The 56596-nt window shown below is 70.5% G+C and carries 52 protein-coding genes (2 of these 52 only partly in view); 17 read left to right on the forward strand and 35 right to left on the reverse strand.

What is annotated here, in order from left to right; translation table 11 throughout:
• The 24 genes from AC060K_RS07010 to AC060K_RS07125 form a co-directional block, all read right to left on the reverse strand.
• Positions 1–998, reverse strand: partial view of an SCO6880 family protein gene (locus AC060K_RS07010; protein WP_483764708.1) — the 5' portion only. The gene continues 472 nt to the left of window position 1, outside the view; 998 of the gene's 1470 nt are visible here — the first part of the coding sequence; the start codon lies at positions 996–998; its stop codon lies off the left edge, out of view.
• Positions 995–2332 carry a conjugal transfer protein TrbL gene (locus tag AC060K_RS07015; RefSeq protein WP_483764812.1) on the reverse strand — a complete coding sequence of 446 codons (1338 nt, stop codon included), beginning with the start codon at positions 2330–2332 and terminating at the stop codon, positions 995–997. The genes AC060K_RS07010 and AC060K_RS07015 overlap by 4 nt, the downstream gene beginning before the upstream one ends.
• 2 nt (positions 2333–2334) lie before the next feature.
• On the reverse strand, positions 2335–2613 hold the full coding sequence (locus AC060K_RS07020; protein WP_125777997.1) for a DUF6112 family protein: 279 nt from the start codon (positions 2611–2613) through the stop codon (positions 2335–2337).
• A 16-nt stretch (positions 2614–2629) separates the two neighbouring features.
• Positions 2630–2896: a DUF6112 family protein gene (locus AC060K_RS07025; protein WP_483764709.1), complete on the reverse strand. Its 267-nt coding sequence runs from the start codon at positions 2894–2896 to the stop codon at positions 2630–2632.
• Positions 2893–3099 carry a hypothetical protein gene (locus AC060K_RS07030; protein WP_483764710.1) on the reverse strand — a complete coding sequence of 69 codons (207 nt, stop codon included), beginning with the start codon at positions 3097–3099 and terminating at the stop codon, positions 2893–2895. The genes AC060K_RS07025 and AC060K_RS07030 overlap by 4 nt, the downstream gene beginning before the upstream one ends.
• A complete protein-coding gene (locus AC060K_RS07035) occupies positions 3096–4271 on the reverse strand; it encodes a M23 family metallopeptidase (RefSeq protein ID WP_483764711.1) in 1176 nt (391 codons plus the stop codon). Before AC060K_RS07035 ends, AC060K_RS07030 begins: the two co-directional genes overlap by 4 nt.
• Before the next feature lie 7 nt (positions 4272–4278).
• A complete protein-coding gene (locus tag AC060K_RS07040) occupies positions 4279–4956 on the reverse strand; it encodes a hypothetical protein (RefSeq protein ID WP_483764712.1) in 678 nt (225 codons plus the stop codon).
• Positions 4953–5975, reverse strand: coding sequence for a ParB N-terminal domain-containing protein (locus tag AC060K_RS07045; RefSeq protein WP_483764713.1), 1023 nt, complete (start codon positions 5973–5975; stop codon positions 4953–4955). Before AC060K_RS07045 ends, AC060K_RS07040 begins: the two co-directional genes overlap by 4 nt.
• The gene (locus AC060K_RS07050; protein WP_483764714.1) at positions 5968–6870 is read right to left on the reverse strand and encodes a hypothetical protein; all 903 of its coding nucleotides are present in this window, start codon (positions 6868–6870) and stop codon (positions 5968–5970) included. The genes AC060K_RS07045 and AC060K_RS07050 overlap by 8 nt, the downstream gene beginning before the upstream one ends.
• Positions 6867–7208, reverse strand: a complete 342-nt coding sequence (locus tag AC060K_RS07055; protein WP_483764715.1) for a hypothetical protein — start codon at positions 7206–7208, stop codon at positions 6867–6869. Before AC060K_RS07055 ends, AC060K_RS07050 begins: the two co-directional genes overlap by 4 nt.
• Positions 7205–8152: a bifunctional DNA primase/polymerase gene (locus AC060K_RS07060; RefSeq protein ID WP_483764716.1), complete on the reverse strand. Its 948-nt coding sequence runs from the start codon at positions 8150–8152 to the stop codon at positions 7205–7207. The genes AC060K_RS07055 and AC060K_RS07060 overlap by 4 nt, the downstream gene beginning before the upstream one ends.
• Before the next feature lie 237 nt (positions 8153–8389).
• On the reverse strand, positions 8390–9478 hold the full coding sequence (locus AC060K_RS07065) for a hypothetical protein (protein ID WP_483764717.1): 1089 nt from the start codon (positions 9476–9478) through the stop codon (positions 8390–8392).
• 215 nt (positions 9479–9693) lie between these two features.
• The gene (locus tag AC060K_RS07070) at positions 9694–13110 is read right to left on the reverse strand and encodes a LysM peptidoglycan-binding domain-containing protein (protein WP_483764718.1); all 3417 of its coding nucleotides are present in this window, start codon (positions 13108–13110) and stop codon (positions 9694–9696) included.
• Complete coding sequence (locus AC060K_RS07075) at positions 13107–13526, reverse strand: TadE/TadG family type IV pilus assembly protein (RefSeq protein WP_483764719.1); 420 nt, start codon at positions 13524–13526, stop codon at positions 13107–13109. The genes AC060K_RS07070 and AC060K_RS07075 overlap by 4 nt, the downstream gene beginning before the upstream one ends.
• Positions 13523–13957, reverse strand: a complete 435-nt coding sequence (locus AC060K_RS07080) for a TadE/TadG family type IV pilus assembly protein (protein WP_483764720.1) — start codon at positions 13955–13957, stop codon at positions 13523–13525. Before AC060K_RS07080 ends, AC060K_RS07075 begins: the two co-directional genes overlap by 4 nt.
• Positions 13954–14349, reverse strand: a complete 396-nt coding sequence (locus AC060K_RS07085) for a TadE/TadG family type IV pilus assembly protein (RefSeq protein WP_483764721.1) — start codon at positions 14347–14349, stop codon at positions 13954–13956. The genes AC060K_RS07080 and AC060K_RS07085 overlap by 4 nt, the downstream gene beginning before the upstream one ends.
• Positions 14324–14542, reverse strand: a complete 219-nt coding sequence (locus AC060K_RS07090; protein ID WP_483764722.1) for a hypothetical protein — start codon at positions 14540–14542, stop codon at positions 14324–14326. The genes AC060K_RS07085 and AC060K_RS07090 overlap by 26 nt, the downstream gene beginning before the upstream one ends.
• A gap of 79 nt (positions 14543–14621) precedes the next feature.
• Positions 14622–15533: a hypothetical protein gene (locus AC060K_RS07095; RefSeq protein WP_483764723.1), complete on the reverse strand. Its 912-nt coding sequence runs from the start codon at positions 15531–15533 to the stop codon at positions 14622–14624.
• Positions 15530–16369, reverse strand: coding sequence for a type II secretion system F family protein (locus AC060K_RS07100; RefSeq protein WP_483764724.1), 840 nt, complete (start codon positions 16367–16369; stop codon positions 15530–15532). Before AC060K_RS07100 ends, AC060K_RS07095 begins: the two co-directional genes overlap by 4 nt.
• Positions 16369–17946, reverse strand: a complete 1578-nt coding sequence (locus AC060K_RS07105; RefSeq protein WP_483764725.1) for a TadA family conjugal transfer-associated ATPase — start codon at positions 17944–17946, stop codon at positions 16369–16371. Before AC060K_RS07105 ends, AC060K_RS07100 begins: the two co-directional genes overlap by 1 nt.
• Positions 17943–18824, reverse strand: a complete 882-nt coding sequence (locus AC060K_RS07110; protein ID WP_483764726.1) for a CpaE/TadZ family protein — start codon at positions 18822–18824, stop codon at positions 17943–17945. The genes AC060K_RS07105 and AC060K_RS07110 overlap by 4 nt, the downstream gene beginning before the upstream one ends.
• 1 nt (position 18825) lies before the next feature.
• A complete protein-coding gene (locus AC060K_RS07115) occupies positions 18826–19488 on the reverse strand; it encodes an SAF domain-containing protein (protein ID WP_483764727.1) in 663 nt (220 codons plus the stop codon).
• Positions 19489–19514: 26 nt separating this feature from the next.
• Entirely contained in the window at positions 19515–20132 is a 618-nt protein-coding gene (locus AC060K_RS07120; protein ID WP_483764728.1) for a hypothetical protein, read from the reverse strand.
• 353 nt (positions 20133–20485) lie between these two features.
• Positions 20486–21079 (reverse strand): hypothetical protein, encoded by a 594-nt coding sequence (locus AC060K_RS07125; RefSeq protein WP_483764729.1) that lies wholly within the window; start codon positions 21077–21079, stop codon positions 20486–20488.
• Between the two features lie 721 nt (positions 21080–21800).
• Between AC060K_RS07125 and gltX the strand changes: the two genes are divergently transcribed.
• The gene (gene gltX / locus AC060K_RS07130) at positions 21801–23207 is read left to right on the forward strand and encodes a glutamate--tRNA ligase (protein WP_483764730.1); all 1407 of its coding nucleotides are present in this window, start codon (positions 21801–21803) and stop codon (positions 23205–23207) included.
• A 50-nt stretch (positions 23208–23257) separates the two neighbouring features.
• Here gltX and AC060K_RS07135 read toward each other — a convergent pair whose 3' ends face one another.
• The 4 genes from AC060K_RS07135 to AC060K_RS07150 all read right to left on the reverse strand — a co-directional run bounded on the left by AC060K_RS07135 (position 23258) and on the right by AC060K_RS07150 (position 27096).
• Positions 23258–24073 (reverse strand): nucleotidyl transferase family protein, encoded by an 816-nt coding sequence (locus AC060K_RS07135; protein WP_483764731.1) that lies wholly within the window; start codon positions 24071–24073, stop codon positions 23258–23260.
• An 88-nt stretch (positions 24074–24161) separates the two neighbouring features.
• Positions 24162–24956: a nucleoside/nucleotide kinase family protein gene (locus tag AC060K_RS07140; protein WP_483764732.1), complete on the reverse strand. Its 795-nt coding sequence runs from the start codon at positions 24954–24956 to the stop codon at positions 24162–24164.
• Entirely contained in the window at positions 24953–25909 is a 957-nt protein-coding gene (locus AC060K_RS07145; RefSeq protein WP_483764733.1) for a sulfatase-like hydrolase/transferase, read from the reverse strand. Before AC060K_RS07145 ends, AC060K_RS07140 begins: the two co-directional genes overlap by 4 nt.
• Entirely contained in the window at positions 25846–27096 is a 1251-nt protein-coding gene (locus AC060K_RS07150; protein WP_483764734.1) for a methionine adenosyltransferase, read from the reverse strand. The genes AC060K_RS07145 and AC060K_RS07150 overlap by 64 nt, the downstream gene beginning before the upstream one ends.
• 284 nt (positions 27097–27380) lie before the next feature.
• Between AC060K_RS07150 and AC060K_RS07155 the strand changes: the two genes are divergently transcribed.
• Genes AC060K_RS07155 through AC060K_RS07165 form a run of 3 tightly spaced genes read left to right on the forward strand, consistent with a single transcriptional unit; the run spans position 27381 to position 29931 of the window.
• On the forward strand, positions 27381–28514 hold the full coding sequence (locus AC060K_RS07155) for a helix-turn-helix domain-containing protein (RefSeq protein WP_483764735.1): 1134 nt from the start codon (positions 27381–27383) through the stop codon (positions 28512–28514).
• Positions 28515–28516: 2 nt separating this feature from the next.
• Positions 28517–29083, forward strand: coding sequence for a cysteine hydrolase family protein (locus tag AC060K_RS07160; protein ID WP_483764736.1), 567 nt, complete (start codon positions 28517–28519; stop codon positions 29081–29083).
• Positions 29080–29931, forward strand: a complete 852-nt coding sequence (locus AC060K_RS07165) for an FAD-dependent oxidoreductase (protein ID WP_483764737.1) — start codon at positions 29080–29082, stop codon at positions 29929–29931. Before AC060K_RS07160 ends, AC060K_RS07165 begins: the two co-directional genes overlap by 4 nt.
• Before the next feature lie 325 nt (positions 29932–30256).
• Here the strand turns inward: AC060K_RS07165 and AC060K_RS07170 are convergent, their stop codons facing one another.
• Positions 30257–31384, reverse strand: coding sequence for an HAD family hydrolase (locus AC060K_RS07170; protein WP_483764738.1), 1128 nt, complete (start codon positions 31382–31384; stop codon positions 30257–30259).
• Entirely contained in the window at positions 31381–31695 is a 315-nt protein-coding gene (locus AC060K_RS07175; RefSeq protein ID WP_483764739.1) for a hypothetical protein, read from the reverse strand. Before AC060K_RS07175 ends, AC060K_RS07170 begins: the two co-directional genes overlap by 4 nt.
• Positions 31696–32030: 335 nt before the next feature.
• Here AC060K_RS07175 and AC060K_RS07180 point away from each other — a divergent pair, with 335 nt between their 5' ends.
• Positions 32031–33398 carry an NsdA family TPR-like regulatory protein gene (locus AC060K_RS07180; protein WP_483764740.1) on the forward strand — a complete coding sequence of 456 codons (1368 nt, stop codon included), beginning with the start codon at positions 32031–32033 and terminating at the stop codon, positions 33396–33398.
• Positions 33399–33403: 5 nt separating this feature from the next.
• A complete protein-coding gene (locus tag AC060K_RS07185; RefSeq protein ID WP_483764741.1) occupies positions 33404–34321 on the forward strand; it encodes a phosphotransferase in 918 nt (305 codons plus the stop codon).
• A gap of 1 nt (position 34322) precedes the next feature.
• Here the strand turns inward: AC060K_RS07185 and AC060K_RS07190 are convergent, their stop codons facing one another.
• The 3 genes from AC060K_RS07190 to AC060K_RS07200 all read right to left on the reverse strand — a co-directional run bounded on the left by AC060K_RS07190 (position 34323) and on the right by AC060K_RS07200 (position 37034).
• Complete coding sequence (locus AC060K_RS07190; RefSeq protein ID WP_483764742.1) at positions 34323–34889, reverse strand: AAA family ATPase; 567 nt, start codon at positions 34887–34889, stop codon at positions 34323–34325.
• 71 nt (positions 34890–34960) lie between these two features.
• Positions 34961–36277: a cytochrome P450 gene (locus AC060K_RS07195; RefSeq protein WP_483764743.1), complete on the reverse strand. Its 1317-nt coding sequence runs from the start codon at positions 36275–36277 to the stop codon at positions 34961–34963.
• Positions 36270–37034, reverse strand: coding sequence for an SDR family NAD(P)-dependent oxidoreductase (locus tag AC060K_RS07200; RefSeq protein WP_483764744.1), 765 nt, complete (start codon positions 37032–37034; stop codon positions 36270–36272). Before AC060K_RS07200 ends, AC060K_RS07195 begins: the two co-directional genes overlap by 8 nt.
• A 208-nt stretch (positions 37035–37242) precedes the next feature.
• Here AC060K_RS07200 and AC060K_RS07205 point away from each other — a divergent pair, with 208 nt between their 5' ends.
• The 3 genes from AC060K_RS07205 (at position 37243) to AC060K_RS07215 (ending at position 40888) form a co-directional block, all read left to right on the forward strand.
• Positions 37243–38610 (forward strand): NsdA family TPR-like regulatory protein, encoded by a 1368-nt coding sequence (locus AC060K_RS07205; protein ID WP_483764745.1) that lies wholly within the window; start codon positions 37243–37245, stop codon positions 38608–38610.
• A complete protein-coding gene (locus AC060K_RS07210; protein WP_483764746.1) occupies positions 38607–39551 on the forward strand; it encodes a phosphotransferase enzyme family protein in 945 nt (314 codons plus the stop codon). Before AC060K_RS07205 ends, AC060K_RS07210 begins: the two co-directional genes overlap by 4 nt.
• Before the next feature lie 104 nt (positions 39552–39655).
• A complete protein-coding gene (locus AC060K_RS07215; RefSeq protein ID WP_483764813.1) occupies positions 39656–40888 on the forward strand; it encodes a class I SAM-dependent methyltransferase in 1233 nt (410 codons plus the stop codon).
• 613 nt (positions 40889–41501) lie between these two features.
• On the opposite strand, the gene AC060K_RS07220 is transcribed toward AC060K_RS07215, so the two are convergent.
• A complete protein-coding gene (locus tag AC060K_RS07220; RefSeq protein ID WP_483764747.1) occupies positions 41502–42314 on the reverse strand; it encodes an oxidoreductase in 813 nt (270 codons plus the stop codon).
• Between the two features lie 190 nt (positions 42315–42504).
• Here AC060K_RS07220 and AC060K_RS07225 point away from each other — a divergent pair, with 190 nt between their 5' ends.
• The 4 genes from AC060K_RS07225 to AC060K_RS07240 all read left to right on the forward strand — a co-directional run bounded on the left by AC060K_RS07225 (position 42505) and on the right by AC060K_RS07240 (position 45729).
• On the forward strand, positions 42505–43047 hold the full coding sequence (locus AC060K_RS07225; RefSeq protein ID WP_483764748.1) for a TetR/AcrR family transcriptional regulator: 543 nt from the start codon (positions 42505–42507) through the stop codon (positions 43045–43047).
• Positions 43048–43271: 224 nt separating this feature from the next.
• The gene (locus tag AC060K_RS07230; RefSeq protein ID WP_483764749.1) at positions 43272–43661 is read left to right on the forward strand and encodes a hypothetical protein; all 390 of its coding nucleotides are present in this window, start codon (positions 43272–43274) and stop codon (positions 43659–43661) included.
• Positions 43658–44125 (forward strand): helix-turn-helix domain-containing protein, encoded by a 468-nt coding sequence (locus AC060K_RS07235; protein ID WP_483764750.1) that lies wholly within the window; start codon positions 43658–43660, stop codon positions 44123–44125. Before AC060K_RS07230 ends, AC060K_RS07235 begins: the two co-directional genes overlap by 4 nt.
• A gap of 98 nt (positions 44126–44223) precedes the next feature.
• Entirely contained in the window at positions 44224–45729 is a 1506-nt protein-coding gene (locus AC060K_RS07240) for a ParB/RepB/Spo0J family partition protein (RefSeq protein WP_483764751.1), read from the forward strand.
• Positions 45730–46006: 277 nt separating this feature from the next.
• Here the strand turns inward: AC060K_RS07240 and AC060K_RS07245 are convergent, their stop codons facing one another.
• Positions 46007–46840, reverse strand: coding sequence for a hypothetical protein (locus tag AC060K_RS07245; RefSeq protein WP_483764752.1), 834 nt, complete (start codon positions 46838–46840; stop codon positions 46007–46009).
• Between the two features lie 175 nt (positions 46841–47015).
• Here AC060K_RS07245 and mobF point away from each other — a divergent pair, with 175 nt between their 5' ends.
• The 4 genes from mobF to AC060K_RS07265 all read left to right on the forward strand — a co-directional run.
• Positions 47016–50333, forward strand: a complete 3318-nt coding sequence (mobF, locus tag AC060K_RS07250) for a MobF family relaxase (RefSeq protein ID WP_483764814.1) — start codon at positions 47016–47018, stop codon at positions 50331–50333.
• A 267-nt stretch (positions 50334–50600) separates the two neighbouring features.
• Positions 50601–52310 carry a PD-(D/E)XK nuclease family protein gene (locus tag AC060K_RS07255; RefSeq protein WP_483764753.1) on the forward strand — a complete coding sequence of 570 codons (1710 nt, stop codon included), beginning with the start codon at positions 50601–50603 and terminating at the stop codon, positions 52308–52310.
• Positions 52303–53412: a restriction endonuclease-related protein gene (locus AC060K_RS07260; protein WP_483764754.1), complete on the forward strand. Its 1110-nt coding sequence runs from the start codon at positions 52303–52305 to the stop codon at positions 53410–53412. Before AC060K_RS07255 ends, AC060K_RS07260 begins: the two co-directional genes overlap by 8 nt.
• A protein-coding gene (locus tag AC060K_RS07265) for a pPIWI_RE_Z domain-containing protein (protein WP_483764755.1) crosses the window boundary here: on the forward strand, positions 53405–56596 show its 5' portion. It continues 246 nt past the right edge of the window; only the first 3192 of its 3438 coding nucleotides appear in the window; it begins with the start codon at positions 53405–53407; its stop codon lies beyond the right edge, outside the window. Before AC060K_RS07260 ends, AC060K_RS07265 begins: the two co-directional genes overlap by 8 nt.

Below are 56596 nucleotides of genomic sequence, written 5' to 3' on the forward strand. Positions count from 1 at the left end.
CGGAGCTGGCCCCACGTCTCGCTCACCCCGACCGGCCCGGCCGTCGCGAGGTCCCGTCCGGCCTTCGGGTTGCGTTCCAGGATGGGTCTGGTGCTCGGGTCGTAGGCGGTCCGCAGCCGCGAAGCGAGGGCGGCAGGATTGAGCGGCGGGGATGGGGTGAGGTCGGCGGCCCGTAGCGCGGTCGACAGGGTCTGGCTCTCCTGGCGCAGGACGGCTACGGCGCCGGGGAGGCCTCCGCCAGCGGCCCGGACGGCGGAGGTCGCTGCCTTGAGGTCGAGGGTCAGGGCGATGGTTGTCTCGTGTCGTTCGGCGGTCGGGCCGGCGCGTTCGATGAGCTCGCCGTAGATCCGGGCGGGCAGAGAATCATCGTCGGTTCCGCTGAACTGCCACCACTCGGTGAGCGATGCCCCCGAGCCGGGCAGGGTCCGCTCGGTCACGGTCAGGGCCGCGATGCGCCCGGACCGGCACACTGTTGCCAGGACCCGCCCCCAGGCGGCAACACGACGTGCTTGATCGGCCGGATCCTGCAGGCCGAACCCGGCTGAGGAGACCGGGACCGTGACGGTCAGGGTGGCGGCGTGAGGGTCGTGGACGAGCGCGGCGCCGGTGAGCGCGTCTTCGACGAGCCGCAGAGCCGCAGCCCGACCCGGCAGCGCGAGCGTCCCGGCCGGGCGCGGCCGGTCGATCCTGGCGTGGAACTCCAGGTGGCCGGTCAGCCTCCGCCACGTCCAGGCGGCCACGATCGGCAGCCAGTCCACGACGAACCGGCCACCGGCGGGCACGAGCGCGACCGCGCAGGCGACCAGCGTCCATGGCAGCACCATCAGGAGCATGCCTGCGCCGAGGTAGACGGCGGCGATGAACGGCACGACCCCCGCGGCGAGGCATGTGACCTGACCGGAGGTCAGGCCCAGCAGCAGCGCCCGCCTGGACAGGCGGGAGAACTTCACCGGCGCCAGGGCGGTGCTCGACGTCGCGGCTGTCGCGTGCGTGCTCATCGCTTGCCTCCCTGGTTTTTGAGCACCGTCGGTACCTCACGCACGGGTGGTGCGGCCGGTGGCCCGCCCGGCGAGGGTCGCGCGGTACGAGCGGGCGGGGGCGGGCTGCTGGCGGATGCGTGGTCCGCTTGCTGGCCGGCGGCCTGGCCGATCGTGGCACCGGCGCGTGGGCCCGCCGTGGTGGCTGTCTTTGCGGCCTGCGCGCCGAGGACGAGTGGTACCGCGACGGCAGCGCCTGCTCCGATGGCTCCAGCCTTCGCTGCTCCGGTAGCACCACCAGCCGCACGGCCCGCCGACGCTCCGACCGTCGGGGACGCGGCGCGCCCGCTCGAGGTGCCGGCCGCGCCGCCGTCGGGCCCGAGGACCTTGGGGATGTTGCGTGCCGCGGCGCCTCCGGCCACGGCGGCGCCCGCGGTGATCGGGACGGGCCGGTTGAGTGCGGCCTTGCTCTCCTGCTCGATCGACATCGCGTGGTACATGTCGAACCCCATGAAGTTGATCGCCTTGTAGGTCAGGTAGGGCGCGAACGCGGCCACCGCGAGGAGCACGACGCCGGTCAGCTTCTCCGACAGCACCGCGAGGTCGCCGTCGATCGGCGTGGTGATCAGCGAGGTGGCGAGCAGGAACACCACCACGACGACCAGCTTGGACAGGATGAGGGCGACGACGAACTGCGCCCACCTCGACACCCACCCGCGGGTCGCGTCCCAGGACGCCCCGGCCAGCGCCAGGGGTGCCAGGGCGACCGCCATGAGCAGCAGCGCCTTGCGGACCAGCAGGGAGATCCACAGGATGAACGCGGCCGAGACCGCCAGGCCCGCGAGGAAAAGCGCCAGGAGCGGGCCGACGGCGGGCAACCCCGTGGCGAGCGTCGTCGACACCCCGACCAGGGCCAGGTCGGCGCCGAGGTCGTCCATCGTGGTGCCCGCCGCAGCCACGACGCCCAGGCAGACCTGGTCTGTGATCTCCAGCAGCGTGCCGGTCAGCGCGACGACGGCGAACGAGCCGAGCGCGCTCTTGGCCAGCCCCCCGGCCGCCCGGGCCAGGGCCCCAGGCTCTCTGCGCAGCATCCCCGTGATGACCTGGAGCAGGAAGAACGCGAGCATGAGGAAGACCGCCACACCGAAGACCAGACCGTAGACACGGGTGAACCGGTCGCTGGTCAGGTCGACGGCGGTGGTCGCGTCGAACACCGTCCAGAGGTTCGTGATGAGCCAGGAGGCCGCATCGCCCATGACCTCCGCGAGATCGGCCAGGATGCCGCCGACGGCGGACTGCGTGTGCTCGGCGGCCTGCTGGCACACGACGGCGGTGATCGGGTCGGCGCAGACCATGGTCACACCGACTGCCCGACGGACCAGAAGAAGTTCACCGCGGTCACCGAGGCGCCGCAGATGATCGCGGCGCCCAGCGCCACGAGCACTCCGGTCTTGCCGCGGCCGGCGAGCTGCGGGTTGGACGAGTTGGCTCCGAGCGCCCAGACGATCGCCGAGATGATGACGCCGAGGACCGCGCAGATCAGGCCGACGGTCATCAGAGCGCCGACGATCGTCTGGAGGGCGCCGATGCCGGGCAGGCCGTTGGTGTTCGGGTCGATGTTGATTGCCGTGTTCATGGTCGGGCCTTCCGTTTCAGAGGTGGTTGCCGAGCTTGAGGAGCCAGGTGCCCCAGCCGAGGGCGGCTCCCGCCAGGGCAGCGCCACCGAGGGCGACGAGGACTCCGGTGCGGGCCTTGGCAACGGTCTGCCAGCTGCCTGCGGAGGCCGCGACGGCCCAGGTGATCGCCGAGGCGATGAGCACCGCGATTGCGGTCAGGAGCGTGAACGTCAGCAGCGCGCCGACGACCTCGCCGAACCCGGTCCCGGCGACGGCGGAGAAGTCCGGCCTGACGGCGCTCATGTCCGGGCCCCGCGAGGCTTGGACTCCGTTTCGGGCTGGTAGGTCACGCCGGTGAGCTCGCCGGGCGGCAGGTGCGGCCCGGTCGTGGTGGCGGTCCACCCGTCCTTACCGTGGTGGAGCTCGAGCCCGAACAGCGCGTCGTCCGCGCTCAGCCGGACGGTGGCGCCGTCGTGCTCGCCGGCTGTCGTGGTGTTCGTGTTCATCGGGATCCTCCGGTCGAGCAGGCCGCCGGGGCGGCGTTCGTCAGGTGCTCCGGGCCATGGGCGGCGAGCCACGGCTCGGGGTCCGTGGGGGAGTACCACCCGCCGGGGTGGACCTCGAGGTGCAGGTGTGGGCCGGTTGCCGCGCCGGTCGAGCCGACGGCGGCGATCTGCTCACCGGCCGCGACGACATCGTTGACCTGGACGGTGACCGACCCGTCCTGGAGGTGGGCGTAGGCCGTCTCGAACATCTCGCCGCCGATGTAGTGCAGGAGGACGACGACGTTCCCGCCGCGCTCGTCGCGCAGCACGTGGGTGACGATCCCGTCGGCCAGCGCCAGGACCGGTGTCCCGGCCGGGGCGGCGTAGTCGACCCCGGCGTGCAGCATCGTGGTCCCGTAGACGGGGTGGACCCGGTGCCCGTACCCGGAGACCCGCCGCCAGCTCCCCTCGGGTAGCGGGAACACGATGGCGGATGCCAGGGCTGTTGCGGGTGCGGCATCCGAAACCACGGCCGGCGTGGAAGCCTGGGATGCTGCGTCCGTCGGGGTGGTCAGTGCGGTCAGGATCGCTTCGGCGACCGGCTCGTAGGCGGCGTACCGGTCGGGGTAGGCGGAGACCTCGACGGCCTGCGCCGCGGCGCCCTTGGGCATCGACTCCCAGCGAGGGATGTCGAGCAGCCCGCGAGGAGAGCCGTCGTTCGGGCCGGTGGGGCCGCCGAAGAACGCTCGGGCCTGGTACACCGGGTCCATCAGGTCGGCGACCGAGCCCCATCCGGCGGCTGGGCGCATCTGGAACAGGCCGAGGGAGTCGTGGTCGTGCCCGACGCCGTCGTGCGGGTAGGTCGCCGAGTCCGGGTAGACGGTGTTGGCGAGCATCCGCAGTCGCGACTCGGTCAGCGCCGCCATGAGAGCGATCACGACGGCGTCGCGCCCCACCCCGTCGGTCGCGGCGCCGATCCGCACGATGGTCGCGGCGTGGGTGAGCTGGACCTGGTCGAGCCGGACCGTGATGCCGTTGGCCGTCGTCGCGGTCAGGGTCTCGGGGACGGTGGTCACGGCCGGCGCGCAGGCCGCCGGGCGGGCCATGGCGCTGACGATCGTGATGATGACGAGGCCGACGGTCGGCCCGAGCAGCAGGACCGGGAAGACCAGATAGGAGAGGAACTTTCGCATGGTGGCCTCACTCCAGGACCTTGCCGGGTGCGCCCAGGCGCAGCAGCCGGCAGTCGTCTGTGGCCGGTTCGCACAGCACGAACACTGTGAGAACGACCGGGTGCGTCGTGGCCTGGGTGCGTCCTGCGACCGTGCCGGATCGGTGACGGACTCCCCGGACGGTGACGGCCGTGGTCCCGGGCCGCAGGTCGCGCAGCTGTCCGGTTCCTGCTGCCGCGGACCACGCGGCCGGGACCTCGGCGACGTCGACGTCCAGCCACTGGCGTGTCTCGTACTCGCGCAGCCGCTGCCACCACGCCTCGTCGGGCAGGTACGCGGACAGGTCCGTGAGCAGACCGGGGGTCTCCTCACCGGTCGGGTCGGCGACCGCCAGCAGCTGGCTGGTGACCGACTCCGGCGTGTCGGCGGTCGTGTCCCAGTCGAAGACGATCGACACGGCCCGCCGCGCGAACCCCTCCGCCTGCCGGGCCGTGTTCGTATCCGGGTCGTCGTGGCTGGCGTGGGGCGTCGGTGCTGGCGCCGTCGGCCGTGTGGTTTTCGGCGTTGATGCCGCGGTCGAGGAAGACCCGGCCGGTCCGGCTTGCAGCCCGCCCAGGACGAGATGCAGCAGCGCCGCAACGACCACGGCTCCTGCGGCAAGGACCATGACCGCGAGGCGCCACCGCTCGGGCATCGCCCGGTTCATGACCGGGCTCCGATCGCGATGACCGGCGCGAGCGGCACGGCGGTGCTCTCGGTCGTGGAGTTCTCGCGGGCCGCGCGCATCTGCTCGACCGTCGTGTCCAGCCGCTGGCGCATGTCGCAGATCGCCTTCCAGTCGTCCGGCGGCAGGGCGGGTCCGAGGATCGCCGGGTCGTGCCGGTCGAGCAGCTGGGAGACGCCCTCCCACGTCGCCGCCCACGTCCGCAGCGCATAGAGGCTGACCGGACGCGCAGCGACGGGCTCGCTCGGTTCGGGCGCCAAGTTGCCGTGTGCAGCGGAATCGGTGGTTTCGCCGTGCTCGCGCAAGGCGGCTTGGACGGCGTCCCACTCGGGGGCGACCTTCCCGCCGCCCTCGATCCGGTTCACGGCGTCCACGGCGAGGTCACGCACCGCGGACGGGATACCTGGCTCGACGGCGAGGTCCATGAGCTTGCCGATGCGCTCGAGCGCCTGCCACGACTTCCGGCCGGTCGCGAGCATCGCGGCCTGGTCCCGGGTGTCACCACGGCTGGCGAGTGCCTCCGGTCCCGTTGAATCAACGAGTCCCGGAATGGTCGAAGTGTCCGTCTCCGTGGCGCCAGTGTCACCGCTGTAGCCGCCGGGCTCGCGGCGGAACCTGGAGGCCTCCTGACGGCGACGGGCCTCCCCGGCGAGCACCTCCTTGAGCTCCCGGTACAAGGTGGCCTGCTCGGAGGGGGTGTAGGCCTGGCGCAGGGTGTTCTCGTCGTGTTCGGCCAGGAGGCGCCCGGCCTCGTCGGACAGCCCGGAACGGACCCACACACGCACCTCGTCCCATCCCAGGCGCTTGACCGCCTCCAGCCGTCGCCACCCGCAGACCAGGACCCGCGCCGGAGTGATCGTGATCGGCTGCAGCATCCCGAGCTTCGCGATCGACGCGGCCAGCGCGTCGAGGTCGCCGACGTCCGTGCGGTGCCGGACCCCGACGACGATCGAGTCCACGGCGACCGACAGCGCGCCGATCCGCTCCCGGGCCTCAGGCATGACGCACCCCCTGCGCTGGTGCCGTGCGGCCGAGCGCCGCCATCAGGCGGGCGTCCGCCAGGAGCAGCACCGGGCGTGCGCCGAGGACCGCGCGCTCCAGCAGGCCCGGGCGCCCGGGCTCACCGAGCAGTGCCCGGCACAGGTCGGTCCACGCACGGTGGCTGATGTCCAGCAGGTGCAGGGGAGTGATGTCCCGGCGCAGCGCGTCCAGGGCAGAGACCGGGTTGCCGTGCTCGGACAAGCCGTGACAGACGTACTCGATGACCACACGCGCGTCCTCGGGATACCAGCCCGCCATCGAGAGCATGGTGCGGGCGGTGATCATCCCGAGCCGCACATCCCTGCTCGTGAGGGAGTCCCGTGCGGAGGCCGCGCCCGGCACGAGGTGCGCCGGTTCCCGTCCTGTTGTGCCCGCCTGCGCGAGTCCCGCGGCTCGCTCGACGGCGACAGGGATCGCCATGTCCTCGGTCAGGTCGCTGAACCGCTCGACGTGATGGTCCAGGTCCATCGAGCGGCGGGCGTGGTCGACCGAGCAGAGCAGGCGGTCCGCACGGTCGGCGGCCTGCATCGTGCGCTGCACCGCCCGGGTGACCACAGCCCACGGGTCGTCGGCGTCCAGCGTGCTCGGTAGGCGAAGCACCTCGAACGCCGCCACAGCGGCATCCCCGGCCGTCTGCCCGTACCGGCGCGCCAGCAGCTCGTACTTCTCCTGGCAGTACGCAAGCAGCGCCGGGACGTCCGGCTGCGTGCGCCAGCCCACCCGGTAGACGTCCAGCAGCAGACGCCGGATGCCGTGCGGGCTGGCGAACCACGGCTCGCGCCCACGATCGGGAACCCGGCTGGGCACCAGGGGCGTGCCGACTTGGGGCGTGGTGGTATCGGCGAGCGCGGTCATGACGGCTCGACCTCCTGCCGGGTCGCAGCACGTGCGGCACGGTGCGCTGGGCCAGCCAGACCGCGGGCAGCAGCCTTGGCGGCACGGACCGGAGCCCGGCGGATGCCCCGCAGCAGGTGCCCGTACAGGTCGACGCCGCGGACCAAGCCGCCGACGACCTTCGGATCGTGGTGCAGGTCGGTGACCCGGGCCCACCGCAACCGGCGGCTGTCCTCGCTGCCGGGCGCGGCGTCGCGCCGCCCGGACGGGTCGCCGTGGACGGCGAACGGGTTCGGCCCGTCCGGGACCGACGCCTTCGAGATCCCGGTGCGGGAGACCGGGGTGTGCTGGTCGTTCATGAGATCGCCACCTCAGGAGGGTCCAGGCGGCGCCCGCCGCCCGGAGGATGCAGGGAACCGGCCCGGTCAGGGACCGGGTGTGCGGCGCGCGTAGCGCGTCGGAACGCCGACCGGATCGTCGCCTCGGTCTCGCGGGCACCAAGTCCCGCGTGCAGGGCGGCGTTGCCGATCGTGGACAGTGCGGTGCCGAAGTCGTGCCCGTGCTCGGCCAGGCGGCATGCCGCCCAGAAGAGGCCGGCGTTGCGTCCGCCCTCCGGCCGGGAAGCGACCCAGTCCGCGAGCCTGATCGGGTCAGCCCCCTGTCGGACGCTCCACGGAGCGGTCCGGGGGAAGGCGGCCACGTCGTCGCGCGGATCGAGGAAGGCGCGCAGCGCCCGCCCGTCGACCGGGCCGGGAGCGTGACTGGCAACCTCGACCACCTCGTAGCGGCCCGATGAACCGTCCTCGTAGGCGACCCTCGACGGCGGCACGACGACGTAGCCGCCGTCGGTCCGGAAGTCGACATGCCTGCCCGGCACCTGCCAGCAGGACTGCCGGCTCACGTTCGGGAACCACGCGTGCAAGCCACCCGAGGGCGTGCGGACCAGCAGCGCCCAGCTCGCCGACAGGCCCCGCTGGACGGCCTGGGCGAACGCCGCCCGGCCGATGGACTCGTCGTCGTGGACGTCCACGTCCACGACGTCCCACCCCGAGGCGGCACCGGTCGGGATCGCGACGTTCGCCTCCGGCCAGGTACGCCACCACCGGGCGACCTCGACCAGGTCCGTCGTCGCGTCATGGAACCCGTGCTCCGTCGCCGGCCGCTTGGTCTGCGGCACGTAGGGGAAGACCGGCACCCCGGCACGGGTCAGGAGCCGGACCGTCTCGGCCACTGTCGGCGCAGTAAACGCAGCGACCAAGCCGCTGGCGCGGTGGTCGAGTCCTGCGGGCTGGCGGGTGTCCATGCCACCACGCTGACGCCCGGGAATCGAGCCAATCGCGCGCGCGAAACCGCGCATTGAAAACGCGCCTCAGTCGTAGCCGCAGGTCAAAAACGCGATGGCACGCCGAGGGTCGGACGACGTGCCTCAGCCCGAAGTAAAGGGACCGCAGGCGCGCACGCCGAGGGTCCAGGGGCGATGCGCGCTCGGCATGCCGATCGCTGCAAGACGTCGCAGGTGCGGAGCCGTGGTGCGTCGCTGCTATGAGGTGCTGTCAGGCTGACGGCCTACGACCTGCGTGATCAGTTCGATCGTGGCCAAGTACCACCAGAACATCCAGTCGAGGAAGACGACGTCGTACTCGCTACGCTGCCCTTCGCGCCGGTGGCGCACGTCGAACTCGTTTGCGATCTGGAACAGGGCGCCTTCGTCTTTGCTGAAGAGCGTGTCCTTGAGCAGCTTGCGGTGTTCCTCGAGGATCCGCGCGAGAGCGCTAACCGCTGAGCGCTTCGCCTCACGATCCGCGCTCCGGGAGCGGAACAGGGCGATCGCGTGCTCCAGAGCAGACCGCTCCCCGGGTCGGGCGCTTTCGATCGCGCTCTGCATGAGGGTCTCCCTGGCGTCGTCGGAGTACCCGACCACCCGACCGACGTCCTCCCCGCTGTCGGCGATTCGGAAGGGAAGCCCGCGGTCCGCGAATAGTCGGTTCACCTCCATGCGGAATACGGCTTGCCCGACCCCAACGACAGGCTCGGAGTGGTGCCGTCCGCAGTCGCTGAAGGAGTGGTAGCGCTCCACGTTCCTCGGGCGCGCGACGAGGTCGTGCAGAACCTCCACGACGGAGAGGAAGACGTCCGGCTCCCACGTGGTGGCGTCGCGCAACGGGTCGACGTCCGGCACGCCGAGCGCGTCTTCGATCGTGTCGACCGGGCCACGCAAGTCACGCTGGTCATCGACACAGTCGATTCCCCACGCGCGGTCGAAGTAGCCTCTTGCGTCGAGTTGCTGCACGATTCTTGAGAACCTGCGCTTGGCTCCGGCCCAGTCGGGAGCGTGGCTGGACGGTAGCCCCTGACGGCGCTCCATGTAGTACCGCGGTCGTGACGCGCGCGCCTCTCGCAGCTCGTCGTGCCGACCAGCAAGTTCGGCAAGAACCCGACGGCCTCCCCACTCACTCGCTCTGAAGGCTTCAACCGGGCTCGACCCTGCGAAGGCCTCCTCGAGAAGCAGTTCGCCCACGGCCCCCGCACCGTTGTCGGGTCGGGCCAGGATCGCTTGGAGTTCCGCGACAAAGAGATCCCGCGGCCAGACAAGACCGAAGTCCGGCTCTGTGAGCGGCAATGTGCTCACGAGCGAATCATCCTGACGGTCGCCATCGTCAGCCCGCCCCGGTTCGAACTGATCCGCGAGCCGCTCGGGACGGTCGTGCTTCCTGCTGGTAGACCCATGTCAGGAATGTACTGGTTGGCGAACGGGCGAGCACGTCCGTCACCGGCCGCCAGTGGCAGCGGGGTGGTTACCCGGTCGAGTCGTCTACGCGCTCGGTCTGTGTAGCGGTCGAAGGGTCAACCTACGGCGGCGCGATGGGTGGCGTCGATCGCACCGCTGCGCTTGCCGGGCCCGCCCGGGCCGGTCTCGTCGTCGAGCCGGGTGAGCAGTTCGGTGGCGATCTCCTTGGCCTTTTCGGGGTGTTCGTCTGCGAGCTCGACGAGTGTGCGGTCCTTGGCGAGTGCTTCGTTGCCGGGGTCGGCGGTGCTCCAGGTCTGGATGGCGCGTCGTGCGAGGGGAACGTCGTCCTGCCGGAGCGCGCGGGTGATGACCAGGTGGGCGACGTCGCCGACCAGGGCGGTGTACTCGTCACGGAACCGCTCGTGGTGCAAGGCCCAGACCCACTGGTCGTACTTCTCCTCGGGCACGGTGAACGGAGCGCCTTGGACGAGCTCGAGGGCGGCGACGAGGTCCTCAAGCCCGTCGGCGCCGCGTCGCAGGGCTCGTTCGTAGAGCCGGCGGAGCAGGTCGGTGTCCAGGAGGATCTCGTCGATCTTGTACAGGTGGCGCGTGGGCGGCACGCCCTTGCGAGGCCGCCCGGGGGTTCCCCGGCCGATGCGTGGCTTGCCGTCGGGTCGGTTGCCGACGTAGCCGCGCAGGACCGAGAGCCTGCTGCGCACGTCACTGTCGACGTTCTCGTTGAGGACTGCTGAGACGTCCTCCAGGGTGACGCCCTGGGGGTGGAGCGCGAGGTAGGCCGCGAGCATGACGAACAGCGGCTGGAGCCCATTGCCTTCCTGCCCGTCGGCGGGTCCGGGTCCCCAGAGCGTGACCGGTCCGAGGAGCTCCAGGCGCGGGCGCCGGCACGCTGGCTCGTACCAGTCAGCCAGGTCGTCATCCAGCCCAGGATCAGGGTCCGGCTCGAGGGCGTCGTTGGGGCGCTGGACGACCGGTGCGAGCCGGGCGAGGTCCTCGCGGGTGTTCGCGGTGCGGGCGGTGTAGACCTCGTCGGGCTCGGGCAGCAGCGACCGGTCACCGGCCGCCGTGGCGGCGTCGGCCGGCCTGTCCGTCGTCCGAACCAGCGGGGGGTCTTCGGCCTCGGGGGCCGTGGTGGTTGGCTGGTCTGAGGTGTCCGTGCCGGTGGCGTGCTCGACGAGCGAGTTCGGGACGTCGGCAGGGTTTCGGGTGAAGGCGACGATTTTCGTGCATGCCTCGAGCTCTTGGCTGCTCATCCGTGCGGCGTCGACGTCGATGCCCAGTGCGTCGACGTACAGCCGCCCGCCCTCGATCCGCAGCTCGACATCGTCGCCGCGGGGTGGCTGGGCGATCCTCATCACGGCAGCGCTCGACCGCCCGGGGTGCTTGCGGATGTCGTCGGCGAACTCGGTGATGCCGGGCATCGGGATTGCGGCCACGACGATGTGGAACTCCTCGTGGTCCTCGCCGTCCGGGGTCACCTCGGCCGACTCCTTGACGTAGACCCCGATGTCTGTCGCGAAGGCGTCGTCGTGCTCCTCGACGACGCGGTGGCGCGACAGGGCTCCGGCGCCCTCGGCGACCCCGACCACGTGGGTCGTGAGGTTCGCGGTCCAGGGGTTGAGCGCGAGTTCTGCCACGACGTGCCGGGCGAAGGCCGCGACTTCCTCGGCGTCACCGGTGACCGTGACGGTGCGCAGGTGCTCCAGGTCCAGGAGCACCGCGGTCCCGTCCTCGTGCTGCCCGACGGTGGTGAGCATCGGGTACGGGACCAGCTCGTCCGAGCGTTCGGGAGCGGACCGGAGGGGTGCGGACCAGCGGACGCCGTCGCCCTCCCAGGGCTGGGGAAGGTGCGCCGGTGTCGCGAGGTGCACTGTCGCTGTGTCGTCCGCGAGCTCCACGGCGACCAGTACCGGGCGAGGCGTGTGGTCGCGCAGGTTCGGTCCGGCCAACTCGCGCAGCAGGGCGTCGAGCCGGCGGACGTCAGGTGCCCGCCGGCCGCCTACGACCCGGGCGGTGACCGCCGCGCTGACGGTCTCCTGCGGGATCGGGGCGACGGCCCGTCCGGGACTCCGCAGTCGTTCCTGGCGTGCTCGCCCTCGAGTGATCGCCAGGTGCAGGCCGGCGGCGAGGACCGCGCCGCCGGATGCCAAACCGGGCAGGAGCCACGACGGAGCCGGCGCATCCTCATCCGTGGCGGGGGTGTCCTCACTACCGACCGTGGAATCCAGCACCTCGGTGCTCCTCGGTGCCTCCCCGCCTGCACGCGGCGAAGGGCCCGCCGACGGCGCACTCCCGGGGCTCGCGGTGCCCGTGCCGTTCGTGGCGCCGCCGGTCTCGCCGTCGCGCCCGCCATGGTCGCTCGGAGCGTCCGTGCCCGTGTCTGTGTCTGTGTCCGCGGGTGCGTCGACGTCGGCGGGCGGCAGCGCGGTGTGGTCAGCCACCTGCCCGGTGACGTCTTCGACAGGGTCGGATACCGGTGTCGCGGCGCCCGGCACGGTCAACGTCCAGCCGGGCTCGATGTGGTCAGGGTCGGTGAGCCGGTCACCGTCAGGCTGGACGGTGCCGGAGGAAGCGCCGGCGATGTCGGGGTAGCGGTCGGCCTCACCCAGGGTGTCCAGCGCGATCTGGGAGAGGGTGTCGCCGGGTTGGACGGTATAGGTCGTCGTCCGGGGTGCCTCGACGTGGGCAACCTCGGTAGCAGGTGCCTGTGCGGCGGGGACCCGGATGGTCTGGCCAGGTGTGAGGAAGTCGGGGTCAGCCAGGTGCGGGTTGAGGTCGGCGATCTCGGTCCACCGTCGGGGATTGCCGAGCTGCTCGCGGGCGATACGCCACAGGGTCTCGCCCGGCTGGACGACATGCTCGACCGACGCAGGAGCCGGCGTCGGCGGGATGCCGGCAGCGTCATTGCCCGACGCCGTGGCGTGGTCGCCGTCGGTCACCGGGCCGCCGTCATCTACGGCGCCGACAGGCGTAGAGCGCGAACGACCGAGATGAGCGTCGCTAGCGTCATCAAGCAGAGTGGAGCCGAGCACGGTGGGCGCGGGCGCCGCGCCGGTGCCGGCGCCGGTTTCGGGTGCGGTCTGGACGACGGCGTGCGCCGTGCCCGGGGACTGGGTGACGGCAGGGACGGCGGCGAGGGCGAGGGCGGTGGCGACGATGCGGCGCGCGAAGGCTTGGGGGAGCCCGGGCAGGTGGGGCGCGGGCACGTGCCGCAGGGCGGCGACGATCTCGACGAGGACCGTGACGGTGAGCCAGGCCCATACGCCCCAGAGCACGACGATCAGGCTCATCGCGAGCAGCGTGCCGTTGTCGGGTGAGTCCAGGCGCAGGCGCAGGTCGTCCCAGGTGGTGACGGTCCACAGGTACTCGTGCGCGACGACCAGGAGGTAGGGGATGCCGGCCAGCAGCCCGGCCAGGCCAAGCAGTGCGAGCACAGCGGCAGCCCGACCCGGCCGGCCGGCCGCGGGTGCCGGGCGCTGGACAGGGTGGTCGGGCCGGGGCCGGGTGGTGGTCATGAGCGGTTCCCTCCGACGGTGCGGACCAGGTGTGCCGAGGCTGTCGCGCTGACGTTCAGGGGGCCGATGCCGACGGCTGCGAGGATCACAGGCTCGTAGGTCTCGTGGACCGTGACGGTGACCTGGTCGGTGCTGGTCTCGACGGTGCCGGTGACGCCGGACGCGGTGAGGTAGTCGGTGGCAGCCCAGTAGGCGCCGGCGGGGTCGACGGTCAGTGGTCCGCCGGTCATGGCCTCGGCGGCGACCTGTTGGGCGCCGGTGCGGGCCGCTTCGGCGGCGATGTCGTGGGCGCGCTGCTTGGCGTGGATCTGCCCGCCGAGGTCGACGGCGAGCCCGACGCACAGCGCGAGCACGACGGCGCTGAGCACGGCCCAGGTGCTGATCGACCCGTCCTCGGAGCTCTTGCGGGGTGTCATGGTCGTTCCCGGTGCTGGTCGACCGCGGAGGTCATGGTCGCGGTGATGGTCCGGCTGCCGGGGATGGGCAGGCCGAGGTCGGACACGTCGAGGTGGCAGGTCACCGTGGCGGACACGCTCGCCGAGGTGCCGACGGGAGTGGTCAGCCCGGTGGTGTCCACGGCGACGTCGGTCGCCGTGCACCGGATGTCCTGGTCGGCCAGGCTGGCATGTGCGGAGGTCGCCGCGTCGTCGTGCGCCTGGACCGGGTCGCGGGCCAGGGACGCGGTGCGCGCTGCCTGGAACGCGGCGGTCTGGACGGACTGGTGCGCGATCGCGACCCGGCCGCCGAACACGATGAGCATGATCATGAGCCCCAGGACGGGCACGATGATCACCGCTTCGATCGTCGCCGACCCGGACTCGGGGTCGTGGACGGGGCGTCTTCTCATGGGGCGGTGACCTCCTCTCGGGCGACGGTGGAGCTGTGCCGGATCTCGGGGGTCCAGAACGGCACGATCGACAGGGAGACGCCGGTGACTGTGACCCTCGCTGTCGTGTCGGTCATGGTCGCCTCCACGGTCCAGGTGCTGAACACGTCGTCGCCGGTCCCGGCGAGGAACGCCTCGGCGGCGGCGATCCCGGCGCCCGCGGTGCCGTGCTCGGCTCCGGCAGCGCGTGCCCCGGTGGAGGCAGCGGCGATCGACAGGCTGCGCGCCTGGTGCAGGAGCGCTGCCTGGACGCCGAGGAACAGCAGCACCAGGAGGATCGGCAGCAGGACTGCCATCTCGACCGTGGCGGAGCCGGCCTCGGACCGGCTACTGGATCTTGCCGACCTGGGCATCGAGGTAGGTCCTGATCGCGCCGGCCACCAGGGTGACGAACCCGATGGCGATGCCCACCCACATGACCTGCTCGAGCGTGATGGCGCCCTCCTCCGGGTCGCGGTCGGCGGCCAGGGCGCGCTGGTAACGGTCGGTGAGGCTGTGGTGCAGACGGTGGCCGAGGAGGGCCAGGGTGGTGAGCAGGTACAGCATGGTGATCACTCCTTGCGTGGGGGGCTGTGGTGGTGGGCCGGGGCTCGCCACCGGGGTTCTCGGTGGGGACTCCTTCCTGTCAGGTGCTCGCGGTCATCCGCAGCAGGAACGGCGCCATGACCAGGACGATGAACACCGCGCCGAGCAGCGAGCCGGGGATGGCGAGCTGCTCGCCGAGGCCGTTGGCGCGGGCGAGGTCGTCGTTGAGGATCGCGGACCGCAGCCCTGCCGATCGGGCGGCGAGGGCTTGGTAGGCGGCCGAGCCTTCGGCGCCGGACAGGCGCAGGACGTCGGCGATGTCATGCAGCTCGGGCAGCCCGAGCTCGTCGGCCAGCCCGGCCAGTGCGTCCCACGGAGGCAGCCCGGACCAGCGTGACCGCGCCAGCTCCTCGGCCAGGCGGACGAACACGCGGGTGTCGGTGGCCCTGGCGGCGTTCTCCATCGCCTGCCGCACCCCGGACCCGGCGGCGCGTTCGAGCGCGACCAGGTCGGCGAACGCGGCCAGCGCGACACGGAACTCGCCGCGCAGCACCGCGGCGCCGGTGTGCGCGTTGTAGTTCGGCGTGAAGAACAGGACCACGGCCAGCAGCAGCCCCGCCCCGACCGGGACGACGGCGGCCACGGGTAGCCCCGCGACCGTGGCGCAGGCGGCGATGACCTGGGGCATCAGGAGCCCCACGACGGCGAACTGGACCTTCTCCCCGTAGAACCGGGCGAGGGGGATCTGCAGCAGCGCGAGCTCACGGCGCGGCGTGCGCGCCCACACCGCGGAGGGCAGGGTCCGCGTGGCCCAGGCGCCGAGGCGTTCGGTGCGGTCCGACGGCGGCCCGGCCGCCTCTGTCGTCGTGGTCCGGCCCGGGTGCCGGGCCGGGGTGACCCGGCCGATCGCCTCGGCCAGGTCGACGTGCGCCGGCAGCAGCCGCACCACGAGCACCGCCAGCGCGAGGCCGACCAGCGCACCGGAGAAGATCGCCAACGCCAGCGGGCTCATGACCGGCCCCCGATCAGGCGCACGGGCTTGGGCCCGGCCGACAGCCGTTTCATCCACAGCAGCGCCCCGACGTAGGCGGCGAGCAGCAGCAGGAGGAGGAGCTGCCCGGCGGGGGTGCGGTACGGGTCGATGAAGTCCCCGGTCAGGGTCAGCGCGCCGAGGATGACCGCGGAGATCAGGGTGACCCAGCGGGCGGACGCGCGGGACTTGGCGCGTTCGGCCTCGACCTGGCGGCGCGCCTTGACCTGGTCGGCGACCGACTCCGCGATCCGGGTCAGCAGGGCGACCAGGCCGCCGCCGCGGCTGCGGGAGGCGGTGATGAGCTGGAGGGCGACCTGGTCGGCGGTGGTGTCGTCGAGCTCTTCGGCGAACGCCCGCAGCGCACCGGCAGTGTCGTGCCGGGACGCGATCCGCCCGGCCAGGCGCTGCACCTCGCCTGCGATCGGTCGCGGCGCGGACCGCACCGTGGCGATCAACGCGTGCTCCAGCCCTTGCCCGGACCCCAGCACCCCGGACAGGGACCGGGTCCACTCCTCGAGCGCCTCGAGGCGGGCGATCTGCTGGGCGGGCACCGGGTCGGACAACAGCCACGGCAGCCCGACGGCCGCCAGCGGCCCCACGACCACCAGGACCGGCAGCCCGGTGACCTGCCACCCGACCACCCCCGCCGCCAGGCCGGCACCCGCCAGGACCCAGGACCGCTGCGACACGCGGGTCAGGCGCGCGGGGCGGCGGCGGGCCGCACGGCGGGGGAGGAGGTCCCACCCGTACCACCACGCCACCAGGAAGAAGACGGCGAGGCCGAGCAGGCACCCCGACAGGACGGCGAGCTCCATCAGGCCACCTCCTGCTCGGCGGTGAACGCGGCCAGGTCGAACCCGTCGCCGGCCAGAGCGCGCAGCGGGTCCGGTAGGACGTGGGGGCGCAGGACGCCGTCGGGCCCGGCCTTGAACACGTGTGTCGTGGCCGGTGTCCCGGGGGAGTCCCCGGGTTCGACGGCGACGATCTCGGCGACCCGCCGCACCCGCTTCTTCGTGCCGTCCGGGCCGCGGACGACCTTCATCTGCAGGTGGACCACCAGGTCGATGGTCGCGGCGAACGCGTCGGTCAACGTGGCGTGGGAGTACTGCGGCCCGGCGGTCTGGGCGCAGTTGACCAGCTTGGGGATCACCGCGCCGGCGTCGCGGGCGTGGGTCGTGGATATCGATCCCGTCCCGTTCTGCATCCCCAGCAGCAGCGGCAACGCCTCCGGTCCGCGGACCTCGCCGACGATGGTGCGCTGCACGTTTAGCCGGACTGCGGCCATGACCGCCTGCATGAGGGTGTACTCCCCGGCCTGCCGCCCGTCCGGTCCGTACTCCCCGGTGCCTTGCCGGGCCTCGATCGGCAGCACGTAGGGCAGCCGCTCCTGGAGGAAGAGCTCGGCCTCGGACTCGGCGGTCACGATCTGCTCCTCGGGGTCGATCTCGGCGCACAGGCCTCGCACGACCGTCGTCTTGCCCGACCCTGGCGACCCGGACACCACGATCGAGAGTCCTTGCCGCACGGCCGCGGCGAGGAATCCCGCGGCCAGCCGGGGCATCAGGTCCAGGCGGACCAGGTCGTCCAGGTCCACGACCACCAGCCGGTGGCGGCGGATGCGCAGCTGCGGGCGCGGGGTCACCCAGGCGATCGCGGTCAGTCGCGACCCGTCGTCCAGCCGCAGGTGCAGCTCCGGGCTCGCCTCGGAGAACGCCCGGGCGCTGGACTCGGACCGGGAGGCGAGGAAGGAGACGAACTCGACCAGCTCCTCGTCGGAGTCGGCCACCGCGGGGCCCGGGACCAGGGTGCCGTCGGTCAGCTCCAGGATCACGCGGTCGTGACCGAACACGAGGATGTTCTCCACCCGGTCGTCCTCGATCAACGGCTGCAACCGGCCCAGGCGGAACACCATGTCGAACACGGCCCGCGCCAGCCCCTGCTGCGCCGGCGCGGTCGGGCGCGGCCGACCAGCTGCGACCTGGTCGGCGACATGCTCACCGATCAGGTCGACGATGATGTCCTTGCCCGCCTGCTCCTTGTCCCGGGCGCTCATTGCCGGGGACGCCGTCGAGACGACGTGCGACAACCGCTCCGAGACCCGCGTCCGCAACAGCTGGACCACGCTCCAGTCGACCGGCGGCCCGAGACGGATCACGCCCTCACCGGCGGGGCTGAGGTCCGCGAACGGTGAACCCGGCTCGGTGGTTCGTGCTGGTGCGGGGGCAGCGGCGCTCCAGGGGTTCGCGTCCGGCTTCGTCCGGCCGCGAGCGGTCGGCACCTCGAGCGGGGCCGGGGTGCGCAGGAACGGCACATCAGCAGGGTCGACGCCGGCGGAATCCGTGTCGGCGAGGTCGATGTCCGTCAGGTCGCCGGGGTCCTGGATCGTCGTCACGCCCGCGCCTCCTCGTTCTCGTCCGGCCTCGCCGGGTCCGCGCCGTCGTCGGCCCGGCCGCCACCGCGCAGGACGGCGGCACGTTCGAGCAGAGCGGCGACGACCGGGCCCTTGACCGACGGCGCCTGGCCGCGGCCGCGAGCCACCGCGGCCAGCAGCACGTCCGCCGCCGCAGTCAGTCCACGCCGGTAGCCGCTGGTCTCGAAGCGGCGCGGCGGGGGAGCCCCGCGGTGGTAGACGGCGGCGCCGTCCGGGTCGTCCGGCAACGTGGCGAGCACCGGCAGCCCCAGCACCCGGGAGACTTCCCGCGGCCCGTACGGGTCACCCGGGCCAACGACGAGCAGGCCGGGGTTGGCCCAGAGCCGGTCACGACGCACCAGCTCCGCCCACGCCCGCGCACCCGCCACCGCGGGCAGGTGCCCACGCAGGACCAGCAGCGTCAGGTCCGCCCCGGCCAGCAGGGGGTCGGGGGCGCCCGGCGCGCCCAGACGACCCGCGTCGACGAGCACGTCCTGCCCCGTCTCGTCCAGACCCGCCAACGCAGCGGCCAGCGGTGACCACAGGTCACCCAGACCCCGGGCCTGCACGTGCGACCGCGGCCCGGCGACGAACCGTGCCCGCGCCTCCGGATCGGCCTCGTCGAGCGGGACAGCGACGCGGGGGAGCAGGTCGGCGACCGGTTCTGCGGTGAACGCCAGCTCGATCAACCCTGCCTCGTAGTCCCGGGCGCCCTTGAACCAGCCCGTCAGAACCCCGGACGCACCAGTCGGGTCGGCCTCCACGAGCAGCACCGGACGCGGCCACGCCAGGGCGAGACCGACCGCCGTCGTCGTCACCCCGGGTGAACCCTGCGCGGAGCACAGCGCGATGACGGCCATCTCAGCCCGCCTCTCGCGAATCCAGGATCAGCTGCGCAGTCCCGGCCGCCAGGCCACCGGTCAGCTCCAGCGCCTCCTCATGCGGGAGCAGGACGTCCACGACCGTCTGCTTGGTCGCTTGGTCCACGTGCACCGTGACGACTTCCCCTTCGGAGAACGCCGGCAGGCCACCGGGCTCGGTCTGCGGTGTCGACGGCGTGACCACCACCCGGACCTTGTCCCCGGGCGCCAGGCGCGTGCCCAGCTCGGTGGTCAGCGGGACCGGGACGATCGACTCACCAGCCGCCGGGACCACGGCGTCGGTCACCGCGTCCGGCGAGATCGACGAACCAGCCGCGATGTCCAGCGCGGCGCGCATGCCCACCACTGAACCGGCCGCATCAGCGCCGACCGCGGACAGCCCGGTCCCGGAGCCCACCCGAACCCGGCGCAGGTCGTCCGCGTCGATCACCGTGCCCCGCGGGATCGTCCGGGCGGCGACCAGCACCTCCCGCGCGTCCGACGTCGCCGACCACGCCAGCCCAGCCCCGACCGCACCAGCGACTGTCAGGACAGCGGCCAGCAGGAGGGCGACAGGACGACGTCGGACCTTCGGCGGCGGCGCAGAGCGGGCCGGGGGCGGCACCTGTGGTGCCGCCTCAGGTCGGGTGGCTGTGTTCGTCATAGGTCGCCCCCTCCGCGCCGGGCCCGTCAGCTCACGAGCACCTGCGCCTCTCCGATCGTGACGGCGACCTCGCTGGTCAGACCGTCGAGCGTGATAGTTCCCTGCTGTCCGGCGCCCTCCCACTCCACGACCCAGTGCGAGGTCGCAGACACGGTGAAGGTGCTACCCGGCTGGTCACCGGAATCCTGGGTGTAGGTGTGCCCGCAGTCCGGGCTCCCGCTCTTGCCGAACCGGGACTCGTACGGGGTGCCCGCCGACGCGCACCTCACGACCGCCCCGTCGCCCATGTCCCACACAACCTCACGCACGCGCGCAGTAGCGGTGACCGAGACACCCCGCACGGTCGCGGTCCGCGTGATCGGGCCGAACGTCGTCGCGTCCGCGCCGTCGACCCACAACCACGTCGACAACCCCACGATCCCGACCTCGCCCGGACCCGGCGTGATCCCTATCCGGATCGCCTGGAGATCCATCTGGGCCACCGCCTGCCGCGCCACCTCGCCCGGCGAGGGCGGCGGCGGGCCGGCCTCGGGCGGGTTCGGCGAGTAGACCAGCGACACCTGGGCACCGGCCGCGTCGAAGCACGGGTACACCGCCCCCGTGTCCGGGCCGCTGTTGAACTCCTGCTCGAAGTGCTCCCACATCGCCGTGCCTTCCGCCGGCTGCGGGTTCGCCGGTGTTGGCGAGATGTAGCACCCAACGTCCTGCCGCCAGAACCCCTTGTCCGTCGAGCACGGCACCGGCTGACCGGCGTTCAGGCAGACGGGCGTGCCCTCGACGTCGGGCGCGGTAGCGCTCCCACGGTCGGGACCAGCCGCTGGCTGTCGCGTCGGGCCGCCGACCGGAGCGTCATTGCTGACGCCACCGACATTGCCCGGATCGACAGCTTCCACGACGCACGTGCCCGTCGTCGGGTTCACCAGCGTGCACGACGCAGGATCCGCCGAAGCGGCCTCGGCGCAGAGGACTGTCGCCGCCAGCGCGACGAGGGCTGTCGTCACGGTTCGGCGCACGGGTCCTTCTCCAGGGTCTCGCCTGCCGTGACGCGCCAGCCGTCGGGACTCTCGGCGAAGTCGGAGTTGCTCAACGTGAGGCGGGACCAGCCTCGGTCGGGTCGCCCGGCGGGAACCACCGACGTACCCGATCCGTCGACTACGTCGACCTGGCTTACGTCGTAGCAGGTGTCGAAGACGGTGATCGCGCTGCCGTCGGGCGAAGTGGTGACACCCTGCGTCGTCACCGAGACGACGCGGGTCTGACCTTTCTGGCTCCATCCGTTGGCGCGACTGCGCTCGAGGTCCGCGCGCCAGGCGTCGAGGTAGTCGCCGGCGAGGCCCTCGTCGAGACGGGAGAGCGGCTGGGAGGTATCCGAGGCGAGTTCGTCAAGGAGCGTGTAATACCTGTCGACGGCTGCCCGAGCGCTCTGCTCGGCACGGTCGCGATCCGAGGTCGGGCTGGGGGCAGGCGACGCGGAGATGGACCCGGAGACGGTCGGGGTCGGATCCGGATCTGTCGAACTGGTGCAGGCGCCCATCGACGACAGCACCAGCGCTCCGGCCACGAGAGTGGCCAACCGGTGTGCGACTCGCATGACGGACCCCCTCGCCAGTGGTGCGGGCGCTCGTTTCGCGAAAGCCGTTGCTCCGTGAAGCACAGCAACTGTCTTTCGGCGATTCCAAGAGTGCACCAAGATTTTGCCTGCTGACAACCGCATTGGTCGGAGGTCCTCGAGTGAGACTCTCCCAAGGCGGACCAGGTGACGCCGGCCCGACGGTGCCGAGACTGCCACGTGACATCGATGGATACCGCGCAGGCGGGAAACGCGCACACCAAGCGGAAAACGTTCCGGTGCAGGTCAGAAACGTGCACGTGCTCGCTGGTCGAGGTACGGGACTGTATGCCAGCCCGTCGGAAGAGGTCCCTGCGTCCGTCGAGCCCCACGGCCCGCCCCGTCGGCCTTAGCTGAAGGCTTCCTGACCTCGTCTCCGACGACACGCGACGCCGCTCGTCGTGGTTGTGCGTTCGAGGGTCAGGTGAGCCAGGGAACCTGTCGGCGGGTGTCGAGGCCGTGCTCGATCCGAAGACGGATCGATGGATGGATCGAGAGGGCGCCAAGTCCGTCGACTCGTTGCAGGTTGTCTACCGTGCAGAACCTATCGGCGGCGACAGCCGTAGCTTCGTGTGTCTCGCCGAACGAACGCCGAACCACTGCTGCACGTGGTCCCTGCGGTCGGACCGCGGGTCCTAGCGTGGTGGGACCCGATCGGATCTGGGACCGGCCCAGACTTCGCTGCCGACGATAGGCTTTTCCAGTGACTAATCCCGAGATCCGCGTGCGCTTTGCTCCGTCGCCGACTGGCATGTTCCATGTGGGGAACGCTCGTTCGGCGCTGTTCAACTGGGTCTTCGCGCGCCAATCGGGTGGATCGCTGGTCCTGCGGATCGAGGACACCGATGCCGAGCGGAGTAAGCCGGAGTGGGTGCAGGGCATCCTGGACTCGATGGCGTGGCTTGGCATCGACGAGTCGCAGTACGAGGGGCCGCTGTTCCAGTCGGACTACGCCGGTAAGCACCGCGAGGCGATCAGCACGCTCCTCGCCAACGGGCGCGCCTACTACTGCGACTGTGCACGCGAGGACGTGATCGCGCGGACTGGGTCGAGCCACAAGGGCTATGACGGCTTCTGCCGGGACCGTGGCCTGGAGGCTGCGCCGGGCCGGGCGATCAGGTTCCGCACCCCGGACGAGGGCACCACGGTCGTGGTGGACCTGGTACGCGGCAAGCCGGAGTTCGAGAACGCGCTACTCGAGGACTTCGTCATCGCTCGCGGCGACGGGTCGCCGGTGTTTCTCCTGGCCAACGTTGTGGACGACATGATCATGGGCATCACGCACGTGATGCGTGCTGAGGAGCACCTGCCGAACGCGCCGAAGCAGCAGCTGATCTGGGAGGCGCTCGGGGCGCAGCCTCCCATCTGGGCGCACGCCCCAGTTCTGGTGAACGAGGCACGGCAGAAGCTGTCGAAGCGGCGAGACCGGGTCGCGCTGGAGGACTTCCGCGCTGAGGGCTACCTCGCCGAGGCGATGCGGAACTACCTGATGCTTCTGGGCTGGGCGCCGTCGGGCGACCGGGAGATCGTGCCGTGGGACGAGATCGTGGCCGAGTTCCGGCTGGAGGACGTCAACCCGTCCCCGGCGTTCTTCGACGTGAAGAAGCTGCAGGCGTTCAACGGGGACTATATCCGCGCCATGTCGTTGGAGGACTTCTTCTCGGCGGTCCAGCCGTGGCTGACTTCCGACGACGCCCCCTGGCCAGCCACTGCCTACGACCCTGCGGTATTCGCGCGGGTGGCTGAGCTGGTGCAGACCCGGATCGTGCTCTTGTCCGAGGTCGTGCCCATGGTCGACTTCCTGTTCCTCGACGAGCCGGCTACCGACGAGGACGCATGGACCAAGGCGGTGGGGACCGAGCACGCGGCGGCCATCCTGGAGTCGACCGTGGCCGCCTACGCGGACGTCGAATGGACCGCGGATGCGCTCAAGACCACCCTTGAGTCCATCGGTACAGACCTCGGTCTGAAGCTGGGCAAGACGCAGGCACCGGTGCGGGTGGCGATCACCGGTCGGCGTGTGGGGCTCCCGCTGTTCGAGTCCATGGAGGTCCTGGGCCGGGAGCGGACCTTGGAGCGGCTGGCGGTCGCGGCGGCGAAGTTGGCCTGAGCCCACAACCCGGCGGCGGCGACCCCTACGGGTCGCCGCCACCGAGCTGTCTAGGCTGCCGTACTGGTCGCCTGCCGGTTCATCGCCCGGAGCCGGTGCAGGTCCAGCGTCGAGTCCCTGGCTCTCGGCAGGACGGGACGTAGGCGATCGACGACCTCGTCGAAGGTCGTTGGGGGCTGGTCACCGACGATGTAGTTCTCGGCGAGGAACCACCGAAGCGTGGCGGGGTCGATACCGGCCGCGAGGACGTCGTGGACCCGTGTTTTCGGTGCCCCGGCGGGCGGGCGCATGCGGGGGAGGAAGATGTAGGCCACGTGCCGGGTTGGCGCCAGTACGGCCCGAATGCGTTCCTGGATCGCCGTGGCGTCGATCTTGTCGGTTCCGCGGACCACGAGGTTGACGTCGGACTCGAGGTCGTCGACCACGGTTGCCAGATGCCACAGCGCGGTCCCGTCCGACCGGGTGAGCCGGACCGTCTGGTGCTGCGGGTCGGGGACCTCGTCGAGGTGGACGAGACGAGCCCGCAGCATCGCTCGGACGTCGATGCCGGCGGCGTCAAGGTAGGAGTCGACCGCGGTGACGTCCAGGACCGAGCAGCCGTTCTCGGTTCGGGCCAGGCCAAGGGCAGTGAGCCGTTCGGCCGCCGCCTGGTGAGCTGACTGGTGCTCCGACTGGTGATCGGTGGAGGAGAGCGGGACTCCGGCCACGCCGGTGAGCTCCGCCCGGAGATGGGCCTCGTGCTTCGCCGTGGCGCGTGCGGGGTTGGTGTCGTCCCAGCGAAGGTGCACGCGTGCTTCGGTCCCTGAGGACTGGGCCGCTGCACCGGCGATCGCCGCGGTGAGCAGGTGGGTGCGCAGTGCGCCCACCTGAAATGACTCGTGATGCGGGGAGACGCCGAGCCGCGTTACGACGGGCCCGTCGATCCTGGCGATCGCGCAACTTCCGGTCCACGCCTCACGAGGCACCGGCATCCACCCCTTCGGATCTGCCCCTCGTGCCCGATCCGACGGCGTAGCAAACCAGACGCATGATCGCGGCCAGGTTCTCTTCCCGACTGCCGGAAACGTCCACGGCTCGGGCCCAGGGCAGAGTCGGGACGAGGCTGTGGAACGCCTGGTTGGCTGCGCGGCAGAACGCCGGAGTGTCGACGGCACGACCGACCTTCTCGCCAGCAGCGATGCGTGCGCTTGCCCGGTGGACCACCAGCTCGTCCGGGCAGGAGAGCAGCAGGTGCAGGTCGCCTGGGCGGACGTCGGTGTCTGCGGCGAGCCGGGCGCTGTCCAGGAGGCTGGGGCAGCCCGCGATGGCGGAGTAGACCGCCTGGGAGAGGGGCCCGCGGTTGCACAGCACGACGTCGGCGCTCCCGGTGGACCGCTGCCGCATGGCCGACCATGCCGCTGACTTGATCCGATAGTCGGCCACCCATCGCGACCCGCCCGCGACCCCGATGTTGCGTGTGACGACCCGCCCGATCAAGGGCCCCAGCTCGGTCCCGGCGCCCGTTCCGCCGACCACGTAGACGGTCAACCCTGTCGAACGCAGAGCTTGCGCGACGAGACCGATCTGGGTGTCCTTGCCGACGGCTGAAGGGCCGTCGAACACGATCCAGGGCACAGATCGGGATGTGGTGCGTGTCCATCCGAGGTGCTCGAGATACCGCTCGGCCAGGACCGTGGTGGCGACGTCGTCCGGCAGCCGCCGGGCGAGACGCACGGTGTCGGCGATCCAGTCGCCGGCCGGGGTCTTCATCGGTTTTTCGGCGTGAGGAGCCCGGACCACAGGGGCACGGTCGTGACTGTGGGGTGCGGGTGACCGTGTCCGTACCGGCCGCCGTCGCCGAACTCCTCACCGTGGTCGGCACAGACCACGACTAACGGCTCACGGCGGGCCACCTGGTCGAAGAGCCGTCCGAGCTGGTGGTCGGCCCACTGCAGGGCATGGATCTGCATCTGCCGCAGTGTGGTGAGTTCCTCGGTGGTGAAGGCGTCCGAGGAGGACGCCTTCGAGTCATGCAGGGAATAGAGGCGGTCGAGCAGCTTCTCCTTCTCGTCGTCCAGGGGCGAGTGGGGTGTGGTGTACGGGATGTGGGTGCTGGGGCAGTTGAGGAAGAGGAAGAACGGGCCACCGGCGAGGCAGGCGTCGGCCAGCTCGTCGACATGGGAGAGCGTCAGGTCGTCTCCTCGGTCGCGGATCCGTGACCGTACCGCGGTGCGGTTCGGTCGACCGAAGTACCGGAACTCGTCGAACAGGCTCGGCATCCAGTTCGCGGGTTCCTCCGGGTCGAAGAACGTGACGCCGCCCGCCCCCAGCACGCGGTGGCCGCTGCGTCGGTAGTGGTCCATGAGCATGCGGCCGGTGAACGGGACGGCAACACGCTGAGCCGACGGACGCGCGGCCGCGGACCGCCACACGGCGTCGTACGGCACGCCGCTGAATAGGTGCTTGCCCTGGGTCGGGGCGGGGATGAGCCCGGTAAAGAAGGCGACGTGCGCAGGCAGGGTGAACGTCCCGGCTGTCTCAGCTCGGTGCACCGGGCCGAGACGGTCAAGGTTCGGTGTGCTGGCCTGCATGGCGGTGTCGTACCGGCATGAGTCCAGAGTGATCAGGATGACGTCACGTTCGCGGAGGTCGCCCATGATCAACCGGCCACGCGCACGCGAGGGTCGCGGAACCGCTCGACCGCAGGGGTCTCCAGCAGCCATTTCGTCAGGAGGTCCAGGCGGTCGATCGTGTCGCGGACAATCTCGTCGACCGCGGCCCGCTGCGCGGCCGTAGCACGGCCGGCGAGCCGCACGCCGGCGAAGGCGGGCTGGTCCAGCAGGTCGCCGTTGCGGGACATCAGTACGGTCTCGTTCACCAGCCCGAGCTCGGCGTGCAGGCGGTCGGCGATGCGCGAGGCGGCCAGCGTGTAGAGCTTGCCGGTGTGGTGCACGGGGTTCTTGCCGGCCAGGGCCTCGACACCAGCCGAGCGGGACGACGCGATCACGCCGTCGGCCTTGTTCCCGCGTCCCACCAGCCCGCAGTCGCCCTTGCCGAGGGAGGTGCCGAACGGCGCCAGGTAGGCGCCGCCAGCGGCGTCCTTCGTGTTGACCGCCACGCGTACTGCCTCGCTGATGCCGAGCGACGCCGCCAGCGCGGAGGCGGTGTCGACGATGTGCTCGTAGGCCGAGGCGACCATCGTCCGGTACGACTCGCCGGTCGGTGTGAGCGCCGGGTGGAACGGGAGGCAGACTGTGATGTCGAGCCCGGTCTCGCCGCGCAGCAGCATGACCTTCACGTCCGATCCAGCAGCTGGGAACGTACGGGCGAACACCTCGCTGTTGACGTGGTTCTCCAGCGCGATCGCGAGCAGCTCGGTCGGTGTCGCGGGTGCGTGGGCTGCGCAGAACGCCGTGTCGTTCGCCCGCAGTTCCGTGGCGGGCTCGACCTGGGCCGCGCTGGTGGGGGCGTAGAACGCGCGGGGGTGGTCCAGCGCCGTACCGCTGGTGTTCTCCACTGTGTAGCGGACGTGCTCCAGGATTGCGCCCGTGCGTGTCGCCTCGACGAGGACGTCGTCGGTGGCGGTCCGGAAGATCTCCTCGATCGGTAGCACGGTCTCGCCCACAGCCAGGGTGAGCTTGCCGAACAAGTACGCGCTGATGGGCTTGTTCACCGTGAAGCTGCCGTATTCCACCGTGGACCCCGCCCCGATCAGCGCCACCTTGTCGACCCAGTGGTTGGGCACGACGCCGAGGTGGTCAAGTCCGAAACGTGAGTACCTGCGTGAGAACTCCTCGGCCAGGATGTCGGCCATGGAGTCCGGGTGCCCGATGCCCTTGCGCTCGACGACCTCGAACTCCGCCTCGTGCGCCGGGCTCACGGCGCGGTTCTCCACTGCGGTGCGCATCATGGTGCTCCTTCGATCAGGTGTCGTGGGCGTGTCCGCCACCGGCGAGCACGTGTGATCAGCGTCACGGACATACCGGGCACCCGGAACGACCTGGAACAGCACCGCCGCCGAACCTGCACTGAACCCTGTTGGCCGTCTCACCTGCGCCGATGTGCTAAGCGCGTTGCCAGGGCATGTCGGCGTGACCGCGAGGCGCGGTGTCGGGCACCATTGCCGAACCAGTGCAGAACGGTCGCTGAACTGTCGTGGCGAGCGGCTCGGCACATCGCTGTGGCAGGGGGACGATGACGGGCACCGTGAACCGGTGGACAGGTCGGGAGACCAGGCTCTTGCGCGAGGCGCTGCGAATGTCGCAGCGTCAGTTCGCCGAGCACCTGGGCGTGAGCGACCGGGCGGTCGCCAAATGGGAGTCCGGCGGCTCGTCGTACAACCCGCGACCCGAGACGCAGGCGCTTCTGGACACCGCACTCGAACGAGCGACACCCGAGGAGAGCGAACGATTCCAGACCTCCGGCGCCCGGCAGGCACCCGGCCGCGGGACGGAGTCGTTGCACCTCGACTCGCACAAGTTCATGCCGGCCTTCATCGGGCACTACCAGGCCGACCGGCTCATGAAGCGGCTTGGGACAACTCGTCCGCAGACCGTTCTTGACCTCGGATCGGCAGCCGTGGACCACCCGGCGGCAGACAGATGCACCCTCTACGTCCACCCCTGCGGGGTCGTGGTGTTTCACATCGTCGAGCCGAAGACATCGCCGAGTCTCGCCGACCTCGCGGTCTGGCGGTACGAGACCTACCGCACCGACCCCAGCTGGGCCGCTCACGCCCTTGCCGACCTGCTCGCCAGCAACGACCCAAGCGCGCTGCGACCGCCCTATGTCTTCTCCGCCTACTGGATGCACACGACGCCCTGGGACCCTGCAGTCCTGGAGAGCGCACTTCAGCTGGCAGCGACCCCGTCGCCCCTTGTGGACCGGTCCGATCCGGAACGGATCGTGTCGCTCGGCGCGGCCGCCGAACGAGCCCTGCTCGAGTCGGGATTCACGCATCCGGACGTCGCCGCGATAGGAGTCCACGGAGTCTCGGCAGGCTATGTCGGCTGGTCCGGGATCTCGTATCACCCCCTTGCACCCGAACGTGCCCTGACCGTCGACGAGCTCGTCGCCATCGAAGTGCTCGTCCAAGCCATGTGGTGCTATGCCACCCACCTGCAGTCGGCCGTCGAGGACGGACACGACCCCGATGTGCCCGAGCAGTACGGCTGGAGATTCCTCCGTGCCGCTCAGGCCCGCCTGACCACCGCCCGTCCGCTGGAGACGTCCCAGCACTGCCTGATGAGAGAGACCATCGTGAAGACCAGCGGACTGACCGAGATCCTTCGCGGGGCACAGGCTGCCCTGCGTGACGAGGGGCGGTAAACATGCAGACCAACCACCTGACCCGCCCGGCGCTGGTCGTCATCGATATGCAGAACGGGTTCCTCAACCACCACAGCCGGCACGTGACCCCAGCCGTCGTCGGTTTGATCCAGGAGTGGACGGCCCGGGGGCTGCCTGTGGTGTTCACCCGGTTCTTCAACGAGGCGGGTAGCGCGTACGAGAAGTACTTCCGGTGGACCCGGCTGGTCGACTCGCCCGAGACCGACCTCTCCCCGGAGATCGCTGCACTCACCGACGGCAGCCCTGTGGTCGACAAGCTTGGCTACACGCTGTTCAGCACGGAGGGCGCTGCCCTGGTCGCCGAGCACGGGTGGACCGACCTCGTCTTCTGCGGGGTCGCCACGGAGAGCTGTGTGCTCAAGTCGGCTGTCGACGCGTTCGAGCACGGGTACGGGCCATGGATCGTGACCGACGCTTGTGCCAGCGACGCCGGTACCCCTGTGCATGACGCCGGTCTGACCGTCGCCCGGCGGCTCATCGGTAAGTACCAGCTCCTCACCGTCGACGAACTGCTCTCCCGGCTCACTCCGACTGACGCCCCCGCATGACGACGAGCGTCGACCTCGTTGTGCTCGGAGGCGGACCAGCCGGGTGCGCTGCCGCAGTGATGGCGGCGTCCGTCGGCATGACCGTCACGCTCGTCGACCCGGGCTCCGAGATCGGGGGCGCCCTGTGGCGCATCCCGACGATCCAGAACGTGCTCGGCGGGCACAGCACCGGCCCGGACCTGGCAGAGGCGATCATCGCCGACGTCGCCCGAAGCGGGGCCGTCGTCATCCGTGCCACGGCAAAGGCTGTCCGACCATCGGACCAGGACGTCACCGTCGACCTCGCCGACGGCACGACGCTTGTGGGCCGGCACGCCGTTGTCGCCACCGGTGTGCGTCCCGCCCAGCCCGACGACGTGGACTGGCTCTCCGCACCGCCCGGAACGGTCCTGACTCCGCTCTGGGCGGCAGACCCGGCACACGCGGGCGGCGCGACCTGGCAGGTCCTTGGTGCTGACCGGCCACTCGGGACGTTCCTGCGCGCCCACCCCGATCTCGACGTGCGGCTCAAGGTCCTGTACCCGCCTGCTGACGAGTACAAGACCCACGAAGTCAGGAACGACGCGCGCGTCACGCTCACACAGGTCGAACACCACTCCGTTGACCCGGCGAGACGGAGCGCCGAGCCAGGAAAGGCAACGGTCTTCGCGAACCTCGGCGCCATGCCGGCCACGATCGAGGGCACCCGGCCCGCCGCCCACGGCTACTGCCCACCCGACGCCCAACATCCCCGGATCCACATCGCAGGCGACCTGCGATCAGCACGTGGGCAGCGAATCCAGACCGCTATGGGATCAGGAGCTGAGGCAGCGCTCAGCGCGTACTACTCCAGCCGACAAACGCCATGACAGTCCTGGCGTCGCTCGGCTTCGAGAACGTGCCAGCACCCGTGACGGTCGACGGCGTCGTTGTGACCCCGGACTTCAATGGAGCGGGGTGCGACCGGGTGGTGTACCAGCGGTCTCGCTGAGGGCGGGGACGACCTCGCTGAACGCCACGGAGGACCCATCGCCAGACGACGATCCAGGTGGCTGTCGACCGCTGAGTGGAACGCACACGGGCCGGGACCACCAGAGCGGTTGGTCCCGGCCCGTGTCCCGCCGAGGGGCCGGCGGGCTCGCGTCCGGGCTGGGGAGTGGGGAGGGGTCCCGGTCGCGAGTTTGTGGGCGACAGTCAGTCGCGGTACAGGGGGAGCTCGTAGGACGTGGGTGCGTCGGTGAGGGTGGTGCGTCGCCAGCGGGCGCGTAGTGCGATGTCGGCGGCGGGGTAGGCGAGTCCGGCTTGGGTGGCGGCGTTCTCGACGTCGCGCATGGTGGCTCCGGTTCCGGCGGGGATGGGGGCGTGGGTGCGCCAGGGGCCGTCGTCCAGGTGCCAGGCGGTCACGCTCGTCAGGGCGGGCCCTGTGCCGTGCCAGACGCGCAGGGTCACGGGTGAGGGGCTGGAGTCGACGGCCGATGCGAGCTGGGCGGCCAGGGGTGACAGGCTGGGGTCGAGGGCGGTCTGCGGGACCAGGGAGCGTAGGACGGTGGCGGCGCCGTCGTCGGTCAGGCTCCCGGTGGTCTCGTCGGCGGCGTGCCGGACCCGGGCTGCTGCGTGGCCCATGGCCACGCCGCGTCCGGCCCAGGCGAGCATGTCGCAGTCGTTCATCCCGTCACCGACCGCGACGGTCGCCTCGACCGGGAGCCCGAGCTCCTGACGGATCTGGTCCAGGGTGGTCGCCTTCGAGACCCCGGGCCCGACGACGTCGAGCCAGTCCGAGCCGGCTGCGGTGACGGTGGCGCCGGTCGCGGCCAGGGCGTCGGTGAAGCGGCGGATGCCGGACCCGACCAGGGCAACCCTGGTGGCCGGGGTGGCGCACAGGTCGGCCACGGAGGTGAGGGTCTGGGGGCCGTTGAGGGCGCCGTCGGGCAGGCGCCTTGAGACGCGCCAGCCGACGCCGACGTCCTCGATGGCGATCACGACTCCGCGCACGAGTTCCTGGGCGCGGCGGACGACCCGGCGTGGCTCGAACAGGTGCGCGTCCGTGACGATGTATCCGCTCGGTGCGGTCGGGTCGAGCCGGACCAGGAGGGCGCCGTTGGACCCGACGGCCCACCCGCCGGTCAGGCCGAGAGCGGTGGCGACGGGCAGCAAGCCGGCCAGGGACCGGCCGGTGGCAAGGACGAGCTCGTGCCCGGCGGCGCGGGCCAGCCCGACGGCCTGGTGGGTCGCGGCGGAGGCCAGCCCGCGGGTGTCGACGAGGGTGCCGTCGACATCGAGCGCGACCAGGCGCCTGGTGATCGTGGTGGTCCTGGTGGTCACGCCTCGGCCCGCCCTTCGGTGTCGTTGCCGGTGGGCACCACGAGGCAGGTCGCGCCCAGCTTGGCCAGGGAGTGCTGGATCCCGCGATGGGCCAGGCACAGCGGGGCGTCGACGGGCAGCAGGAGCAGCTTCGCCTCGTGCAGGGCCGTCGCCTCGACGATCTGGGTGATCGTGATGGTGTCGGCCTGGTCGGTGATGACCTCGGCCAGGGCGATGCCCTCGGCGGCGGCGTAGTCGACCACGGCCTTGCGCTGGCCGGCGGTCTCCGCGCCGGCGACGTAGCCGACCGCGACCGGTGCCGGGGCGCTCATGGCCTGGCTCCTGGAGTGTTCTGCACGTTCATCGCTTCCCCTTCGAGACGAGGGCGGCGGCGCCGTCCGTCGGTTCCGGTCCGCGGTGATCGCGGGCCGCCACAGTCCGCCTTCGCGCCGGGTCGAGGATCAGCGGTGGGCGGCCCGGCTGTGGGCGTAGGCCAACGATCTGCCGGGGAGCGGCAGCATGCGGAGACGCGGCGGTAGCCCGTTCACCAAGCGCCCGGAGGGGACTAGCGCGGCTAGTCGCCTTCACCGGGCAATGCTCGAGGGGCCCTCCCGTGCGGGGCGGGCAGCCCATACGCTGAACTCAGTCCAGGCGACCTGGGGGAGCCATGAACGTCGACCCGTACGTCCACGAACCGATCAGTCCAGGCGTGTGGGAGCGCCGTGAGATGCGCCTCGCGCTCGCACACCGTGACCTGAAGCAGGTCTACGAGCTGCTCCAGCGTGCGGGGGTCTCCCAGCGGTCGATCGCGCGCCGGGCGGGGCAGTCGCCGTCGGAGGTGTACGAGATCCTCAAGGGCAGGCAGGTCCTCGCGCACGACGTCCTGGTCCGGATCGCTGACGGGCTCGGCGTGCCGCGCGGGTACATGGGCCTGGCATACGACGAGTCGACTGAGGTCGCGCTGGACCTGGCGGTGGCTAGCGTCTCGACGGACGTCGACGAGCGCACCGAGGCGCGGCGGATGCTCTCGCACGCGGCGAACGTCACGATGGAGACCGACGTCGCCGAGGTCGCATCGTGGTGGCAGCCGGTGGACGGGCAGGTGGCACCCGCACCGGAGCGGATCGGTGTCGCGGACGTCGCGCACCTGACGGCGCTGACGTCCGCGATGCGAGCAGTGGACTACCAGCACGGCGGCGGCGCCTGCCGGGACGCGATCTCCGCACAGGTCCGCTGGGCACAGCAGCTTCTCCGGGCCGAGGCCAGCGACGAGACCCGCCGAGGCCTGCTCGTCGCGCTGGCCGACCTGCACAACCTGGCCGGGTGGACCTCGTTCGACGTCGGCATGTACTCGGTCGCACGAAGGCACTTCTCCCGGGCGCTGGAGCAGGCCAGGGCTGCCGACCACCCGTCACTGACCGCGAACGTCCTGTACCGGATGGGCCGGCTGCACCTTCACCGCGGCATGTACGTCGAGGCTTTGCGGTTCTTCCAGCTCGGCCAGATCGCCGCGCAGGACTCCGGCTGCACGGTCACCGTCGCCATGCTGTGCGCGAACGAGGCATGGGCGTATGCCTACCTCGGCGACTCGAAGCAGATGGACAGGTACCTGACCCGCGCCGCCGACGAGTTCAGCAACGCCGACGGCCCCGCGCAGGCGGGCTGGGTTCGGTACTTCAGCAAGACCGGACTGAACGCGATGATCGGCGTCACCCTGACGGCCCTGCCCGACGCCTCCGAGGCCCAGCTGACAACCGCCACCGAGCACCTGGACGCAGCCCTGAACGTCCGCGGCCAGGACATGGCACGGAACCGGGTGTTCGAGCTGACAGCCCTGTCGGTCGCACAGCTGCGCCTGGGTGCCTACGACGACGGCATCGCGCGGGGCAACGAGGCAGTGGAAGCCGCCCGGACGGTGCACTCCGTGCGCACCATCGACCGCCTCGAGCCCTTGCAGATCCAGACCGGCAACCACACCTTCCCCGACGCGACCGACCTCGGCCGACAGGTAGCGCAGCTGCGTGCTGCAGGATGAGAGCAATGACCACCAGCACCACCCACGAGACCAGCACTGCACCCTCCACACCGGACTGGCCGCGTGACGTCCTGGCCAAGGCCTGCGAACTCGTCGGAGCGGACCCGACCGGAGCCCGGTTGATCAAGTTCACCAACAACGCCGTCTACGCCCTGGCCCGCGACCCCTACGTCGTACGCATCGCGGGATCCGAAGCCGTCGGACGCCGAGCCCAGACCGTCGTGTCCGCCGCCCGCTGGCTCGCGGAGAACGACATGCCGACGGTCCGCCTGCTCGGTGACGTGCCGCAACCACTGACGATCGACGGGCACGCGGTCACGCTCTGGCACCAGGTGCCCGACGTCGGGCCACGCCCCACCGGACACGACCTCGGCCGCATCATCCGCCGTCTGCACGACCTGACCGGCGCTCCCACGGACCTGCCCGTGTGGAACCAGATCGGCGCGATGCGCAACCGCCTAGCGTCCCAGACCGTGCTCACTGCGGCGGAGCACCAGTTCCTCACGGAGACAGCCGACGCACTCGAAGCGGACCTGGCCGAGGTCGACTATCTGCTCGACCCTGGACCCATCCACGGCGACGTGTTCGCAGGCAACCTGATCGCGGGCCCGGCCGGCCCCGTGCTCTGCGACTTCGACGCCACAGCAACCGGGCCCCGCGAGTGGGACCTGACACCAGCCGCCGTCGGACGACTTCGCTTCCGCTACCCGATCGACTACCACGGCCAGCTCGCCGAGGGATACGGCCTGGACATCCTCACGTGGCCCGGGTTCTCGGTCTTCCGGCGCATCCGTGAGTTCCAGCTCGTCTGCAGCGTCCTGCCAGTCCTGGAGATCAGCCCCACGATCCGCGAGCAATGGCGCCACCGGTTCGACACGTTCCGCGCCTGCGACGACGACGCGGTCTGGACCGCCTACACGTGAGTCAGGTCGGTAGATCAGAAGGGGCTTGCTTGGCGGTGTCCTCGAGGGCTCCCAGGAGGCGGTTGACGGCCTGCTCGACCGTAATCTGAGGGCCAATGATGATCTCGCCGTCGATGCGGAGCCGATCGTCCGGTGCCCACCATCGCGCCATCTCCTCAGGAGTGAACTCTGCGGCCTGAGGTCGGCTGGCATGCCGGCGGATGGTCTCGTCGAACGGCACGTCGAGATGGGCGACGACGCTGGCTCCCTGATGGTCCCGGACGAGCGCGCGAAGCATGTCGCCGTATCGAGGTTCGTGAAGGATGCCTTCGACGACCGCGCTGTACCCGGCCTCGAGCGCGTGGCGGGCAACGGTGTCGATCAGCGAGATGTTCAGGGCGCCCGGGGTGTCTTTCTCCCACAGGACCGTGCGGCGTAGGTAGTCCTGCTCGACGAGCGCCGCGTGCCGACCCATGCGAGTGCGCAGCTCGCGGGCGATGGTGCTCTTGCCCGACCCGGAAGGTCCGCGGACGATGACCAGGCGAGTGTGGATGCCGACCGCGGGCCTACTCAAGCGCACGGGATCCATGTCCTCACGGTAGCTGGCCGCACCGGACCGCGCTTCGGGCCACTGACTACAGAGGATGAACGGTCCCGCGATCAGAGCCTGGAGGGGTCTGGCCACTCCGGGATGGGCTCGGTGTCTTCCGGATCGAACACTACGGGCAGGCGGGCGGGTCTGCGGTTGGAGATCGAGTAGGTCCACTCGATCTCGTCGGAGGCGACCGCAAGGCGGGGCCGGAGGCGGTTCAGGACGGTCTGGACGGCGGTGCGGGCCACGATGTAGGCGATGCGCTGGGCGGGGCAGGCGTGCGGGCCGGCTCCGAAGGAGAGGTGCGCCTTGTTCCCGACCTGGTCCCACAGGTCGTCCGGGCTCAGGGCGGGGTCGCTGTTCACGGCGTGGATCGCGACGACGACAGCCTCGCCCTCGCGGACGAGGTGGCCGCCGAGCTCGGTGTCCTTCCTGGCGATCCTGGGGATGAGGTGTGCCGCAGGCGACTCGCGCCACAGGACCAGGTCGAGCGCTTCGTCCAGGCTGACCACGCCGTGCCGGGCTCGGGAGGCGATCGGGCCACCGCCCATGAGCAGCAGCAGGGTCTGGGAGATCCACGCCAGGAGGTGTTCGCCTGCGGCGCCGGCGAACACCATCAGCGCGTCGCCCACCTCGGTGAGGTTCGCGAACGCCGGGTGGTGGACCATCAGGCTCGCGACATCCCCGGACGGCGCGTGCAGGCGTGCGCCGATCTGTTCGCCGAGCAGCCCCTGCAATTGGTGCCCGGCAGCCTCGGGGTCGTCGCCTCCCACGATCCTGGCGACCAGGTGCATCATCGTCGCGCCGACGTCCGGGGCGAAGCCGAGAAGTCCGGTGGTGACCATCATCGGCAGCGGGGCGGCGTACTCGGCCACCAGGTCCGCGTGGCCTCGCTCGCCGATGCGGTCCAGCAGTTGCTCGCACAGGAACCGTACTCGTCCGGCGACGGCTGCCTCGTCCAGGCGTCCGATGGCGTCGTCGAAAGGTATGCGTAGACGCGCGTGTGTGCGCCCGTCCTGGTGGTTGACCGAGATCCGCCCGCCGCGGGGGACGTAGACGTCCAGGTGCGATCCGTGGTGTGTGCCGATGCGGTCGTGGCCTGCCCACCGGCCGCCGTCGGCGGAGAACAGCTGGTCGTTGCGTAGGACGTGGACCGCCTCGGCGTAGCCGAGCACGATCCATCCCGGGGCGCCGGGTTGGATCGCGATCGGTGCAACCGAGCCCCAGCGGTCCTGGAGGCGGTCGTAGATGTCACGTGGGCGGTGCGCCCCAGTGATCCGGACCAGGCTGACCAGGTCCGGCAGGTCCCACGGCGAGACGCCATGAGCGACGGCCGCTCCCTGCGGGCGCCGACCATCCCCGGACTCCTCGACGGTCTCAGTCACGGCGCAGCCCACCACCGTTGACGTTCCACACCTGCCCGGTCACCCACCTGGACATCGGCGAGACGAGGAAGGCGATGACCTGGGCGATGTCGATCGGCTCTCCGTGCCGTCCCAGCGGGATACCAGGCAGCAGCATGGCCTTGAACTCCTCGGTCAGGTTCGCCTCGACCGACTCGGACAGCACGAGTCCCGGGGCCACGGCGTTGGCACGCACGCCAAGCGCGCCGTAGGTGACCGCGACGTGCCGGGTCAGGGCGTTGATCGCGGCCTTGGAGGCCGCGTAGGCGGGCCGGACCGGTTCACCGGTCGTCGCGATCCCCGACGAGGTGTTGACGATCGCGCCACCGCCGGCGTGGATCAGGTGCGGCAAGGCGTGCTTGATGAGCAGCGCGAACCCGGTCGTGTTCGCCGCGAAGGTCGCGTCCCACACCGACGGGTCCATCTCGTGGACGGGCACGTCGATAGCGGCAAGCTGCACGGCCGCCGCCACGTTCACGAGGCCGTCCAACCCGCCCAGGGCCCCGGTCGCGTCGGCGATCAGCATGGCGATCGAGTCGCGGTCCGCCAGGTCGAAGCCCGAGACTGCCACCTCACCTCCCGCGTCCCGGACCGCCTCGGCAGTACGCTCGGCGCCCGCGACGTCGAGGTCGCCCAGGTACAGCCTGGCGCCGCACTCACCGAGGTAGCGCGCCGTGGCGGCGCCGATACCGGATGCGGCGCCCGCCACCAGTACTCGCTTGCTTTCCAGTCCCAGCATCCCAATCTCCCCACCGTCGTCGGCCGTGCCGTGCTCCGATGCCGGAATCGTCCCGGCTCGTATGGGCCGCGACGGAGGGGTCGGGGCGGTCGGTTCGGCACGTCATCGGGGACGACTCGCCCGGCTAGTCGTCTTGACGAGCCCTTCCTGCCGCCAGAGGTCAGCGATGAATACCCTGGTCACGAACGTGCCGGCCGGAGGGGGAGCGGTGAACGTCGATCCGACGAAGGACGCGATACCCGCGTCTACGTGGGAGCGCCCGGAGATGCGCCTGGCACTGGCTCGCCGCGACCTGCGCACCGTCTACGAGCTCCTCGGGAGGGTTGGCGTTGCCCAGCGGCGCATCGCACGCCTGACCGGCCAGACCCCCGCGGAGGTCTACGAGATCCTCCACAAGGGCAGGCAGGTCCTCGCCCACGACGTCCTGGTCCGAATCGCCGACGGCCTCGGCGTCCCACGCGGCTACCTCGGCCTCGCCTACGACGAAGGCACTGCCAGCCTGCTCGACCTGGCCTCGGCATCCTTCTCGACCACCGCCGCCGAACGAGAACCGACGATCAGCCTCCTCTCGCACGCCGCCACCACCACGATGGGCATCTCACCGGACGACGTCGGCCGCTGGTGGCAGCCCGTCGACCACGCCACAGCCCCCGCCCCGGAGCGGATCGGTCACGCCGACGTCGACCAGGTTCAAGCCCTCACTGCCGCGATGTGGCGCGTCGACGACGCCCACGGCGGCGGTGCGTGCCGCGACGCCGTCGCCGCCCAGACCCGCTGGGCACAGCAGCTCCTCCTGGCCACCATGACTGACGACGTCCGCGCCCGCCTCTACGCGGCGCTGGCCGACCTGCACGTCCTTGCCGGGTGGGCCTCGTTCGACGTCGGCATGCACGAGCCGGCGCTCGCTCACCTGCGCCGCGCCCTCGAGCTGTCCCGGGCGAGCGACGACTGGGCGATGACGGCCCACGTCCTGTTCCGGATATCCCGTGTCCACCTCCACGCCGGGATGCCCGGCGACGGACTGCGGTTCCTCCAGCTCGGCCAGATCGCCGCCCAGAACTCCGGAGACGGAGTCACCACCGCGATGATCTCGATCAACCAAGCCTGGGCCCACGCCGAGATCGGCGACGCCAAGCAAGCCGAGCGCGCTATCAGCCGGGCATCGTTCGAGTTCGGCGCCGCTGACCACGACGCGGCACCACGATGGGCCTGGTGGTTCAACGCCGGGGAGCTGCACGCCATGGCGGGGACCGCGCGCGCGGCCCTGCCCGGCGCGACGACCCCGACCCTGGAGAAGGCTCGAGCCGATCTCGACGCATCGTTCGTCGAGCGTGGAGACCACCACATCAGGGCGCGAGCGCTCGCCCTGCCGATCCTCGCCGGAGCCGCCGCGCGCCTCGGCGACGGCGACACCGCTGTCGCCCTGGCCTCCACCGCGATCACCTCAGCCCGGTCCCTGAGCTCGGTCCGGGTGGCGGATAGGCTCGCGCCGCTGGCATCGACCCTCGCCGGCCTCCACCACCCCGACGTCCCCGACGTGATCGCTCAGATCCGTTCGGTGAGAGGAACTCAGTGACCTCCAGCACCGATGAGCCCGGCCTTGCGAAGTACCGGGCGCTGCTCGAATCGGCCTGCCAGCAGGTAGGACTCGACCCGGCCGGCGCAACACTGCTGAAGCTGACCAACAACGCCGTCTTCTCGCTGGCCGACCACCCGTACGTGGTCCGCATTGCGGCCTCCCGCCGGATCGGCGAGCAGGCCGACGTCGCAGTGAGGTTCGCCCGTTGGCTCAGCGAGCACCAGATCCCCACGATTGTGCCCGTCGAGGAGATCGCCCAACCCTTCGACGTCGCCGGACACACGGTCACCGTCTGGGACCGCGTCCAGGACAGCGGGGCGATCCCCGACGTCGAGCACCTCGCGACCGCCCTACGGCGCCTGCACGACCAGACAGCTCCCGCACCCGACCTGCCGCCGTTCAACCAGATCGCCGAGATCCGCCCTCGGCTGGACCACGACGACCTGCCCGCCGACCTCCGGGCCTACCTCACCGACCTGCTCGAGGAACTCCAGCAGGAACTGACCAACGTCGAGTACGCCCTGCCGGCCGGACCGATCCATGCCGACGCCCACACCGGCGCTCTGATCGACACCCCGACCGGCCCGGTGTTGTGCGACTTCGACAGCGCCGCCGTCGGACACCACGAGTGGGACCTGCTGCCCACCGCCGTGAACGCCGCGCGCTTCACCCACATGGCCGACCACCAGGACCGCTTCGCGCGCGTCTACGGGTTCGACCTGCGCGACTGGTCCCACTATCCGACCCTGCGCCGTATCCGTGAGCTCCAGGTGACAACGACCGTGATCCCGATCCTGGCCATCGACCCAGGCGTGCGCGCCGAGTTCCACTTGCGCCTGCGCACGATCCGCGAGAACGACGACCGGCCCGTCTGGACACCCTGGCCACTGGTCGACCTCGCCGCAGTGCGCAAGGCCAAGGAGAACGCGCAGAGGTAGCCGAACGCCAACCGTGCTCTGCCTCAGCGGGTCGCTCTCACGAGCCAGCCGCGGCGGGAACCACGCCCGAACCGAACAAGCAGCAGGGGGACCAGGTGACGACCATGCCCGCGACCGACCACGCCGCCGAGCTACGCGCACGGCTCGTCGAAGAGCTGCGCACCGGCCTTCAGCGTCGGGCCCTGGAGGTGCCTGAGCCAGTGTGGGAGGCGATGCTGGCTGTGCCGCGGCACGCGTTCTGCCCGCCCGGCACCACCCTGGAGGAGGCGTACGCGGACGACGTCGTACGCACCCGTCGCGAGGAGGCGACGGGCCGGACTTTGAGTAGCTTGAGTGCGCCCTGGCTCCAGGCCCGGATGCTGGCGCAGGCGGAGGTCGAGCCGGGGATGCGGGTCCTGGAGATCGGCTCGGGTCCGAACGCCGCCATGCTTGCCCACCTCGTCGGCCCGGCAGGTGAGGTCCTCACCGTCGACATCGACCCCGTCGTAACCGACAGCACCCGTGCGGCGCTGGCCGCGACCGGCTACGACGACCGGGTGACCGCGGTGTGCGCCGACGGCGCCCTGCCTCTGGGCAGGGGCCGGTTCGACCGGATCGTCGTGACCATGGGCGTGTGGGACATCCCCGCCGTGTGGCTGGATCAGCTCACGCCCGACGGGATCATCGTCGTGCCCCTGCGGCTGCGGCACCCCAACGAGTGCTGGTCCATCGCGTTCCACCGGACCGGTGATCTCCTGGTCGGAAGGACCGCGGTCGTCTGCGGGTTCGTCGACGCCCAAGGTGTCGGCGCACTCCACCCGGCCACGAAGGACGTCAGCATCGCCGGCGTCCCGGTCACGGTGACCGCCTGGGACCCCACCACCGACATCACCGCGCTGCCCACCACCGTCGACCTCGACCAGACCGCACGCGTCGGCACGGGAGTCGTCCTGGCCCCGCCCGGGTCGTTCGTCGGCCTGCGGACCCACCTGGCCCTGCACCTGCCCGGGCTGGCGCAGGCCGGGTTCGACAACGCGCGCCTGGCCCGCGAGGCACTGGACGAGTCCTGGTCCAACCTCGTCCACGTCGACGGCGACTCCATGGCGATCTTCGCCTGGTGGGCCGTCGACGGCGGGCACGAGCTCGGCGCACGCGGCGCCGGACCCCGTGCCCAGCAGGCCGCCGAGACCCTCGCCACGCACATCCGCGCTTGGGACCAGGCCGGCCGGCCCCAGCGAGCCGCACACGTCTACCGCCCCGCAGGCGCCACCGCACCCCTGACCGGGACCGTGGTGCAGCTGCCCGGCGGGGGGCACCTGGCCGTGACCCAGCACCACGACCGCGCCGAGGAGATCTGACCGCGTCTCGCTGATGCGTATGGCCCGCCGACGCGTGCAGGGTCGGCCGGCGCTGATGCCGAGGTACTCGATCACGGGGTCCAGGCCGTGCAGGTGGATGTCCGCCCGGAGGCGGCCCGGGCGGGCGTCCCAGGCTTCTCTGGTCATCGCCCAGCGACGGATGGTGACGGGGGAGCTGTCTCGTGCGACGCGTCGCTCGTCGGCCACCTGGTAGCCGCGTTTGGCCGAGACGGCGTTGGATGCCGGGTTGTCGGCGTGGCCCTCGCTGACCATCTCCCAGGCGGCCAGGCCCTCGAAACTGAGATGAAGGACGAGGAGTCGAGCGAGGGAGCCGATCCCGTGACCGTGGAATCCGGCGCCGACCCACGAGCCGGTGGTCACCGAGGTGGCAGCGAGGTCGGTGCGCAGGTAGTGGTCGACGTCTGCGGCGCCGGGTCGGTGGGACTCGAGCGGGATGGTGAGAGCCATGGGGAGGTGTCGCTTCGTCCGGGAGTGGGTGGGTTTATGCGCAGTCGGCGGTGAGTAGTTCGCCGAATGGGGGCGGGCAAGTCTTGGACTTGTACGCGTGCTTGATTTCGGCTGTCGCCGGCCGTTGGTCGTCAGGCAATGGGTGTCAGGCGGGCAGGCCGTTGAGCTTGCGGATCTGCTGGTCGAAGATCCTGGCCGGGGCGAGGCGGCGCATGGTCTGTACGCGTGCGACCTGCCCGACGGGGTAGCGCAGGCTCGGCTTGGCGTCGGTGGCCGCGCTGACCACGGCTTGCGCGACGGTGGCGGGGTCGTCGCCGTTCTTGACCGCCGTGGCCACGACCTGCTCGAAGCCGTGGCGCCGCTCGGCGTAGACCGGCAGCGGCCGGTCAGGCTGGGCACTGTTGGCCTCGAACGCGGTCTTGGTCCAGCCGGGCTCGACCAGGAGCACCCGCACGCCGTACTCGCGGACCTCGTGGTCCAGGGACTCGGAGTAGCCCTCGACGGCGTGCTTGGAGGCGGCGTAGACGGCCATGTAGGGCACCGGGATGAATCCGACGACGGACGAGACGTTGACGATGCGCCCGCTATGCCGGGCGCGCATGTGCGGGAGCACGGCCTTGGTCATGCGGATGACGCCGAAGACGTTGATGTCGAAGACGCGCTGGTCCTGCGCGGTGGAGCTCTCCTCGGCGGCGCCGGACGAGCCGAAGCCGGCGTTGTTCACCAAGACGTCGATACGGCCGAACCGCTCGATCACCTGACCGACCGCGGCGGTGACCGAGTCGTCGTCGGCGACGTCGAGGTCGACGAAGGTCACGCCCCCGACCGGGGCCACACGCGACGCGTCACGGCTCGTCCCGACCACCTCGAACCCGGCCTCGACCAGGGCGAGGGCTGCCGACTTCCCAATACCGGAGGACGCACCGGTCACGAGGGCTACCCGCTTGTTGTTCATCATCGTGAGCTCCTGCTGTCTCGCGGATCGCGCTCATCGCTGATCCGTGACAGCAATGTATCAGTTAAACGAGTAGACGCAACAGTTATCGATCAGATACTCGCCGATCGGTACCGGAGGTGTATCGTCTGGGACTGGAGCCGATGAGAGGGATGTGATGGGCCGACCACTACGAGCCGATGCCGAGCGGAGTGTGCGCGCGATCCTGGAGGCCGCCGAGCGAGTCCTCGCCGACGACGCGGGCGCCTCCATGGAACAGATCGCAGAGGCGGCGGGACTGACCCGGATCACCGTGCACCGCAGGTTCGCCAACCGGCAGGCACTCCTGGAAGCACTGGTGGTATCCGCGAAGCAGCAGCTGATCGACGCCATCGAGGACGCGCGTCCCGATGCTGCTCCGGCGCTCGTCGCGCTTTACCGGGTGACGGCGAACGTGCTGCGCGTCAAGAACACCTGGCGGTTCACGCTCAGCCACGCGACCGCCCACACCAGCGCGGCGGCCGCGATCTGGAACGACATCGACGCCCACACCGTCCGGCTCCTGGCCCGGGCGCAGAGCGAAGGGCTCCTTGCCCCGGACGCCGACTTGGGCTGGGCGCGGCAGGTGTACTACGCCCTGCTCAGCGAGGCCCTCGACCGACCCGGCACCGAGCAGCACCCGGATCCGCAGGATCCGGACGAGCTGGCAACGCTTGTCATCGACACGCTGCTGCACGGAGCGGGCCCGCACCACTGAGGGGGTAAGCGATGGTTGGCGCCCTGACGCGAACGACCCGGCCGACGTCGTCCGCGAGATCCTCACTGGCCCAGAAGAAGACAAGGACGAAGTCCTTGCCGAGACGGCCGCCGGCCAGGTGAGCGTTTTCGGGTTTCAGCTCGGAGCGGGAGTGCTCGACCGATGTTGCCGCGACGCGTACCGTGTAAGTACACACGTTCGATCTAGGCGGGGAGGTGAGTCGAGTGACGGCACCGACATGGGCGCAGTACGAGATGACCCATCGCACGGGTTCGGGCGCGCTGCCCGAGTCGTCGATCCCGGCCTACCTGGGGCGTGCCAATGGATCGGGCCGGTCTGAGGGTGATGGCCTCGGCGTGCTGCTGCTGTGGAGCGCGTCCTCGAGGCTCGCGGTATGGATGTGCCGTAACCGGCGAGCCGGACTTCCTCTGGCCGTCGTCCTCGGCCTGCTCTTCGGACTTGGTGCGGCACTGCTGTGGAACCCGGTGGACCCGGTGCTGTGGCTGGTGGCGTGGTGGTGGGCCTGGCTGGCGGTGAAGTTCACCGCCGTCGGCATCGGTCTCGTGGTGCGACGCATCTGGGATGCCGGTCGTCCTCGTACGCTGGCGCGATGACAAACGAGCACGTGGCCCCCGGCCACGATGTCCGGCATGCTGTTCGCCCGCCGGAGTCCGAGCGGATGACCGGCAGCGAGCTGCAGATCGCCCGAGTCCGTCTGGGACTGACCCGGCCGGATCTGGCACGCGTCCTGTCGACGGCAGAGAACACGGTCCGGCGCTGGGAGGTCGGAAAGGACCCTGTCTCCTTTCGCGCCCGCGACACGATCCGCGAGATCGAGGCAGCCACAGACGACGCGGTGAATTCGTTGGTCACATTTCTGAGGAAAATGAACTCCCCTCGGGTTGTCATTTCCGAGGAGCAGGAAGGGGTGGCCGACTGGTCGCCCTCGATTGCCGCCTACGGCCTGGGCTGGTGGCGGGTCGTCGCAGGTCGAGCCGCTGCGCTGGTACCTGGCACGCGTGTCGGAACTGCGGCCGAACTGGTCACTCTTGACCGCGCGATATCGGTCGAGAAATAGTCGCCATATCGCCCCATTGCTTGTCGAATTCGCCGGGGTGAAATAGAATGGGGATATCGCTCGGGGATTCACCCTGGGCATCCGGAAAGGAACCGATCATGTCCCACACCACCGTCGAGAAGGCTGTGACGACCACGGGTGACGGCGCCCAGTTCGCGCTCGTCGACCCGCGCGACTTGGTCATCGAGGCCAACGTCAGGTCCCAGGCCGACCTGACCGAGGAGTTCATCGACTCCGTCCGCCAGCACGGAGTGCTGATGCCGATCCTCGTCCAGCGCACCAGCGACGGGCAGATGCTCGTCCGAGCCGGGCAGCGCCGGACCCTCGCCGCGATCGAGGCCGGACGCGAGTCGATCCCCGCACGGATCGTGGACGCCGACAGCGACGAGGCCCGCCGCCTGATCGAGCAGATCGCCGAGAACGACCAGCGGACCGCCCTGCGAAACGCCGACCGCGTGGCCGGGTTCCAGCAGCTCTCGCTGCTCGGCGTCTCCGCCGCGCAGATCGCCAAGAAGACCGGCCACGCGAAGAAGGACGTCACCACAGCGCTCGACGTCGCCAAGTCGAAGGTCGCCACCGCCGTCCAGGGCAAGTACGACCTGACCCTGGACCAGGCCGCCGTGATCGCCGAGTTCGAGGGCGACGGCGAGGCGGTCAAGGCCCTCACCGCGACGGCCCTGAAGTCGCCGGGTCAGTTCGCCCACGAGGCGCAGCGCCGCCGCGACGAGCGCGAGCGCGCCGCCAAGAAGGCCGCAGTCGCGCAGTCCCTCGCCGACGCCGGAGTCCGTCTCATCCCGACGCCCGCCCACGACGACAAGACCATCAAGGTGCTCGGCGACCTGACCGACGCCGTCGGCACCGCCCTGACCGCCGAGACGCACCGGAACTGTCCCGGCCACGCCGGGTACGTCCGCCACTCCTACGGCTCCGAGACGTACACCGCCGCCTTGGTCTGCGACGCGTGGAAGGCGAACAAGCACAAGACCCTCCGCACCACGCCGACCGGCAAGCCGATGGACCCCGAGGCGTCCGTCAAGGCCAAGGCCGAGCGCGCCGAGGTCATCGAGAACAACGCCGCCTGGCGCTCCGCCGAGACCGTCCGCCGCGAGTGGCTGGCCGAGTTCGCCAAGCGCAAGACCACCCCGAAGGACGCCTCCGCGTTCATCGCCACCGCCCTCGCGACCGACGCCGAAACCCTCCAGAAGGCGTACTACGACGGCCACACGCTCGCCGCCGACTGGCTCGGCGTGGCCGGTCCCATCGGCAACGCCGGCAGGATCCGCGACCTGATCGCCAAGGCGAGCCCGGCCCGGGCCCAGCACATCGCCCTCGTCATCGTCCTCGCCGCGATCGAGACCCGCACCGGCGTCCAGACCTGCCGCGCGCCCGGCCACGAGGCCCGCTACCTCACGGCCCTCGAGATCTGGGGCTACAACCTCTCGCCCGTCGAGCAGATCGCCCGCGGCCCGCACGCCGAGCCCGAGCCCGAGCCCGGCCCGAACGTCAACCCGCGCCCGTCGAGCACCAACGTCGCCAAGACCCGCGCGGCCGAGACGAAGAACGCGCCGCCGAAGGCGGTCGCCACGGAGGCCGCGACGGCCTGACCCGAACAGCGCGGCAGTGAGCCCGGGCGCCATTGGCGCCCGGGCTCACTGCCGCGCTCCGAGGGGAACGAGCGCTGGCTCGGTCGACGGGGCCAGACCCAGCAGGAAGGAGAGTGAGCCAGGCAGACGACATGAGGAGGACTCAAGTCATCAGATCAGAGCCAGGAGTCACGACATGGAAGTAGAGCAAGAGACGAGCCAAGACCATGCATAGAGCAACCAGTCCACAGCAGATTCAGCAACAGAGCAGAGACCGATCACACCGATTGCATTCAGGCTACTCTAGAGCATCAAGTTCTTCCTTGATCGGGTAGAGAGCGCGGCCTGCATCGTAGGCGTAGTCGTGGGATTCTCGATCGCACCACGTCTTCGCGCTGACGCGCGTGTACATCTGGATCCGATCTGGGCGTCCGTGCTCAATCACGCAGCCATGACTCGGGGCGACGATCGCATCCGTGGTGAGTGCCCACTGAGGTTCGAAGCACTCCACCATGGGGCGAGCGTCAACGTTTTCCAGCGCGTAGGTGAGCGAGGTCGCCAGATGCCTCAGCGCCTCCGACGGGGCGGGGACGTACGCCAAATCGCTCTTCCATAAGAGCCTGCCCATCTCTGTGAATAGTCGCTCAATGTTGCCAGCGCGCCGTTCGGACCAAGTTCTGACGACCTGTCCGGTGGATGTCTCAAGCGTGAACTCAAGTTGTGAGCGATGGCTGAGCAGTGGCAGCGCCGCCCGCCGGCGAACCAGTCGGATGCGGAGGCGCGGACTCACGGTCGGGTGCGTTCGAACTCGGAGGCCGGTCTCTGGGTCGATCAGTCCCTCGCGTGCGGCAACCTCCAATGCGGTCCGCACAAGCTTCATTGACGCTCTGTCCGTGGCAAGGCTGCTGAAGGACTTCTGAAGATCGTTCCACTCGGCCGCTAAAGCGTCATCGACCCGTTGGTCCAACCCCTCCAGGCCGCGCACTTCTGCGCGCACCTCGTCGATCTGCTGACTCAGACGCCGGCTGATGCCTTCGATGGGTGCCAGAAGCAGGAATGCTGTTCCACCGTTCATCAAGAGCGCCCCAAGCCACACCTGCCAGGTGGCATCCGAGCGGAGCAGCCAGGACATCGCAATCAGGGTGACACCCAGGAAGGCAGCAACTCCTGCAAGGAAGAGCGGCTGCCGTAAGAAGCGTCGCGTTCGGCGGGTCGACACGATCCCATACAGTAGCCGCCGGGGGCCTCCCGCTGATGGATTTGGCGTCCACGACGCACCTTCATCCAGGAGGTGCGCCGTCGTGACGATGTCGATCCGCAAGGTGAGCGCGGGACACGGCTATGCCTACCTGCTGAAGTCCGTGGCGCGAGGCGATGGCGACCGCGCGGCGCCGGACCGAGTCACCCGCTACTACCTGGAGGCTGGCACGCCTCCCGGGATGTGGCTCGGTTCGGGGCTCGCCGCCCTCGGCGAGATGCCTGTCGGCGACATGGCCGGGTCGTGGCCGGGCGTGCTCGCCGAGGGAGAGCAGGTTACCGAGGCCCAGTTGCGTCGCCTTGTCGGGGCGGGTCGGCACCCGGTGACCGGTGATCGGCTCGGGCGGGACTACCGGGAGTACAAGCCCGCGGTCCAGCGGATCGCGGAACGGGTCGCGAACCTGGCACCAGAGTTGGGCGAGGCGGAGCGCGCGACGGCGGTCGCACGGATCGAATCCGAGGAGTACCGCGCCGGCGACAAGCACGCGGTCGCAGGGTTCGACCTGACGTTCTCGGTGCCGAAGTCGGTGAGCGTGCTGTGGGCACTGGCGGACGCGAACACCCAGGCCAGGATCGTCGAGGCTCACCACGCCGCGGTGCGCGAGACCCTGGACCACCTCGAGCGCGAGGTCGCCGCGACGAGGCGGGGTACGGACGGGATTGAGCAGGCCGACGTCGACGGGATCGTCGTGGCCGCGTTCGATCACTGGGACTCCCGCTCCAACGATCCGCAGCTCCACACCCACGCCGTCGTCTCCAACAAGGTGCGCACAACGGCGGACGGCAAGTGGCGGACCCTGGACGCCAAGCCGCTGTTCGCGGCTACCGTGGCCCTGTCGGCGCACTACGACGCGTTGCTGCGTGACCGGCTCACCGCCACGTTCGGCGTCGGGTGGGAGCTGCGCGCCCGTGGCGCGGACCGGACGCCGCAGTGGGAGATCGCCGGCATCGGCGAGGATCTCATCGAGGAGTTCTCGTCGCGCTCGGCGCAGATCAACGCGTGCACGGACCAGCTCATCGACGACTACGTGGCGGCCCATGGTCGTCGCCCGTCCGGCACGATGGTCGGCCGGCTCCGGGCCCGGGCCACGTTGGCGACCCGGCCGGAGAAGGTCCTGCACTCCCTGCACGACCTCACCAATGCCTGGCGGCGCCGGGCGGCCAGGTTGCTGTCCGACGGCGACCCGGTCGGGTTGGCCCGTCGGCTCACGACCCAGGGCACCGAGCCGGTGTTCAGCGCCGACGACGCCCACGCGGACGCCGTGGAGAAGGCCGCCGCTCAGACGCTGGCTGCGGTGTCGGACAAGAGGTCGACCTGGACTCACTGGAACCTGTGGGCCGAAGCCTCCCGGCAGACCCAAGGTTGGCGCTTCGCCACCGCACGGGATCGCGAGACGGTCACCGCGCGGATCGTCGACCTTGCAGAGGCCGGGTCGATCACGCTCACCCCCGGCGAGCTCGCCCCGACCCCGCCCGTCTTGCAACACGAGGACGGGACCTCGCGCCTGCGCCCGCGCCACCACGAGGTGTTCACCTCGATCGGGGTCTGGGACGCCGAGCAGCGGCTCCTGGACCTCGCCGACGACCTGCACGCGCCGACCGTCGGCGCCAGCGAGGTCGCGGCCGCCGTCGGGCGCCCCGATCGCGGACGGGACCTCACCGCGGAGCAGGCGCGCGCGGTCGCCGCGGTCGCCCGGTCACGGAGGACGGTCGACGTGCTCGTCGGCCCGGCCGGCGCGGGCAAGACGACCACGATGCGGGCCCTGGTCCGTGCCTGGACCGCGGCCCACGGTCGCGGGTCGGTCATCGGGCTCGCGCCGTCCGCCGCGGCCGCTAAGGTCCTCGGCGGCGACATCCGCCTGCGCGCCGAGACCACTGCGAAGTGGCTCCACCAGACCACGAAGGGCCGTGCCCGGCTGCGCAGGGGGCAGCTCGTGATCGTCGACGAGGCCACGCTCGCCGGGACCCGCACCCTCACCGCGCTGGCCGAAGCCGCCCACGCCGCGGGCGCGAAGTTGCTGCTCGTCGGCGACCCGGCCCAGCTCCAAGCCGTCGAGGCCGGGGGAGCGTTCCGCATGCTCGTCCACGCCTGCCCTGACACACCGACGGTCACCGATATCCACAGGTTCGTCCACATGTGGGAAAAGGAAGCATCAAAAGCCCTGCGTGCGGGCCTGCCCGAAGCTGTCGCAGCGTACGACGACCACGGCCGACTCCACGAAGGCACCCACGACGAGGTGCTCGACGCCGCCTACACCGCCTGGGCCACGGACCTCCAAGACGGCCGCGCGTCAGTGCTGATCGCGGACGCGACCGCCACTGTCACCGACCTCAACCGCCGCGCCCGCGCCGACCGCATCCTCGCCGGCCTGGTCGACCCGGCACGGGCCGTCGTCCTGGCCGACGGCACCGAGGCGTCCGTCGGCGACATCGTCATCACCCGCTACAACGCCCGCCGTCTGGTCACGCTCCGGGGCGGGTTCGTCCGCAACGGGGACCGCTGGCAGATCACCGGCGTCCGACGTGACGGCGCCATCGAAGCCCGACGGCTCAGGTCGACCGCCGGGCGCGTCCGCCTGGGTTCCACGACCGTCCTGCCGGCCCGGTACGTCGCCGACCACCTCGACCTCGGCTACGCCGTCACTGCCCACCGCGCCCAGGGCCTGACCGTCGACACCGGCCACGTCGTCGTCACAGCCAAGACCGCCCGGGAGAACCTGTACGTCGCGCTCACCCGCGGCAGGTACGCCAACCACGCCTACGTCGCCACCGACCTACCCGACGGCGACCACACCCCACCCCCCGAAGCCGCCACCGCCCGAGCGATCCTCTACCGCGTCCTCGCCCACACCGGCGCCGAGCTCTCCGCCCACGAGACCCTCCACGCCGAGCACGAGAAGTGGGCCAGCAACGAACGGCTCGTCGCCGAGTACGAACACCTCGCCGACCACGCCCAACGCCCACGCTGGACCCGCCTCGTCCTGGGCACTCTCACCGGCGCCGGCCGACTCACCGAGGACGAAGCCGCCGCGGCCATCACGACGGACGCGTTCGGGCCGCTGTGCCGCGAACTCCGCCGTGCTGAAGCACACGGCCATGACGTCGGCCACGTCCTGCCCGCCATCGCCGCGCAGGGCACCCTGCTCAACGCCGACGACGTCTGCGCGGTTCTCAAATTCCGGGTCGCGCGCGTGACTCGCCGCCCGGGGCCGGGCACGGTTCAGTTTCTCCCAGACGGCGTGCCTCGGGCGCTCGGGCCGATGCTTCACGACGAGCGCGTGGCGATCGATATCCGTGCAGGGCTTCTCGGTTCGTACGCTGAGACGTCCACTCGGACGAGGGTGACCACGGTTGGCCCCACCTTGTAGGCGCCCTGCTGCGTGCCTCTGGACACGCTCAGTGCACAGACGGACGCCCATGGCAGGTGGTCTCGGGCGTCGGGTGAGTCGAGTTCTCGGCTGCCTGGGCCGAGCGGACATACCTGAATGGGGGATGGCGGTCTACCGATCTTGGTGATGTTGCAGATGTTGGGCGCGCGGAAGAGTGGTGGACACACCGGCATGACCGCGGGAGCACCAGTCGCGGTGGTTTCGTGCCACTGCGACGAATCGTCCGCTACTCGCTGGGGAGACCCGATGTCCGACCTGCTCGCGCTCCGACCCGCTATGACCCGTGGACGCACCACTCCCTCTGCCTTCTACGGCGGACAGGCCCCCACGACGACGCAGTCCACTGTGGTTTCCCCGACGCGCCCGGCCGGCGCAGTCAGCCTTCCGCTTCCGATCGTTCGGGTAAGTGCCGGGACCGTGGCCGACGACGCGTCGTGCCCCCGTTCCGCCCAGGTCAAGGCACGCGTCACCGACTACCACGACCGGCCATATCGGGACCGTGAGCGGCTTGAGGACTTCCTCCTGCGTCCGGTCCTGGCGGCTCTCGATGGAATTGAGCTGCACGGACGCTCGAAGGCTGAGGTCCTCGACGGCCTGACGTCTCTGCGTGGCAGGTTCGACGAGCCGGAGATCGGCTGGATCCGTAACGCGGTGAGGAACTACCCGGACTTCTTGGCTGACGGTCTCGTCCCCGAGCCCGGGGTCTGGGTCCGGCGCGGAAAGGCCGGCGGAGAACTGCGCGAGCTGTACTCCTGGGGCCGGGGCTACGTGAGTCCCGACCGGCGCCGTCGACTCCTTGTCATTCTGGCGTTCGCGACGGCGACGAGCCGACGAGTTGCACCGTCGAAGGTCGCGATCGCCGCCCTCACTACCGCTCACGGAACGGTGTCCACCTGGCCGGCCCCCCGAGAGTGGTCCAAGCCGTTCCAGCCCAAAACGGTTCCGGACGTACAGCCCGACAGAGTCTCCGTGCGCCAGGTCGGTCTGCTTGACGGATCGATCCAGGAGCTCTTCGATGGCACCCAGGACGAGGCGACAGCGCTCTACGACCGCGACGGCCGCGCCGTCGCGGAGAGCATCCTGGGGGAGACGTCAGCGATCCCCGGCCGCAACTGCAACAACTGCAAGATTGTCGACACCTGCGAGGCGATCCGCCACGCACCGGGCCTGCTCGCGATCAGCAGGCCGTCGGCGCCGCTCCGCAAGGTCTCCGCCACCAACCTCCGGTATCACGAGGCCTGCCCGCGCCAGGCCCGCCTGCATGCGCTTCATCTGTCGAATGACGTCCGCGAGGCGGCGCCGATTCGGGTCGGCCGTGCGATAGACGGCCTGCTCGATGCCGCCCACGGGACCCATGATCCCGGGCCGTGCCCGTCCGAGGCCCCGGATGCAGCTGTGTCCCCGGACGCTCTCGGCCCGGAGGACAGCGTCCGGGCCCAGACCCTGCTGAGTCACCATGCCGTCCTCTGCCCGCTGAACACCGGCGCTGAGATATCCGACCTCCGGGTCCAGCCAGAGGTGGTGATGTTCGATCCCGAGGCCTCCGTCGTGCTGGACGCCAAGCCCGACCTCATCTACCGCGAGGACGGAGACCTCGTATGGCGCGAGACCACCACCAGCAGGTCCGCACCCTCCGGCCACAAGCACCTCTTCGGCACCCGAAAGAGCCTGCAACTGGCGCTCGCGGTTCTGCTTTGCCACGCCGGTGCGCTCGGTGAGCCGGTCGCGCGGATCGAGGTCGAGTACCTCACCGACCGCGGTGCTGACCTGCGCTACCTCGACCCGTCCGACCCAGCCACGGTGGCCGCCGCCCGTGCCGTCGTCGAACCCGTGGCCCGGAGGTGGCGCGAGGACCAGACCTTCCGCCCGACCCCGGGAGCGGCCGTGTGCCGTTCCTGTTCCTACCGCGAGTGGTGCCCGGAGGCGGACCGATCCGAGGAGGAGACCGATGCGTGACGTGGAAGTCATCGACGAGTCCGGTTTCGTCGCCGGCCTGGCGGTCGCCGTCCATCGGCTCGCTCAGCAGGAGGTGCCCGGCAAGCTGGTGTACGACGACGTCGTCCAGCGCGTCTACAACCACTTTGTGCTGCGGACCCTGCCCCATGACGGGTACGCGACCCCTGACAGCGTGCCCGCGATGATCGACCTGATCGCCGACCGTCAGGTCCAGGAGTGGCTGCCGGGCTCCCAGTCGGAGGCTGTTCTAGTCCATGGGGACACTCGCAGCCCGACCCAGGAATGCGCTGAGCTGATCGTGGGGAACCGCCACGACCCGATCGGGGAGAAGCTCGAGAACGAGGTCCTCGGAGAGGTCCTCGACATCTGCCGGGCCCTCGACGCCCCGGAGAGTTACGTGGCGTTCCGGCGCCTGCTGATCACCCGGCCGACGCTGACCTACACCGAGCACGTCACTGAGCGGGCTCGGATGGAGTTGATGCCGCTCGTCGACCTCCTGGACCGCTGTTACGAGCCCGCCTCGGCGCGTCTGCGCCGCGACGACCACTACGCGCAGTGCGCCAGCTGCGGCTGCCTGCTGCGGCCGGTCGGGGAGGACGAGTGGCGGTGCGACCTGGATCGCTGCCGCGCCCGGACGACCAAGGTTGGTCGTCTGATCGACGCGGACACGCCCGGCGGCGTCCTGCACCTGCGCCTGCCGTTGCGGACCTTCGTCACCGGGCCCGGCCTGTTCGAGCTCGACCTGGAGACCAAGTTGTGCAAGCGCGGCCTCGACGTCGAGATGTGGCCGAGGTTCGACACCTACGACCTCCTCATCACCTTCCCCGACGGCGCGAGATGGGCTGTCGATGTCAAGGACTACGCCAACGCACGCGTGCTCGGCCGGAAGTTCGCCGGGATCCCGTCCGACCCGCCCCGGGACCAGGCGTTCCTCGTTGTCCCGGACTACCGGCGCACGGGGGACAAGCAGTACCTCGAGAAGTTCCGGACCGCTCGGGAGTCGGCGGGTCGGCCACCGCTCGCGCTGCGGTTCGTCAAGGAGTTCCTGAAGGACGCGGATCGCAGGCTGAGCATCCCTACTGAGGAGGGTTCGGATGCGTAGCACCCGCGGCTGGAGCCTGCCCGTCGTCCAGGCCCTGCAGGGCTGGCCCGAGGGCAGGCCGGGTTGGCCCCGCCCGGCAGAGCTAGCCGATGTCGAGCTCGCGCTCTACCTGCTGGCCGACGTGGACCCAAGTGCGCGAGCGATCGACCTGTGGCCGCTTCTGAGCGGCTTCCCCTACGCACAGGCGTTCGTCCCGGACCTGTCCGACGAGACCTTGCGGAGGATCGAGACCGCTCGCTACTACCTGACCGCTCTGCGGCGCCGGTACGTCTGGGCCCAGCGTCTGGAGCAGTACCTGGCTGTCGACCAGAGGTTCCGCGGCTACGACATCGCCTTGATCGACGCCGTGGCCGTGCGACGCCAGCCCTCAACTGCTCCCGACCGGTTCGACATCTACGAGCGAGCCCTTCGGGGGATCGACTCGAACCCCGGCAAGAGTCTGCCGATCGCGGGCGCGGGGGAGCACCGGTTCAGCACAGGGCGGGAGACGCATGCCGTCAAGCTCCCCGTCACCCTCGTCGATGGCTCGACACCAGCCCGGATGCCGCTTCGCTCCGGCAAGACCGGCAAGGGGGAGCCGATTGTCGTCAGCCGCGCCGACCTGCGCGCCGCAGCCCGTGAGATGGACGCCGCCGAGGTGGCGAACCCGCTCGTCAAGATGCCGCGCAAGTGGGAGATGAGCCTCGGCGACGTCGAGATGTCTGTTGCCCTGCCGGACGGCCCCGCGTCCTTCGGTCACGACGGGTTCCGGCACGACGCCGAGTGGGAGCTCACACTCGACGGTTTGCTCCACATGGTCGGCATGGTCGGTGCCGGTAAGAGCACGATCATGCACCTGCTGACCTACCACTGTGTCGTGAAGCTCGGGCTGAAGGTGACGATCGTCGTCGGCGACGTCGCCGAGAGCCTCAGGAGCACCGCGGTCTTCAACGACCTGCGCCACGATGACATCAGTGCGGCGCCCGTCATCGGCCGCTCCACCCGTGAACGGCACCTCCAGCGGCTGCACCGCCGACGTCACTCCGCTGGGGACGCCTCGATGCTTGCTCACACGGGCCGAGCGTTCGACTACCTGTCGAGTGCGTGCCCGGTCGACGCCCTGCGAGGCTACGAGGGCGTCGAGCCGCTCCGTCTCCACGAGGCTCCCTGCGAGCGCCTGCGTCCCGTGGCCGACGCCGTCGTCCACACGCTCGACCTGGGGACGTACGACGACGGGCCCGCGCAGCGGGCTGACGAGGCGAAGGTGGGCCAGCCGCACGGCTGCCCGCTCTGGACACGGTGTCCACGACACAAGGCCGCACGTGAGCTCGTGGAGGCGCCCGTGTGGGTCGCGACCATGCCGGGCCTGCTCCATGCCCGTGTGCCGCGTCACCAGTCCGACGAGAACGTCCGGTACCTGGAGGCGGCCGCCGACCGGAGCGACCTGATCATCGTCGACGAGGCAGATCGCGTGCAGACCCAGCTCGACACGGCGTTCGCGCCTGCGGAGACGCTCTGCGACAGCGGCGACGACTCCTGGATCGACTGGCTGCAGCGGCACAACATCAACCAGCTCACCACCCACGGACGCAAGAACCTCGGTGATGCGTTCATCGCCCGGTGGACGTCGGCTCTGCACGTCGTTCACAACGCCGCCGACGCCATCTACATGAAGCTCAACGGTTCGGAGGATCTGCGCACGTGGGTCGGTACCAACTACTTCAGCGCAGTGATCCTCCACCAGCGTCTCTACAGCCGGTGGGCAGGCTCCGACGAGAACCGGACCCCCGAGCAGGAGGCCGACGCCCGGTTCTTCGAGAGCATTCTCGACGCCTTCCGGGACAATCCCATCCAGGCGGTCCACGACCGCTCTGACGACAGGGGAAGGATCGCTGCCGAACTCGTCGACCTGACCAACCTCTTCCTCTCCTTCGGAGAGGACGACGCCCGGCTCGACAAGTGCCTCGTGGAACTCACGCGGGGCGCCTTCGAGTCCTCGCGAGGTCACGACCGCTCTGCCGACGACCGCAAGCGCGATCGCGGACGTTTCGGCCTTGCGATGCTCGTTGCAGCCCTGTCCAACCAGCTCACCACGCTGACCAACATGTGGCCTAGCGTCGAGGCCGAGCTCAACCTCGAGTCTGCTGCCAACACACTCACCCGCCGGCCTCCCCAGGATTTCGACGCCGTTATCGCCGAGTCTCCGATGGGAAACATCCTCGGCTTCCAGTTCAGCGAGGAACGGCCTGGACCACCCGCATACAGCGGTTCATTGCGCTACTTCCACTGCAATGGGATCGGACGCGACCTCCTCCGCCGTCTCCCAACCCTTGGTCTGTCCGAGGGCCTTCCCGGCCCGCACGTCCTGCTCATGTCCGGCACCAGCTGGGCCGGCACCTCGACCCGCTACCACCTCGGCCCGTCGGTCGGAGCCATCCTGCGCCCGCCGCAGAAGAACGTCGACGCCGTCCGCAGGACCCGGTTCTCTGTCGAGCTCCAGTACGACCAGGACGGCAACGCCATCACTGTTTCCGGATCGCCCCAGCACGACCGCCCCGCCGCCATGAAGGCGATGCTGACCTCGCTCGCGGTCGCCGCCCCCGGTTTGGTCGGCTCGCTCAGCCCGCTGGAGCTTGAGCTGGCGGACCTGCCTGACCACCGCCGACGAATCCTGCTCCTGACCGGCTCCTACGACGAGGCGCGGACCGCCGCACAGTTTCTCCACGCACAACCGCGATGGGCGAACAAGGTGACCCTGCTCATCGCCGACGACGCTGACCAGGACGATGCCTGGTACGCACTGCGCCGCGGTGACGTAACCAATTTCGCCGCGACCGACAGCGAGATTCTCATCGCGCCCCTGCTCGCAGTCGAGCGCGGGCACAACATCGTCCTGGCCGATGGGACTGCCGCGATCGGTGCCGTCTACTTCTTGGTGCGCCCGCACGACAGGCCGGACGACATCAATCTCGCCATCCACGCCATCAACGACTGGGCCGTGCGCGCGACCAGGCCCGGGGGAGACTTCTTCGGTCTGCCGGGCAGGTTTCCGACGATCGACGCCGCCGCCTCCGGATTCCGCCGGGAGGCCCAGCAGAAGTGGTTCCGCTACCTGACCCGCAAGGTCGCCTGGAGCGGTCTGGGGAAGGACGAGAAGGACGCGTTTGCCTGGGACCAGCTCGTCGTGATGTGGCAGGTGATCGGC

It is taken from the genome of Antribacter sp. NEAU-D49 (assembly GCF_057158775.1).

Excerpts from the sequence above, each read along its gene's own strand:
- AC060K_RS07200 (WP_483764744.1), bottom strand. The coding sequence starts at position 37,034 with ATGCTGGGACTGGAAAGCAAGCGAGTACTGGTGGCGGGCGCCGCATCC.
- AC060K_RS07140 (WP_483764732.1), bottom strand. The coding sequence starts at position 24,956 with ATGAAGACCCCGGCCGGCGACTGGATCGCCGACACCGTGCGTCTCGCC.
- AC060K_RS07095 (WP_483764723.1), bottom strand. The coding sequence starts at position 15,533 with ATGAGCCCGCTGGCGTTGGCGATCTTCTCCGGTGCGCTGGTCGGCCTC.
- AC060K_RS07100 (WP_483764724.1), bottom strand. The coding sequence starts at position 16,369 with ATGGAGCTCGCCGTCCTGTCGGGGTGCCTGCTCGGCCTCGCCGTCTTC.
- AC060K_RS07040 (WP_483764712.1), bottom strand. The coding sequence starts at position 4,956 with ATGAACCGGGCGATGCCCGAGCGGTGGCGCCTCGCGGTCATGGTCCTT.
- AC060K_RS07165 (WP_483764737.1), top strand. The coding sequence starts at position 29,080 with ATGACGACGAGCGTCGACCTCGTTGTGCTCGGAGGCGGACCAGCCGGG.
- mobF (WP_483764814.1), top strand. The coding sequence starts at position 47,016 with ATGTCGATCCGCAAGGTGAGCGCGGGACACGGCTATGCCTACCTGCTG.
- AC060K_RS07240 (WP_483764751.1), top strand. The coding sequence starts at position 44,224 with ATGTCCCACACCACCGTCGAGAAGGCTGTGACGACCACGGGTGACGGC.
- AC060K_RS07085 (WP_483764721.1), bottom strand. The coding sequence starts at position 14,349 with ATGCCCAGGTCGGCAAGATCCAGTAGCCGGTCCGAGGCCGGCTCCGCC.
- AC060K_RS07090 (WP_483764722.1), bottom strand. The coding sequence starts at position 14,542 with ATGCTGTACCTGCTCACCACCCTGGCCCTCCTCGGCCACCGTCTGCAC.
- AC060K_RS07125 (WP_483764729.1), bottom strand. The coding sequence starts at position 21,079 with ATGCGAGTCGCACACCGGTTGGCCACTCTCGTGGCCGGAGCGCTGGTG.
- AC060K_RS07115 (WP_483764727.1), bottom strand. The coding sequence starts at position 19,488 with ATGACGAACACAGCCACCCGACCTGAGGCGGCACCACAGGTGCCGCCC.
- AC060K_RS07025 (WP_483764709.1), bottom strand. The coding sequence starts at position 2,896 with ATGAGCGCCGTCAGGCCGGACTTCTCCGCCGTCGCCGGGACCGGGTTC.
- AC060K_RS07015 (WP_483764812.1), bottom strand. The coding sequence starts at position 2,332 with ATGGTCTGCGCCGACCCGATCACCGCCGTCGTGTGCCAGCAGGCCGCC.
- AC060K_RS07175 (WP_483764739.1), bottom strand. The coding sequence starts at position 31,695 with ATGAGCGCCCCGGCACCGGTCGCGGTCGGCTACGTCGCCGGCGCGGAG.
- AC060K_RS07030 (WP_483764710.1), bottom strand. The coding sequence starts at position 3,099 with ATGAACACGAACACCACGACAGCCGGCGAGCACGACGGCGCCACCGTC.
- AC060K_RS07235 (WP_483764750.1), top strand. The coding sequence starts at position 43,658 with ATGACAAACGAGCACGTGGCCCCCGGCCACGATGTCCGGCATGCTGTT.
- AC060K_RS07120 (WP_483764728.1), bottom strand. The coding sequence starts at position 20,132 with ATGTGGGAGCACTTCGAGCAGGAGTTCAACAGCGGCCCGGACACGGGG.
- AC060K_RS07260 (WP_483764754.1), top strand. The coding sequence starts at position 52,303 with ATGCGTGACGTGGAAGTCATCGACGAGTCCGGTTTCGTCGCCGGCCTG.
- AC060K_RS07060 (WP_483764716.1), bottom strand. The coding sequence starts at position 8,152 with ATGGACACCCGCCAGCCCGCAGGACTCGACCACCGCGCCAGCGGCTTG.
- AC060K_RS07180 (WP_483764740.1), top strand. The coding sequence starts at position 32,031 with ATGAACGTCGACCCGTACGTCCACGAACCGATCAGTCCAGGCGTGTGG.
- AC060K_RS07110 (WP_483764726.1), bottom strand. The coding sequence starts at position 18,824 with ATGGCCGTCATCGCGCTGTGCTCCGCGCAGGGTTCACCCGGGGTGACG.
- AC060K_RS07190 (WP_483764742.1), bottom strand. The coding sequence starts at position 34,889 with ATGGATCCCGTGCGCTTGAGTAGGCCCGCGGTCGGCATCCACACTCGC.
- AC060K_RS07020 (WP_125777997.1), bottom strand. The coding sequence starts at position 2,613 with ATGAACACGGCAATCAACATCGACCCGAACACCAACGGCCTGCCCGGC.
- AC060K_RS07215 (WP_483764813.1), top strand. The coding sequence starts at position 39,656 with ATGCCCGCGACCGACCACGCCGCCGAGCTACGCGCACGGCTCGTCGAA.
- AC060K_RS07050 (WP_483764714.1), bottom strand. The coding sequence starts at position 6,870 with ATGACCGCGCTCGCCGATACCACCACGCCCCAAGTCGGCACGCCCCTG.
- AC060K_RS07245 (WP_483764752.1), bottom strand. The coding sequence starts at position 46,840 with ATGTCCTGGCTGCTCCGCTCGGATGCCACCTGGCAGGTGTGGCTTGGG.
- AC060K_RS07145 (WP_483764733.1), bottom strand. The coding sequence starts at position 25,909 with ATGGCTGCTGGAGACCCCTGCGGTCGAGCGGTTCCGCGACCCTCGCGT.
- AC060K_RS07155 (WP_483764735.1), top strand. The coding sequence starts at position 27,381 with ATGACGGGCACCGTGAACCGGTGGACAGGTCGGGAGACCAGGCTCTTG.
- AC060K_RS07160 (WP_483764736.1), top strand. The coding sequence starts at position 28,517 with ATGCAGACCAACCACCTGACCCGCCCGGCGCTGGTCGTCATCGATATG.
- AC060K_RS07255 (WP_483764753.1), top strand. The coding sequence starts at position 50,601 with ATGTCCGACCTGCTCGCGCTCCGACCCGCTATGACCCGTGGACGCACC.
- AC060K_RS07045 (WP_483764713.1), bottom strand. The coding sequence starts at position 5,975 with ATGCCTGAGGCCCGGGAGCGGATCGGCGCGCTGTCGGTCGCCGTGGAC.
- AC060K_RS07150 (WP_483764734.1), bottom strand. The coding sequence starts at position 27,096 with ATGATGCGCACCGCAGTGGAGAACCGCGCCGTGAGCCCGGCGCACGAG.
- AC060K_RS07055 (WP_483764715.1), bottom strand. The coding sequence starts at position 7,208 with ATGAACGACCAGCACACCCCGGTCTCCCGCACCGGGATCTCGAAGGCG.
- AC060K_RS07070 (WP_483764718.1), bottom strand. The coding sequence starts at position 13,110 with ATGACCACCACCCGGCCCCGGCCCGACCACCCTGTCCAGCGCCCGGCA.
- AC060K_RS07185 (WP_483764741.1), top strand. The coding sequence starts at position 33,404 with ATGACCACCAGCACCACCCACGAGACCAGCACTGCACCCTCCACACCG.
- AC060K_RS07075 (WP_483764719.1), bottom strand. The coding sequence starts at position 13,526 with ATGACACCCCGCAAGAGCTCCGAGGACGGGTCGATCAGCACCTGGGCC.
- AC060K_RS07220 (WP_483764747.1), bottom strand. The coding sequence starts at position 42,314 with ATGATGAACAACAAGCGGGTAGCCCTCGTGACCGGTGCGTCCTCCGGT.
- AC060K_RS07035 (WP_483764711.1), bottom strand. The coding sequence starts at position 4,271 with ATGCGAAAGTTCCTCTCCTATCTGGTCTTCCCGGTCCTGCTGCTCGGG.
- AC060K_RS07080 (WP_483764720.1), bottom strand. The coding sequence starts at position 13,957 with ATGAGAAGACGCCCCGTCCACGACCCCGAGTCCGGGTCGGCGACGATC.